Source organism: Thermoanaerobaculia bacterium, assembly GCA_035717485.1.
Taxonomy (GTDB): domain Bacteria; phylum Acidobacteriota; class Thermoanaerobaculia; order UBA5066; family DATFVB01; genus DATFVB01.
Window position 1 is genome coordinate 1 of sequence record DASTIQ010000120.1, and the last position, 57,671, is coordinate 57,671.

Here is a 57,671-nt window from a genome sequence, read left to right on the forward strand (position 1 = left end):
AGGAGCACGCGAAAGAGGAACAGCGCGACCCGCGAAGGGGGCTCCGCGCCTGGCGACGCTCCGCGGAGGCGGCGCGGATCGACGAGGAAGATCGTCAGGAAGAGGGTCTCGATGAGGAGCGCGTCCCACTGGAACGAGAGAAATTCGTTTCCGACCGCCGAAAGCGAGAGATAAAGCGCCCAGCACCCGCCGGCGCAGACCGCCGGTAGAACGTCGGCGGCCAGCAGGATCGAGAGAAGGGCGCCGGCGGCGCATGCGGCCTGGAGAGCGCCGTTTCCGGCGCCCAGCCAGAAGATCGACGGAAGTAGGGCGTACGCGCGGCTGCCGAGCTCGCCGCGGGCCGCCGACAGGAGCTCGCCGGCGGGAGCGATTCCGCGAGAGCCGATGAGGCCGTCCACCTGAGACCAGAGGGAGATGAAGGCCGTGAGCGAGATCGCCCCGAGGACACCGATGAAAAGCCGCCGCGAGCGGATGGACGTCGGCGGGCGCGGGTCGGGTCCCCAGACGGCCCGAGTCACCGCGTCCGCGGCTCCCCGGTGCGAGGCGATCCCGCGGTACAACAGATCGGCAGCGGCCGCGAAAGGCGGAAATCGGCGGTAGAGCGCGAGAGGAGTCCCTCGGCCCGGCCGGAGGGCGAGCGCGCGGAACACCGCTTCCGCGCCGAAGAACACGGTTCCGTCCGGGAGGACGAGCCCGACCGCGCGCCGGAAGGCGTCGGCCGGGATCTCCGGGAACCTCGCGTTCGCGGTCTGGAACGGCTCGAACTGCGCCCGGCCGCGGAGGACGCCGCGCCAGCGCGCCACCCAGAAGCGGCAGAAGCCGCAGTCGCCGTCGAACACGACGAGCGGCGTCGGGGGAGGCGTCGCCGTTCGAAGTTCGGCCATGATCAGCCGCGCCGGCGCGCCGGAGCGCTCACCCGGAGAAGATCCTCAGATCCCGTCCGGTCATTTCCCGGGGCGCTTCGATCTCCTGGAGTGCGAGAAGGGTCGGCGCGACGTCGCGGAGCGACCCTCCCGGCGCGAGCCAGAAGCGGCGTCCTCCGGGTGAGGCGACGATCAAGGGAACCGGATTCGTCGTGTGCGCGGTGTGGGGCTCGCCCGTGGCCGGGTCGATCATCTGTTCGGCGTTTCCGTGATCGCCGGTCATCAGGAGCGCGCCGCCGCGCGCGAGGACCGCGTCGGCGAGACGGCCGAGGCACGCGTCGAGGCATTCGATCGCGACGATCGTCTCGGCGAGCTTCCCGGTGTGGCCGACCATGTCGGCATTGGCGTAGTTCATGACGATCGCGTCGTGAGCGCCCGATGCGACCGCTTCGAGCGCTTTTTCCGTGATCTCGGGGGCCGCCATCTCGGGCCGCAGATCGTACGTCGCGACTTTCGCGGAGGGAACGAGGACCCGGCTCTCGCCGCCGTACTCCTTCTCGACTCCGCCGTTGAAGAAATACGTCACGTGCGCGTACTTCTCGGTCTCGGCGAGGCGGAGGTTCGTCCGGCCCGCCTTCTCCCAGGCCTCGGCGAGGATTCCCGAGAGGGTCTCGGGAGGGAAGGCGGCGGGAAGGCGGAATTCTTCCTTGTATTCGGTCATGCCGACGTACGCCGGGAACGCCGCCTCTCCCCGCTCGAACGCGTCGAACGTGCGGGACGTCAGCGCTTCGGTCATCTCTCGAGCGCGATCGGCGCGGTAGTTGAAGAAGACGACCCCGTCGTCGCTCCGGATCGTGGCGGCCGGCGTTCCGTCCCGCTCGATGACGGTCGGCCGGACGAACTCGTCGGTTTCGCCCGCCTCGGCCGCCATCCGGAGCGCCTCGTCGGGACCGCTCGCCCGCCGCCCCCGGCCGTGGACGAGCGCGTCGTAAGCGAGTCGCACCCGGTCCCAGCGCTTGTCGCGATCCATCGCGTAGTAGCGTCCGGAAAGCGTCGCGATCGCGCCGAGGCCCCCCTGCGCGATCTCCTCTTTCAGACGACCCACGTAGGTTCCGGCGGATTCCGGCGGAGTGTCCCGGCCGTCCAGGAACGCATGCACGAAGACGCGCGGAAGGCGCTCGCGCCGGGCGAACTCGAGAAGCGCGAAGAGGTGCCGCTCGTGGGAATGGACGCCGCCGTCGGAGAGGAGGCCGAGCAGGTGCAGCGCGCCGCCCCGCGCGCGAATCCCGGCGGAGAGCGCCCGCAGCGCGGAATTCCGGAAGAAGCTTCCATCGCGGATCGACAGGTCGATGCGCAGGATGTCCTGCGGCACCATCCGGCCCGCGCCGAGGTTCAGGTGCCCGACCTCGGAATTCCCCATCTGCCCCGCCGGGAGGCCGACGTCCTCTCCGGAAGCGGAAAGAAGCGCGTACGGAAACTCGCGGACGAGGCGGTCGTAGGCGGGAGTGCGGGCGAGCGCGATCGCGTTCCCCTCGCGCTCGTCGCGAACGCCCCAGCCGTCGCAGATCACGAGAACGGCGGGGCGAGGCGGCGAAACGCGAGGCACGACCGAGATTATTCAGAATTCGCTCCATTTTGGAATTGTTTTCGCATGTGATTACATGAGCCCGATCAGAGGAGGTCCGGTGAGCTCTGTGTCCAGGAAGAATCCCCCCGCGCCGGCCGAGGACCTCGATCGGCTCTGCATCGACACCGTTCGCACACTCTCGATGGATGCGGTCCAGAAGGCGGACTCCGGCCATCCGGGGACGCCGATGGCTCTCGCGCCCGCGGCGTACGTGCTCTGGAGCCGCATCCTCCGATACGACCCGAAGGATCCGCTGTGGCCCGACCGCGACCGGTTCGTCCTTTCGTGCGGGCACGCCTCGATGCTGCTGTATTCGGTGCTCTTCCTCACCGGATACGCCGTCACCCTGGAGGACATCGAGAACTTCCGGCAGCTGGGCTCGAAGACGCCGGGCCACCCGGAACGCGGCATGACGCCCGGCGTGGAGGTCACGACGGGACCGCTCGGGCAGGGCTTCGGGAATGCCGTCGGGATGGCGATCGCCGAACGGCTCCTCGCGAAGAGGTTCAACCGTCCCGGGCACGCGGTCGTCGACCACCGGACGTGGGGATTCTGCAGCGACGGCGACATCATGGAGGGAGTCTCTTCCGAAGCCGCGTCCATCGCGGGCCATCTGCGGCTCGGGAAACTGAACCTCCTGTACGACGACAACCACATCACGATCGAGGGGAATACGTCCCTCGCCTTCGACGAGGACGTGCAGGGGCGCTTCGAGGCGTACGGCTGGCACGTGCTCCGGGTCGAGGACGCGAACGACCGCGCCGCGCTCGAGGCCGCCTACCGGCAAGCCGCCGCCGAGATGGGGCGCCCCTCGCTCATCATCTGCCGTTCCCACATCGGATATCCGTCGCCGCACAAGACCGACAGCGCGGAGGCCCACGGCTCTCCGCTCGGTGAGGACGAGGTCCGGGAGACGAAGGAGATCCTCGGGTGGGACCCGAACGCTCATTTCGCGGTGCCCCCCGAGGCGCTTTCCCGGTGGCGGGAAGCGGGAAGGAAGAGCGCCGAACACCACGCGGGGTGGAAGCGCCGCTTCGACGCGTACGCGAAGGCGTTTCCCGGTCTCGCGCGGGAATTCCAGGACGCGATGGCCGGCAAGCTCCCGGCCGGCTGGGACGCGGACGTCCCGGCCTTCCGGCCCGAGGATGCGAAGAAAGGGCAGCTCGCGACGCGGAAGGCCTCCGGCAAGGTCCTGAACGCCATCGCGAAGCGCTATCCCGCTCTCGCCGGCGGCTCCGCGGACCTGGCGCCCTCCACCGACACGCTGATCGAGGGCGAGCCGGACTTCGAGAAGGAGTCCACCGGCCGCAACTTCCACTGGGGGATCCGCGAGCACGCGATGGGGGCGGCGCTCAACGGCATGGCGGCCCACGGCGGTATCCGCCCGTTCGGCGCGACGTTCTTCATCTTCTCCGACTACATGCGGCCTTCGGTGCGGCTCGCCTCGCTTTCCGAGCTCCCCGTCATCTACGTCTGGACGCACGATTCGATCGGACTCGGCGAGGACGGCCCGACGCACCAGCCGATCGAGCACCTGGCCTCCTTTCGCGCGATGCCCGGAATCGTCCTGATTCGCCCGGCGGACGCGAACGAGACGGCGCAGGCGTGGAAGGCGGCGATCGCCCACACGGAGGGGCCCGTCGGGCTCGTGCTCACCCGGCAGGGCGTTCCCGTGCTCGATCCGGCGAAGTACGGCGCCGCGATGCGCGTCGATCGCGGAGGCTACGTGCTTTCCGAGGCGTCCGGCGGCCGTCCCGCGGTGATCCTGATCGCATCCGGCTCGGAGGTCTCGGTCGCGCTCGAGGCCCGGGAGCTCCTTTCGAAGAAGAAGATTCCGGCTCGCGTCGTCTCGATGCCGTCGACGTGGCTTTTCGACCGGCAGCCGCGGGCGTACCGCGAGCAGGTCCTCCCGCCGTCGATCGCCGCCCGCGTCTCGGTCGAGGCGGGGACGACGTTCGGATGGGCGAAGTACGTCGGTCCGCGCGGGATCGCGATCGGGATCGATCGCTTCGGATCGTCGGCCCCCGGCCCGACGAACATGAAGGAGGCGGGATTCACTCCGGAGCATGTCGCTCGCGAGGCCGCCCGGCTCGTCGCCCGCCTCGACGCCGCCCGGCCCGCCGGGAAGAAGAAACCCGCTCGGGCGTCCCGGTCGCGGAAGGCCGCCGGCGCCCGCCGTGGACCATCGACCCGCAGACGGCCGGCGCGGCCGGCGAGGAAGAAGAGATGAAAGTGGCGTTCGGATGCGATCACGCCGGGTTCGAGCTGAAGCGCGAGCTCCTCGCCTGGGCCGAATCCGCGGGGCATCGCGTCGTCGATCTCGGGAACACGAGCCTCGACCCCGCCGACGACTATCCCGATTTCGCGCGCGCCGTCGCGGTCGCCGTCTCGCGGGGAGAGGCGGAGCGCGGGATCGTCGTGTGCGGCTCGGGCGTGGGGGCGTCGATCGCGGTCAACAAGGTTCCGGGCGCGCGGGGAGCCGTCTGCCACGACACCTTCTCGGCCCACCAGGGAGTCGAGGACGACGACGCGAACATCCTGACGCTCGGCGCGAGGGTGATCGGCGGATCGCTCGCCCGGGAAGTGGCGGCGGCGTTCCTGAATGCCCGCTATTCGGGAGCCGAGCGGCACGCGCGTCGGCTGGAGAAGGTCAAGCAGATCGAGCTCGACGCCCGGACCGGCGTCTTCGAATTTCCGGAGGTGAAGAGATGAGCGACGCCCGGAACTCCCTTTTCCGGCTGAAGGACTACGGCGTCTCGGTGTGGTGCGACGAGCTCTCGCGGGACATGATCCGCGGAGGCGAGCTGAAGAGGCTGATCGACGAGAAGGCGGTCGTCGGGGTGACGTCGAACCCGTCGATCTTCCAGAAGGCGCTTTCGGAGGGAAACGCCTACGACGCGGACATCGAGAAGCTCGTCGCGGCGGGCAAATCGACCCCGGAGGTGTTCGACGCGCTCGCGGTCCAGGACATCCGGGAAGCCTGCGGCGTGCTCCGTCCCGTCTACGACGCGACCGAGGGCGAGGACGGGTACGTGTCGATCGAGGTGCTCCCGTCGCTCGCCGGAGACACCGAAGGAACGATCGCGGAGGCGACCCGGTATCACCGGGAGATCGCCCAGCCGAACCTGATGGTCAAGATCCCGGCGACTCCGGCCGGCATTCCCGCGATTCGCCGGATGATCGCGGGCGGGAAGTCGATCAACATCACCCTGATCTTCTCCGTCGACCGCTACGCCGAAGTCGCGGAGGCCTACCTCGCCGGCCTCGAGGAGTTCGTCCGCCAGGGCGGCGATCCGCGGCCGGTCGCGTCCGTCGCGTCGTTCTTCGTCTCGCGGATCGACACCGAGACCGACAAGCGGATCGACGCCGAGCTCGCCTCGGAAAAGGATCCGGAGCGGCGGCGGCGCCTCGAATCGCTGAAGGGCCGGATCGCGGTCGCCAACGCGAAGCTCGCCTTCGCGAAATTCCGGAAGATCTTCTCGGGGCCGCGGTGGGAAGCCCTCGCGTCGAAGGGCGCGCGGACGCAGCGCTGCCTCTGGGCATCGACGTCGACGAAGAACAAGGCCTACTCCGACATCCTCTACGTCCAGGAGCTGGTCGGCGGTCCCACGGTGAACACGATGCCGATCAAGACCATGGACGCTTATCTCGACCACGGCCGGCCCGAGGAGACGCTGACGCGGGGCGTCGAGGAAGCGCGGCGCGACGTCGCGGCGCTCGCGGAGTTCGGCATCGATTACCACGACATCACCGACAACTTCTCGGAGAGCGACGGAGTCCGGAAGTTCGAGGACTCGTACCGGGAGCTCCTGGCGGGGCTCGAATCCAAGCGACGGCAGGACGCGGGCGTCGCGGCGCGCCGGTGAAGCGCGCGCCCGGCCGCGACTGGGCCCGGCTGGGACCGGCCGCGAGCGCCGTCCGGGAGTCCGCCGAGCGCCTCGCGCGCGAAGAGTTCGTGGACCGCGTCTGGCGGCGCGATCCGTTCCTCTGGAAGTCCGACGAGAAGCACCGGGAGATCATCGAGAACGCCCTCGGCTGGCTCGATGCGCCGTCCGAAATGCTCCGCCGGGCGACGGAGCTCGAAGAGTGGGCCATCCACGCCCGCCGCGGGAGGCGTTTCGTCGTCCTCTGCGGAATGGGCGGTTCTTCGCTCGCGCCGGAGGTCTTCGGGCGCGTGCTCGGCCGGCCCGACGCTCCCGAGCTCATCGTCCTCGACTCGACGTCCCCGGAACAGGTCCGGGACGCGTCGGAGCGCATCGATCTCGACGCGACGCTCTTCCTGATCTCGTCGAAGTCGGGCGGGACGCTCGAGACGATCTCGCAGTTCCGGTATTTCCACGACCAGGCGCTCCGCCGCTCCGGGCCTCCGGAGCGCGCCGGCGAGCAGTTCGTCGCGATCACGGATTCCGGCTCGCCGCTCGAAAAGCTCGCGATCGAGCACCGGTTCGCCGAAGTCTTCGAGAACCTGCCCGGGATCGGAGGACGCTACTCGGCGCTCTCGTACTTCGGCCTGGTCCCCGCGGCGCTCTGCGGCGTCGACCTGCCGCGCCTCCTCGAGCGGGCGGACGAGGCGGCGCAGGCGTGCCGCACGCCGGGCCTCCGCAATCCGGGGCTCTCTCTCGGCGCGGCGCTCGGCCGCCTCGCGCGAGACGGGCGGGACAAGGCGACGATCGTGTGCTCCGCGGCGATCGCGCCGTTCGGCGCATGGCTCGAGCAGCTCGTCGCCGAATCGACCGGGAAGGAAGGCACCGGCGTCGTGCCGATCGACGGCGAGCCGACCGGCTGGCCCGAGGACTACTCGTCCGACCGGTTCTTTCTCTACGAGAGGCTCGACGGAGCGGAGGGCGCGGGGGAAGCGGACGAGAAGCTCGACCGCCTGGCGCAGGAGGGGCATCCGGTCCGCGTCCGCGCGTGGCGCGACCGGTACGATCTCGGGGCGCGGATGTTCGTCTGGGAATTCGCGGTCGCGGCCGCGGGCGCGGTGCTCGGGATCGATCCGTTCGACCAGCCGAACGTGCAGGAATCGAAGGACAACACGAACGCCGTGCTCGCCGGGTTCGGGAAGACGAAGTCCCTCCCGAGGGAGCGCGGCCGGCGCGCTGCCGGTGGCGTGTCGCTCCACGGCGAGACCCTCGAGCGGCTCCTCGGGGAAGCGCGTCCGGGCCGCGACTACCTGGCTCTGCAGGCGTACGTGGACCGGAGCCCGCGCAACGAGGAGACGCTCCTCCGGCTCCGGCGCGATCTCCGGAACCGGATTCGATGCGCGACGACGGTCGGGTTCGGACCGCGGTTCCTCCATTCGACGGGCCAGCTCCACAAGGGAGGACCGAAGGAGGGGGTGTTCCTGCAGTTCGTCGATCCCGGCGAGGGGGACGTCCCGATCCCCGGCTCCGACTTCGGCTTCGCGACGTTTCTCGAGGCGCAGGCGATCGGCGACGAGAAGGCTCTCCGGAGCCGCGGCCTGCCTTTTTCGGGCGCCTCCGCTTCGGGGCCGTCGGCGGACGCGCTCTCCGCCTGGGCCGATCGCGTCCGGTCGGCGCTGGAGGGGCGGAAATGAAGATCGGCATGATCGGGCTCGGCCGCATGGGCGCCAACATGACGAAGCGGCTGACCCGGGGCGGTCACGAGGTCGTCGCGTATTCGAGGGGAGACGCCGAGGGAGCCGCGCGGGACGCCGGGGCGCAATGGGCGGCCTCTCCGCAGGCGCTCGCGCGGTCGCTGCCGAAGCCGGCCGTCGTCTGGCTCATGATCCCGGCCGGTCCGCCGGTCGACGAGACGATCGCCGCCCTCCGCCCGGGGCTCGCCGCAGGCGACGTCGTGGTCGACGGCGGGAATTCCTACTACCGCGACTCGATGCGCCGCGCCACGGAGCTCGCGAGCGCGGGCGTGTTCTTTCTCGACGCCGGGACGTCCGGCGGCGTCTGGGGACTGGAGAACGGCTATTGCCTGATGGTCGGGGGAGACGCGGGAGCAGTCGAGCGGGTCCGGCCGATCTTCGAGACGCTCGCGCCCGAGAACGGTTTCGCGCGGGTCGGCGCCTCCGGAGCGGGGCACTACGTCAAGATGGTCCACAACGGAATCGAATACGCGATGCTCCAGTCGCTCGGGGAGGGATTCGAAATCCTGAACGCGTCCGATTTCTCGCTCGATCTTCCGCAGATCGCCGGCATCTGGAGATATGGCTCCGTCGTCCGATCGTGGCTCCTCGACCTGCTCACGGACGCCCTCGGGAAGGATCCGAAGCTCGAGCACATCCGGGGCTGGGTGGATGACTCCGGCGAGGGCCGCTGGACCCTCAAGGAAGCGATCGATCATGCCGTTCCCGCTCCCGCGCTGGCGGATGCTCTCTTCGCCCGGTTCCGCTCGCGGCAGGCGGATTCGTTCTCGGCGCGCGCAATCGCGGCTCTTCGGAACGAATTCGGCGGCCACGCGGTGAAGAAGTCGTGACGTGCCGGCGAGGCGCGCAGCATTGGACCTGCCGGCGAGGCGCGCAGCACAGGACGTGCCGGCGAGGCGCGCAGCATTGGACGTGCCGGCGAGGCGCGGGAACGCAAACGTGCCGGTGAGGCCGAAGAAGAAGGCGCGAGGGAGGCGCGGGAAAACGGCGGTCTCCCGCCACCGGAAACACCCGGCGGGCGGACGAAAGAAACCCGCCGCGGCGGCCGCGCGGCCCGATACGACGCGGCAGCCTCCGAAGCCCCTCGTCTCCGCCCCGCTCGACGGGACGCCGGCCGCTCCCGAGCCGTGCGCGATGGTGATCTTCGGGGCTTCGGGCGACCTCACCGCGCGCATGTTGATGCCGGCGCTCGCCAAGCTCGCGAAGGAGCGGGCTCTCCCGGACGGGTTCTTCGCCGTCGGCGTCTCCCGCAGCCCGATGACCGATGCCGGGTTCCGGACCGCGATGCAGGCCGCCGTCGCGAAATTCTCGACGGACCCGCTCCAGGTCACCGAGCTTCCTCCGGAGTTCCTGGGCCGACTCCATTACGTCACCGGAGAGTTCCACGAGCCCGCGACCTACCGGCGGCTGAAGACGATGCTGGCGAAGGCGCGCCGCAAGGGCGGCGCGGGGTGCCCGGAGAACCACGTCTTCTATCTCGCGACACCGCCCGACGTCGATCCGGTCATCGTCGACCATCTCGGGCGCGCGGGGCTGGCCCGGGAGGAGACCGGCTGCTTTTCTCGCGTCGTCGTCGAAAAACCGTTCGGTCACGACCTCGAGTCGGCGCGGGCGCTGAACGCGGAGATCCATCGCGTTTTCCGCGAGGACCAGATCTTCCGCATCGACCACTACCTGGGAAAGGAGACGGTCCAGAACATCCTGGTCCTCCGGTTCGCCAACGGCATCTTCGAGCCGCTCTGGAACCGGCGATACATCGATAACGTGCAGATCGCGGTGGCGGAATCGCTGGGCGTCGGCCATCGGGCGGGGTACTACGAGTCGGCTGGCGTCGTGCGCGACATGTCCCAGAACCACCTGCTGCAGCTCCTCTGCCTGACCGCGATGGAGGCGCCGGTGCGCCTCGACGCCGAATCGGTGCGCGGCGAAAAGGTGAAGGTTCTCCGCTCGATCCGCCCCATCCCTCCCGACCGGCTCGATGAATCGGCGGTGCGCGGCCAGTACGGTCCCGGCGTCGTCGGGGGCGAGGAGGTCGCGGGCTACCGCCAGGAGCCGGGGGTCTCGCGTCAGTCGGCGACCCCCACGTACGCGGCGGTGCGCTTCTTCATCGACAACTGGCGGTGGGCCGGGGTCCCCTTCTACCTCCGCTCGGGGAAGCGGCTCGAAAAACGGATGACGGAGATCGCGATCGAATTCCGGGACGTGCCGCACACGACGATCTTCCTCAAGGAGCCGGGCGGATCGGGACGCCTCGAGAAGAACGTGCTGAGATTGAAGATCCAGCCGGACGAGGGAATCTCGCTGAAGTTCCTGGCGAAGATCCCGGGCGCGGGGATGCGGGTCACCCCGGAATCGATGGACTTTCCGTACGACCAGCTCGGGGCCGCACAGCACGGCGGATACGAGCGGCTCCTCCTCGACATCATGCACGGAGACGCGACGCTCTTCACGCGCGGCGACGAAGTCGAGGAGGCCTGGCGCGTCGTGATGCCGATCCTCGAGGGGTGGGAGAAGACGAAGCCGCGAGGCTTCCCGAACTATCCCGCGGGGACGATGGGTCCCGAGGTGGCCGCGAACACCTTCATCGAAGGAGACGGACGCCACTGGCGCAAGCTCTAGTCCGGAGCGCGCATGGCCGTGCGCGCGGAGGACTCCATCCCGACTTTCGCCCGCCGTCGCGAACGGGAAACCTTTCGGGAAGGGAAGCCGGGATGATCGGAGCTCCACGGTGATGCGTTCCGTTTTCGAAACACCGCCCGCGCTCGCCTCGGCCGCGGCCGACGAGTTCCTCCGAGCGGGACGGGAGGCGATTTCCGCGCGCGGGGCGTTCCTCGCGGCGCTTTCGGGAGGGGAGACGCCGCGCGCCACCCACGCCGCGATCGCCGAACGGGCCGGAGAGATCGACTGGATGCGCGTTCATCTCTTCTGGGGAGACGAGCGCTGCGTGGCGCCCGACGATCCGCAGAGCAACTACCGGATGGCGCGGGAGACGCTCCTTTCCCGGGTGCCGATCCCGGCCGCGAACGCGCACCGGTGGCGGAGCGAGCTTCCCCCCGCCGAGGCCTCCGCGCTCTGCGAGCAGGAACTTCGCTCGGTCGCGGGGACGCCGCCGATCCTCGATTTCGTCTTCCTCGGGCTCGGCGGCGACGGCCACACGGCTTCGCTCTTTCCCGGAACGGATGCGCTGTCGATCACCCACCGCTCCTGCGCCGCGAACTTCGTGTCCTCTCTCGGCGCCTGGCGTCTGACGCTGACCTATCCGGCGCTGAACGCCGCGCGCGAGGTTCTTTTCCTCGTCGAGGGAGAGGCGAAGCGGGAGATCGTGGGGAAGATCGAGGCGGGTGCCGATTACCCGGCCGCCAGGGTAAAGGCCGCGCGGACCCTCTGGTTCATGGACAAGGCGGCGGCGGGGGAGTAGCCGGCGCCCCCTCGTCGGGGCATCGATTCCGGTGCCCGGGCGCGGGGAGATGCGAGCCAGACGCGCACCCACACGCCGCCGAACCCCGCAGGCGTCCTGTCAACGTACGTCGGAGGGGTACGGCGGTCGAGGACGCGCGTATTCGCTCGATGTATCGCCGCGCCCGCCTAGCGGCGGCGGCCCATGAAGCGGAGCAGGAACAGAAACAGGTTCACGAAGTCGAGGTAGAGGCGCAGGGCGCCGATGATCGCCAGGTTCTGAACATGGCCTTCCGGGGTCGCGACGGCCATCGCCTTGAGGCGCTGCGCGTCCCATGCGGTGAGACCGGTGAACACGATCACCCCGATGATCGAAATCGCGAATTGCAGCCCGTCCGAGTGGACGAACATGCCGACGACCATCGCGAGGATCAGTCCGATCAGACCCATCGAGACGAACGAGCCGATGCCCGCGAGGCTCTTCTTGGTGACCGTTCCGAACAGCGCGAGACCGCCGAACATCCCGGCGGTGACGAAGAAGGTCGTGGCAACCGACGTCGCCGTGTAGGCGAGGAAGATCGTCGAGAAGAGCACACCGTTCAACGCGGCGTACGCGACGAATGCGCCGATGGCGGCCGCGGGCGACATCTTCAGGACCCGCGCCGAAAGGTAGACGACGAGGCCGAGCTCTCCGATCATCAGACCGAAGAACAGAACCGGATTGCGCGCGAAACCGATGACGAGCGAGGGATTCGAGGCCATCGCGACGGCGACGAGACCGGTCAGGGCGAGGCCCGCGAACATCCAGCCGTAGACGCGCCGCAGGAAGAGCGAAACGCGGCTCGCCGCTCCGACGGCGGACGACTGGAATCGGGCGTCCGGGGTCACTTCAAAAGGGTTCATGCTGTTTTTCCATCCTCCAGACTCATTCTAACGCGAACGAAGGCTCGTTCCTTCCCGCTTCGCGGCGGGCGAAACCGCGCCATAATCGGCGAATGCGATCGAAAACGGCCTCGGCGCTCGGGCTCGCGGCTCTGGTGGCGGCCTCGTCCGCTCTCGCGCAGACGCCCGCGCCGGGGGCGAAGGCGACGGGGATGGGGGGGACCTTCGTCGCGTCGGGAAACGACGCCACGGCCCTCTGGGGAAACCCTTCGGAGCTCGTCGAGTGTCCTCTGGGGTGCGCGACCGTCTTCGGCGGCGCGGCGGGCGTCGACGAGAACGGGTTCGCGCGGACCCTCCGGGACGACTTCCAGGGAGTGGACGTCGGCAACCTCACCGATCCGGCCGAGATCGCGAAGCTCCTCGACGATCTGCGCGACTTCGCGACACCGGGAACGGGCACGATCGGCTCCGGCAGCGCGGGACTGGGGTATGCGCTGCGGGGATTCGGCATCGGGATCGGGGAGACCGTCTACGCGGGAGCATCTCCCGCCATCCAGTACGCGGCTCCCGGTTCGCCGATCCCGTCTCTCGCCTCGCGCGTGGTCCTGAAGGGGATCGAAGCGCGGGAGATCCGGGCGGGCTACGCGGGCACTTTCCTCGGCTTCACGATCGGCGGCGACGTCCGATACATCCAGGGGCGAACCTATTTCGCGACGGAATCGCTCGCCGAGGCCGCGGACGATCCGTTGTCGCTCCTTCGGGACGCCTTGAAGAAGAGCGAGACGCGGACGGACAAGGTGGCTTTCGACCTCGGCGCGGTGTATCGGGCGATGCTCGGGAAACTCCGGGTCGGCATCGTCGCCCAGAACCTGAACGAGCCCGAGTTCGATTTCGCGGACGGGTCGCGGGCGCCTCTTCCCCGCGCGATCCGCGCCGGAGCGGCGTTCGCGCCGGTGTCGTTCGACGGGATCGTCTTTTCCGCCGACGCCGACCTGAACAAGCAGAAAACGCTCGTCCCGGGGCTCTCGAGCCGCCGGATCGCCGCGGGGGCCCAGATCTTCTTCGTGCGGGTCGGCGCGTTCCGGGATCTCGAGGCGGTCGATCCTCACTGGGCGTTCACGGCCGGTCTGCAGCTCCCCCTGAAAGTCGTTTCGATCGGCATCTCGGGCGTCTACTCGTCGGACAAGCGCGACGTCGGCGCGGCAGGAGAGCTCCGAATCCGGCTGTAGCCGCGCCCTCGAAGGATCGTTCCACGCGGCCGGCGTCCCGTCCAGCGCGCCGGGCGCGGCAGAAAGCCGGATCTCCGTTTTGGCAGTTCTCGAGGCCGGGGCCTTTCGCATCGCGGAAGGCTTCGACGAGCGGAGCCCGCCGTCGCGCGCTCCCGGTCCCCGAATCCGATCTTGCGGCTACGCTTCGGCTTCCGCGGTCTGCTTCTTCCCCGACTCCGCGATGATCTTCTCGCGCACGATGTGCGGAACCTCCGCGTAGTGGGAGAAGTCCATGTGGAAATCGCCGCGTCCCTGCGTGATCGAGCGCAGAGTCGAGCCGTACGTGAGCATCTCGGCCATCGGAACGAGCGCGCGGATCGTCTGGCGGTCGCCGTCGGCTTCCATTCCCTGGACCTGGCCGCGTCGCGACGAAAGGTCGCCCATCAGGTCGCCCATGTACTCGGCGGGAGCGTAGACCTCGACCTGCATGACCGGCTCGAGGATCGTGGCCCCTGCCTTCGCCATCGCCTCGCGGTAGGCGAGCGATCCCGCGATCTTGAACGCCATTTCCGAGGAGTCGACGTCGTGGTACTGCCCGTCGTAGAGCCGGACCTTGAAATCGACCATCGGATGTCCGGCGAGATATCCCTTCCGGCGCGCCTCCTGGATCCCCTTTTCCACGGCCGGGATGAAGTTGCGCGGGATCGCTCCGCCGAAGATGTCGTTTTCGAACTCGAAATCCGCTCCCCGGGGGAGGGGCGAAACCTCGATGCGGCAGTCGGCGAACTGGCCGTGTCCGCCCGACTGTTTCTTGTGGCGCCCGTGCGCCTCGGCCTTCCGGGTGATCGTCTCCCGGTACGGGACCTTCGGCGGATGGAGGATCACCTCGACGTTGTAGCGCTTCTTGAGGCGGGCGACGGCGATCTCGACGTGGAGCTGACCGGCGCCGGAGAGGTGGAACTCCTTCGTCTCCTCGTCGCGCTCGAAATGGAGCGACGGGTCTTCCTCGATCAGTTTGTGGAGCGCGTTCGAGATCTTGTCCTCGTCGGCCTTCGCCTTGGCCTCGATCGCGAACGCGATCGCCGGCTCGGGGAAGGGGATCGCGGGAAGCTGGAGCGGGTTCTCCTTCGAGGAGAGGCTGTCGCCGGTGAACGTCTCCTTGAGCTTCGCGACCGCGCCGATGTCGCCGGCGCGAACCTCCGCGACGCTGACGTGCTCCTTCCCCTGCGGGAGGAAGAGCCCGGAGAAGCGCTCGGGCATTCCCTTCCCGGAGTTCCAGTACGTGCCGTCGGACTTGAACGTCCCGGAAAAGACGCGGAAGTACGTGATCCGCCCGGAAAACGGGTCGGAAATGGTCTTGAAGACCTGGGCGAGCGGCGGCCCGTTCTCGTCGCCCTTGACGAGCGTGTCCTTCCCGTCCCGGTCCTTCGCCGCGACCGAGGTCCCCGCCGGCGCGGGCAGGAGCGCGACGCACGCGTCGAGCAGCCGGAGCACGCCGATCTCGAGCTGCGCGGAGACGCACATGACGGGGAAGACCTTGCGCTCGGCGATCTCCTCCTGGAGTCCGGGGAGGAGGTCCGACGCATCGAGCGTGCCGTTGGCGAAGAATTTCTCCATGAGGTGGTCTTCCCCTTCGGCGACCATCTCGACGAGGTTCTTGTGCTCGGCGTCGGCGCGTTCCCGGTATTCCTCGGGGATCGCTCCGTCGAGGCGCTTCCCGTCCCGGAGCATGTGCGATTCCATCCGGACGAGATCGATCGTCCCGCGGAACTCCTTCTCCGCCCCGACGGGGATCTGGAGCGCCAGCACGCCGCGGCCGAACTTCTTCTGGAGGTCCGCGACGCACCGTTCGAGGGAAGCGCGATCCCGGTCCATGCGGTTGACGACGAAGATCACCGGCTTCTTGAACTGCTCGGCGAATTTCCACGCCTTCTCGGTCTGGACCTCGATGCCGGCCACGGCGTCGACGACGATCATCACGGCATCGGCGGCGGCCACCGCGCAGCGGGCCTCGGAGACGAAGATTCCGTAGCCGGGCGCATCGATGAAGTTGATGCGGGTCTCGCGATGGATCGCGTGCGCGACCCCGAGGTTGATCGAGATCTTGCGGTCGATCTCTTCGGCGTCGAAATCGGTCACGCAGGTTCCGGCGTTGATGTCGCCGGCCCGCGTCACGGCGCCCGCGCGGTGCAGCATCGCCGATACCAGGGTCGTCTTTCCGACGGTGTTGTGGCCGAGGACGGCCACGTTGCGGATCTCGTTCGCGGAGAAGAGCTTCATCCGGACCTCCCGTTCGGTCCGGCGATTCTATCAAACGGGAGTTCCACCGGCGGCGCGGTCGGAGTGGTCGAGGGCGGCCTAGAAGCCGATCCGCGCGGCGAGGCCGTTCCGGATCGGCACGATGTCGAGCGACGTCTGGACGGGCTCTCCGACCGCCTCGCGCTCGTGCTTGTGGACGATGTACTTCCCGACGACGGTGCCGAACACCGCGCCGGCGAACACGTCGCTCGCGAAATGGACGTGGTCGTTCACGCGGTCGAAGGCGATGACCGACGCGAGGGTATAGGCCACGGTCGGCACGACCCATCCCCGGGACCGAGCGGCCACCACGGAAGCGAGGGCGAACGCCTGGGTCGTGTGGCCCGAGGGGAACGAGGAGTTGCTCGACGCGAAGTCGAAGTCCGTCTTGCCGTTGGACTGGTAGGGGCGCTCGCGCCCGAAGGCGGGCTTGATGACGAGATTCTCGACGAGCGCGGTGAGGATGCTCGCCTCGAGCGCTTCCCGGCCGGTGTCGCGGAGGTTGGGGCTGCGGAAGACGAGTCCGGCGCCGATCGCGACGATCGCGGCTTCGGTCCCGTTGCCGCCGCCGAAGCTGGTGGTCGCCGACGAGACGTGGTTCGTGAAGTCGGAACGGTTGTTCTGCGCCGCCCGGTCGATGCCGTGGTCCGCCGCGATCAGGCCGCCCAGAACGACGGTGAACGCGCCCGCTTTCTCCCAGTCCGTCTTCGTCCAGTGCGCCGGCGCGGTCACCATCCCGACGCTGTCGCTGAAATACCGCCCGGCCTCGTGGGCGACCGCGTGGATCGCGCGCTGCAGGGGGTTGTTCCCGGGCGCCTGGACCTTCGGAGCGACTTCGCCCCCGACGGTGTCCCCGGCCTCGCCGCCCACCTGTGCCCGGGCGGGGGTCACCGCGGCTCCGAGAACGACGAGCGCGCACGAAACCGTGCGAAGCACCTTCCCCATAGCACAAGGAATGCCACGCGGACTGGTACCATCCGGGCACCCGTCAGGCGCAGGCGCGGGAAAACAGCACGGCGAGGAAGAGGATGACCGCACCCAGGACCACGGCGAGCAGGATTCCCGCGGCGGCCACGGCCCGCGGCGAGGTGCGCGCCCTCTCCTCCTCCTTCGGGTCCGCCACGGCCGCGATCTTACGACGCGGAAGCCCATGCTGACGCATCTGGCCCACGTCGCGGCGCTCTTCGAACGGATTCCGTTCTGGGCGCTCTTCGCGTACGACGTGATCGTCCTCGCGGTGATCACGCTCGCGATCGTCCGCCGCCGCGGGTTCGCGAGCACGCTCGCGTGGATCTTCGCGATCATCGCCGTTCCGGGCGCCGGGGTGCTCGCCTACCTGCTGCTCGCCAATCCGCACGTCGCCCGGACCCGCCGGGCGAAGCGTCGAGCGACCCTCCGGTTCCGCCAGCGCCGGGGGCATGCCCGCGGACCGGGCGGCGACCGTCCGCGCCTGACCCCCCCCGAGCGCGGCGTCCTGCGTCTGGCGGAGCGCCTCTCCGACGCCGCGCCCGTGGCGGGCAACCGCGCGGAGCTCGTCTCGAGCAACGAGGAGGCCGCGCGCCGGATCACCGACGCGATCGCATCGGCCCGGCGGTCGATCTGGGCCGAGTACTACATGATCAAGAACGACCCGACGGGGAACGAGTTCCTGGCTCTCCTCGCGCGGCGGGCCGGCGAGGGGCTCGACGTCCGGCTCCTCTACGACGCGGTCGGGTCGTGGGGAATCGACGGCGCGGCCCTCGGGGCGATCCGGCGAGCCGGGGGACACGTGGAGGTCTTCCTTCCGATCAACCCGCTCCGCCGCCGGTGGGCGGTCCACCTGAGGAATCATCGAAAGATCCTCGTCGTCGACGGCGAGATCGCGATGACCGGCGGGATGAACGTCGGCGACGAATACTCCGGACGGCTGGGCCGCGGCCCGGTCCCGGCGTGGCGCGACACGCTCCTCGTGCTGGAAGGGTCGGCGGCCGGCGCGCTCGCCGAGGTCTTCGCCGAAGACTGGTCCTTCGCGACCGGATCGGAGGAGATCCTCGACGTTCCCCGCGAAGCGCAGCCGGACGGCGGCAGCCTCGTCGCCGTGCTCCCGAGCGGACCGGACCAGGAAGCCAACGCCGTGCGTCTGGCGTACTTTGCGGGCATCACGTCGGCCGTTTCCCGCTGCTGGATCGCGAGCCCCTATTTCATCCCGGACGGGCCGACGAACCGGGCGCTCGTGACGGCCGCGCTCCGCGGCGTCGACGTGCGGATCCTCCTTCCCGAGAGGAACGACGTGACCCTCATGGGTCCGGCCGGTCGCTCGTACTACTCGGCCCTCGTCCGGGCCGGCGCCCGGATCTTCGAATACCGGCCGGCGATGCTCCATTCGAAGCTCATGTCGATCGACGGCCGTTGGTGCCTGATCGGGTCGGCCAACGTGGACGTCCGGAGCTTCTGGCTGAATTTCGAGATCAGCGCGCTCGTGTTCGATCCCGCTTTCGCGGCCGTCGTCGACGCCCAGTTCGAGAAGGACGTCGCCGACAGCCGCGAGATCACGCCCGAGATCCTGTCGGGGAGGGGGTTCTTCGCGGCGCTCGGCGAAGGGGTAGCGAGGTTGATGTCGCCGCTCCTGTAGAGGGGGCGCGGCGATGCATCGAGCCGGACGGGCGCGTGCCGTCCGCGAGACCCTGCGACCTACGCCCGGTAGGCCTCGGGATCTCGCGGCCGGCCCGCATCCCGTCGGGCTCGTGCCTCGCCGCGCCCATGCAACTGAAACCGCCATCCCTCCTGGGATTTCCAGTCACTATGGTGTCCTTTCCATCCACCGGATGCACTCCTCCAGCGAAGCCCTCATCTCGGCTTCGGGAGCGTGGTGAAGGCGGCCGTGGCCCGGCAGGACCCACGAGAACCGGTAGTCCCGCAGACGCTTCATCGACCCGATCTGCTCGCGCCAGGAATACCAGCACGCGTCGCGGAACGCCGTGAGACGCTTCCGGTTCGGCGACCCGGCGAGGTGGTCCCCCGTGAAGAGATGGGTGTCGCGGTAGAGGAGGACCGCGTGCCCGCGGGTGTGGCCGGGAGTCGGGATCGCCGTGAGGTCGGGATCGATCGCGAGGGGCGCATCGCCGCTCCAGGCCTCCTCGACGCCGAGCCGAGCGCCGCCGTCCTCCGACCGGAGGAACCGCCGGCATCCGAACCGTTCCGCGAACCGGGCATGGTCGGCGACGTCGTCGCGGTGGGTCAGGAAGAGAACCGAGACGCCGCCGATTCGCTCGAGCGCGCGGACGAGGGGCGGCGCGAAACGCGGGGAGTCGACGAGGACGTTGCCCCCTTGCGCCGCCGGCCGACGGATCAGCCAGCTCTCCGCCCCGAAGCTCGACGCGGCGCGGAATCCGCAGGAATACACGTTTTCCGAGACCGGGTCGGGGAAGGCTTCGGTCCCGATCCTCCGGGAAAACGAACGGGGAGCGCCGATCGACCCGGTCGGGCACGCGACGAGGGCCATCATGGCGCGCCGGACGTCGGCGTCGCCGATGGGCTGACTCCCGACGCTCGACGCGCCGCCGTGGTCGCGGAACGTCCCGGGGGCGATCTGGCGGCACGCGTCGCAGTCGATGCACGTGCGGTCGACGTAGAAGTCGCCGGGGACATTTTCGGGAAGCCGGAGCGCTTCGCGGGCCATCGAGATCTTCAACGGCGCCATGGGCGCTCGAATTCCGCGAAGGGCGGTCTCCGAACGCCGGGGCGCGGCCGGCCGGGGCGGGAAGAAGGGCGCTAGGGGCGGCGCTCGGCGGCCGTTTCCTTCTCCCAGGCGCTCGTCTGCCAGTTCGCGGGGCGGTTCGGATGCGACCAGCCCGGGATCGTCATCATCAGGCGGTCGGCGAGCGCGGCCACGTACGGCTCGTACATCCGTCGGACGTCCTGGAGCGTCTCGTCGGCGGCTTTCGGGGCGCAGAGGGGCACGCCGGCCGACCGCAGCTCCGCGCGGATCTCGGCGAGCGCCGACGGGGAGAGCCGCTCACCGCTCCCGTGACGAGGGGCGATGTGGAGCACCTGCGAGAGATCGACGACGGCGTGGCGCGCGATCGCGTAGGTGAGTCGGGCCTGCCACGCGATCTCTCCCTCCGCGTGCGCGATCAGGAGCGCGCACGTGTCGAGGATCGCCGTGAGCGCGGCGAGCCACGACTGATTGTCGTGCTGGGAGCGGTAGTAGCAGAGGACCGGATACGACAGGTGGCTTTCCATGAGGTCCGCCGTCCAGACCTCCCAGTCCCTCAGAAACCGGGCGAGAGATCCGACGTGCTCGGGACGGCCGTACCTCGAGAGGAGCTCCCGCGCGCTGGGAGGGGAGCCGGCGCGCGCGTCGAGAAGCGAGATGTTCGTTTCGCGGCGCGAGAAGGCGCCGTAGATCACCGGGAGGTAGCCGATCGTGAGCGCGAGGAATCCGAAGCCGACTCCCGCTTCGAGCACCGTCACGATGCGGCCGGCGGTCGCCTTTGGCGTCACGTCCCCCAGTCCCAGCGTGAAGAACGTCGATCCGCTCATGTAGAGGTCCATCGGGAAGCCGCCGGCGGTTCCCACGGCGGCGTGCAGGAGCGAGAAACCGAACACGAGACCGACCGCCCAGAACGCGACGAGCATCAGGAGCGAGAGCGGGCCGAAGGCGGAGAGAAGCGCCTGCCGGGGTTTCCCCGCGGGAACGCGCCGCGCGACCGCCGCGACCGCGTTCCACGCGACCGCGTAGAAGAGGCGGGTCAGCCGGAAACGGTGAGTGACCCGCCGCGGCAGGACGATCGACTCGAACGCGTCCCAGAGGATCACGAGGACGATCACGCTGCCCGCGAGGGCGCGGAGCCCCGTCATGGGTCTCCCGCTCCGCGGGGCCGCCGGCACCGGCGCGGAGCATCCGCCGGGTTTCCCAGGGCGGAGCGCCGCCGGTCGCCCTTCATGAGCCCGATCTTACGACGGGGTGTGCGGATCTCCGAGGCGGCCGGCGAGGTCGGCGAGCGCGTCGGCGAGCCGGCGCCGGAGGTCGTCGGCCGAGCTCTGCCGGCGCGCGAAGTCGTCGCGCGCCTGACGCACCGTTTCGTCGATCTCGGCCGCCGCCCGCCGCCGACTCTCGGTTTCCTCGTCCCGGAACGCCCGGAACCGCTCTTCGAGCTCCAGGACGGCCTGCCGGGCGGATTCCCGCTCCGCCGTCGAGCGCGCGCTCAGCTCGTCGAGGAGACGTTCGAGCCGGGCGAGACGCGACTCCTGGTCGACGACGAGCTGGCTGAACTTCTCTTCGGTCTCCTGGATCCGGAAGCCGAGCTTCTCGAGCGCCGCGGCGGTGGCGAGCGACTCCCGGCTCACCTGCGCGACGAGCTCCATCTCGCGCCCCGATCCCTCCGCGAGCGACTGCTGGAGGTCCGAGATCCCCCGGCGGAGATCGCTCACCTGGCCCTCCGACGCGAGGCGCGCGTTGGTCCAGTCGGTTCGCAGGAGATCGAAATCCTTCGCCCAGCCGCGGGCGGCTTCGACCTGGCCGAGCCGCCCTTCGAGCGCGCCGATGCGGGCCGGGATCCCGGCGCCTTGCGCCAGGCCGTTTTCGATCCCCGACAATCTCTGCTCGAGCTCGTCCCATCGGGCGAGCTTCTCTTCCGCGGCGGAGATCCGGTCGCCCCACGCGGAGACGACGGCGAGCTGGATCATTCGCTCCTCGAAAGCAGAGGCGACCGGCGCCGGCTCGGCGGCGGGCGGCGGGGTTTCGGGAGCAACCGACGTCGTCTCGGCGGCGGGCCGGGCGGCTTCCGCCATGACGGGAGGCGGGGCTTCTGCGCTCTCCGGACGGGCGGCTTCCGCCGCAGCCGCCTCGGCAGCCGTCGCCGGCTCCTCGGGGGCGAAAGGCGCCGCGGGGGCTTCGGGCGGCTCCGGCTCGTCGGGGACGTCGGGGACGGCGGGGACGGCGAATGCCGCCGTGCTGGCACGATCGTCCTGCCCCGGAAATTCGACGGGAGCCGGCGCGGAGGCGGGCCGTCTGGGGAAGAACGCCGGATTGGTGTCTTCCGTGACGCCGGACGGCTCGGCGAGGGGCGGGAACGTCTCGAAGACGATCGCGTCGCGGCGCGCCGTCTCCGCCGGCGCCTCGGCCGTCCCGGACCCCTCTTCGTCCATCGGAAACGGAGCGACGGCGATCGGCGGGGAGTCGGCGTCCGAAGCCGCGACGGCGGCGGGGTGCGGCGAGGCGAGCGTCGGGATCGCGCGCGTCGTCCCGAGGTCTTCGGTCTCGGGAAAGGCGATCGGTTCGGGCACACGGCGCGCGGCGGGGGGCGGAACCTCCGGCGCGTGAGCGCTCATCCCGTGCACCATGGAGCTCTTCCAGGCCGAGAGGTTTTCCGTCTCGCTCGCCGCCGGACGCGCGGGCTTCGGCGCTCCGCGCTTCTGGAGCCGCCGCAGGATGTCGACGAACGTCAGCTTCGAGATCAGCTTGAACGTCTCGACGACGCCCTTTCCCTCGGACGCGACGGCTTCGATGAACGGGTGCCCGGCGAGACCGAGACCTTCCTGGAGCGCGTCGACGGCGAGGACGTCCGGAAGATCCCGTTTGTTGAACTGGACCGCGAAGGGGATCGTCGCCGCGTCGATCCCTTCCTCCTTCAGATTCTGGCGAAGGTTCTGGAGGCTCTCGAGGTTTTTCGGCAGCTGTGACCAGCGGGAATCGACGACGAAGACGATCCCGTCGGCGCCGCGGAGTACGACCCGGCGCGTCTCGTTGTACGGGCTCTGTCCGGGCACGGTCGCGACCTGGAAACGGATCCGGTATCCCTTCAGGTCCCCCAGCTCCACGGGAAGGAGATCGAAGAAGATCGTCCGGTCGGCGGTCGCCGCCAGCGTGAGGAGATTTCCGACCGAGGAGGGCTCGAGCCGCCGGTGGAGGAACTGGAGATTCGTGGTTTTGCCGCCGAATCCGGGACCGTAGTACACGATCTTCGCGGTCAGTTCCTTGGAGGCGGCGTTGTAGACGACCATGAAACTGGGGCGAATGATAACACCTCGATTTGGCCGGCGAGGCAACGCATCGAGCCCGAAGGGCGCATGCCCGCGTGACCCTCCGACGCACGCTCCGGAACGCCGGCGGGTCCCGCGGGACGACGCGCATCCCCGCGGGCTCGCCCTCGCCGCGCCTCGTCGGGACGGCGAAGAGCAGTCCCCGGAGCCGGGGACCCGGGTTTTCCCCGGTTCTTGGTAGTCTCCCCGCCATGGCCGAAACGACGACCCTCCGCGTCTGCGACGTGCCGATCGTCGGACGCTCGGTCGCCGGACAGGAATCGTTCTACCGCCTGCCGACTCTCCGCTCGGCGCTCGAGATCGGACGATGCCCGAACGCGCTCGTCGCGGTCCCGAACGTCTTCGTGACGCACGCCCATCTCGACCATGCGGCGGGAGTCGCCTCGTATGCCTCGCAGCGGACGCTCCAGGGGCTGGAGGCGGGGAGGGTGTTCCTGCCGGCGGAGGCGATGGAGGGGTTCGAGAAGATCCTCGCGCTGCACGTCGAGCTCGAGGGATTCCATCGGTACGCGGCCCACCTGAAGGGCGTCCGTCCCGGCGACCGGATTCCGCTCCGCCACGATCTCGAAGTCGACGTGACCGCGGGGAGCCATCGGGTTCCGTGCGCCGGCTACGTCTTCTGCGAGACGCGCCGGAAGCTGCGCCGCGATCTCGCCGGAACCTCCGGGGAAGAGATCGCGCGGCTCCGGGAGCGGGGGATCGGAGTGACCGAGGAGATTCGAACGCCTCTCCTCGCCTACCCGGGGGACTGCGATGCCGGGATCTTCGACGTCGCGCCGGAGATCTTTCGCGCGCGCATCCTCCTCCTCGAATGCACGTTCATCCGGCCGGGCGAGGAGGAGCGGGCCGCCCGCTACCGGCATCTCCATCTTTCCCAGATCGCCGCCCGCGCTTCCGATTTCGCCAACGAGGCGATCGTCCTGACGCATTTCTCGGCGAAGTACTCGAGGGAGGAGATCGAGGAGCGGGTGAAGGCGGGGCTGCCCGATTCGCTGCGGGACCGGGTCGTCGCGTTCGTCTAGCGTCCGGGCTTCACGACCTCCGCCGCGGCTTTCTGCCCGGCCGCCCACGCCCCCAGGTGCTGCCGCCACTGGTAGACGGACGCCCTCGGCATCACGAACTCCCGCGTCTCGGCGTCGGTTCCGACGAGCGTCAACACCTCGGCGCGCAGCAGCCGCCGTCCCGTCGTCGTCATCCGGTTCCCGGAGCTGATGCGGCGGATCGTGCGGAGCGGGAGATCCGTGCGGCGCTCGTGCCGGCTCTCGAAGAAGATCGTTTCCCCCGTGAGACCGAGGACTCCGGGCACCCGCCGGAAACGTCCGACGCACCGGTCCGCCGGCGTGAGGAGCGCGGGTGGAGCGCCGGCGCGCGCGAGGATCTCCGCGGCGAGCCGGTCGCGGCTCCGCCTCAGGAGGAGCGGGGGAAGGACGGCGCCGACGGCCACGAGAATCGCGATCGCGGCGACCAGGATCGTCATTCAAAAAATGTATCATCGCCGCCGGACGCGAGCCGTCGCGCGGGAGCCGCCGGGCGCGTCCGAGGAGGACCCTTGAGCTTCGATCTGACCGAGGAAGAGCGGGCGATCCGGGACACCGTCCGGGACTTCGCGGAAGCGGAGATCCGGCCGCACGTCATGGAGTGGGACGAGGCGCAGGCGTTTCCGCGCGGCGTCTTCGACAAGCTCGGCGAGCTCGGTTTCCTCGGATGTTTCGTTCCGGAGGCGTACGGCGGGGCGAGCCTGACCGTCTCCCAGTACATCGGCGTCATCGAGGAGCTCGCCCGCGTCGACGGTTCGGTGTCGCTTTCCGTCGCGGCGCACAACTCCCTCTGCACGAACCACCTCGTGATGTTCGGTTCGGAGGCGCAGAAGAAGGAGTACCTGCCGAAGCTCGCGAGCGGGGAGTGGATCGGCGCCTGGGGGCTGACGGAGTCCGGCTCCGGGTCGGATGCGGGGGGGATGCAGACGACCGCGCGGCGCGACGGCGCCGGGTGGGTCCTGAACGGCCAGAAGACCTTCATCACCCACGGCTCGGTCGGACAGATCGCGGTCGTGACGGCCCTGACCGACCGGTCGAAGGGGAAGGGGGGGATCTCGGCGTTCGCGGTGCCGATGGACACGCCCGGGATCCGTCCGGGAAAGAAGGAGAACAAGCTCGGGATGCGGGCGTCCGACACCTCGACGCTCCTCCTCGAAGACTGCCGTCTCCCCGCGGACGCCTTGATCGGCGGGGAGGAGGAAGGGTTCAAGCAGGCGCTCCAGATCCTCGACGGCGGCCGGATCGGGATCGCGGCGCTCGCGATCGGAATGGCCCGCGGCGCGTTCGAAGCGGCGCTCTCCTACTCGCAGCAGAGGCGGCAGTTCGGTCGCGCCCTCTCGGAGTTCGAGGCGATCCAGTTCTACCTGGCCGAAATGGCGACGGACATCGACGCGGCGACCCTGCTCACGCGTCGGGCCGCGGCGGCGCGGGACGCCGGAGCGAAAGTGACGAAACTCGCCTCCATGGCGAAGTACTTCGCGGGGGAGATGTGCGTGCGCGTCGCGGACCGCGCCCTCCAGATCCACGGGGGATACGGGTTCGTGAAGGACTACCCGGTCGAAAAGTTCTTTCGCGACGTCAAGCTCTGCACGATCGGCGAGGGCACGACGGAAATCCAGAAGCTCGTCATCGCCCGGCAGATCCTGAGCGGCCTTTGACCGATCCGCTCACCCGCGGGGTCCTCGCCGGGGATCCCCGCGCGATCGGCCGCGCGATCTCGCGCGTCGAACGCGGCTCCGATCTCGCGGGGCTCGTTCGCGAGATCTTCCCGTCGACCGGCCGCGCGCGGGTGATCGGCGTGACGGGTCCTCCCGGCGCCGGGAAATCGACTCTCGTCACCCGGATGGCCCGGGCGTACCGGGAACAGGGGCGGCGGGTCGGGATCGTCGCGATCGACCCGTCCTCCCCCTTCTCCGGGGGGGCCATCCTCGGAGACCGGATCCGCATGAGCGAGCTCGACGCCGACCCCGGAGTTTTCATCCGGTCCATGGCGACGCGCGGCGCGCTCGGCGGACTGTCCCGGGCGACCAACGACGCGGTCGACGTTCTCGATGCGGCGGGGTTCGAGGTCGTGATCGTGGAGACGGTCGGCGTCGGTCAGGACGAGGTCGACGTCGTCCGCGCGGCGGATTCCGTCGTCGTCGTCGTCCCTCCCGGGCTCGGGGACGACATCCAGGCGCTCAAGGCGGGGATTCTCGAGATCGCGGACCTCTTCGTCGTCAACAAGGCGGACCGGGAAGGCGCCGACCGCGCCGCGGCGGAGCTCAAGATGAACCTGGATTTTTCGGCACCGCAGGGATGGCGTGCTCCGATCCTCCTGACGGTCGCCACGAAGAACGAAGGGACCGCGGCGGTGATCGAACGGCTGGAAGCGCACCGCGCGCATCTGGCGGAAACCGGCGAGAATCGCGAGCGGCGGCTCCGGCGCTCCCGCGCACGGCTCCGGGCGCTCCTCGAAGCGCGCTTCTTTCGGGCCGTCGAAAACGACGCGCACAATCCGAGCGGCCTCGAGGAGTACGTCGTGCGCTTGACGGACCGCGCGGTCGACCCCTATTCTGCCGCGGACGAGCTCTTCCGGAGGATCGCGGCGCCGTGATCAAGCATCTCGACCACATCGGAATCGCGGTTCGGTCGCTCGAGGAGGCGCTCCCGGTCTGGCGCGCCCTCGGGCTGAAAGAGGAGCGGCGCGAGGAAGTTCCCGGCCAGAAAGTCCGGACCGCTTTCCTGGCGGCGGGCGAGCCGTCGATCGAGCTCCTCGAGCCGACGTCGGAAGATTCGCCGATCGCCGGCTTTCTCGCCCGGCGCGGACCGGGGATCCACCACATCTGCTTCGCCGTCGAGGACCTCGAGTCGATGCTCGACGAGCTCGCGCGCGCCGGCTACCGCCTCATCCATCGAACCCCCGTCCCCGGAGCCGGAGGGAAGAAGGTCGCGTTCCTGCACCCGGAGGCCGGGCGGGGCGTCCTGATCGAGCTCTCGGAAGCTTCGCCCGAGGGCGCGTTTCCGGCGCGGACGTGAAGGCCGACACCTACGTCGTGGTCTATCTGCACTCGCCGCGCGAGCGATGGTGGGGCCTGCTCCGCGCCGTCACGCCCGCGGGCGCGACGCTGCGCGGGCTCTCGCTCGAATCGTTCGAGCCATGGGCGCGTTCGGTCGCCCGCGGCGAGGACACCGGGATCGCCCCGACGACGGTGTTCTTCCCGATCCACCGGATCGAGCGGATCGACGAGGACGAATCGACCCTGTCGGTCGCGTCGCACGCCGACCGGTTCCACGAGTGGACCGGCGAGGACGTGAAAATTCACCTCGTACCCGACTTGGGCGAGACGCAATAGTCGCGAGTGACGAGTCTACGAGTCGCGAGTCAGGGAACCAGAGTCGGCAAGCCGCGTCCGGTTCTGAATCGAAGAACGTCGATACGGACTTTCGACTCGCGACTCGCCGACGCGCGGACCGCCCACGCGGGACCCGCGGGGCGCGCATGGGTCAGAAGATGACGTTCTGGACGAAGTACTCCGAGGCCGTCATCTGGCCTTCGGTCAGCGCCTTGATGCTTTCCGGGGTCATCCGGAATCGTCCTCCGTCGCTCCCGGTCGACGAGACGATCTCGACCTCGAGCGCGGGGGTCTTCCCCATCGAGATGAGGTCCTGCGCGAGCCTGGCCGCGGCCGAGATCCCGCGGAAGACCGCGTCCTCCTGATCGGCGATCAGCACGACTTTCGGTCCCACCTCGAGCTTGTACTGCGTCACGCCCGCCCCTTCGAGGATCCGGATCGCCTCGCGGATGATGAGCGGATCGGCGATCTCCGGGGCCGCCGGCTTCGGCGCCGAGGCCTTGCTCTCCTTCCGGGGCGCGCGCGGCTGCGACTCGTGCTGCTGGATGTAGCGGGAGAGGTTCTGGCGGTCCGTCGAGGTCGCCTTCGGCGTCTCGAGCACCTTCGCGCTCGGCGTGTTGAGGACGAGGACGTTCCCGACGTTCTCCTGGTTGTACTTGTCGGTCGCGGCGACGTCGACGTTCGCCATCGGGACCTCGGCGACGTTTCCGTTCTCCATCGTGAAGACCGCGAAGTCCTTCCGAATCGTGTATTTTTGCTTCCCGAACAGCTTGCTTCCGTCCTTCAGGACGACGACGTAGGCCGCGACCGGACGCGCGGCGAGGGCCGCCAGGAAGGCCGCGACGAGGATTCCGGTCCCGCGTTTCATGCTCACCTCTCCGTGAAGTGCGATCGGGTATATTAGCACCGATGCTCATCGTCATGGATTCGCGCGCGGACGCGGCCGCCGTCCGCCGCGTCATCGAGACGGTCGAGCAGATGGGCCTGAAGGCGACGCCGATCCCGGGCGCGCAGCGGGTCGCGATCGGGATCACCGGCAACCGCGGCACCGTCGACCCGACCGGCCTCGAGAACCTGCCGGGCGTCCTCGAGATCATTCCCGTCTCCGCGCCGTACAAGCTCGTCTCCCGGGAGACGAAGAGCGAGCGGAGCGTCGTGTCGATCGGCGGCGTCGAGATCGGGGGCGACCGGATCGTCGTCGGGGCCGGCCCGTGCGCGGTCGAATCGGAGGAGCAGACGATCGAGATCGCCCGGCGGGTCAAGGCGGCGGGGGCGACGCTCTTCCGCGGCGGCGCCTACAAGCCCCGAACGTCGCCGTATTCCTTCCAGGGACTCGGACTCGCCGGATTGAAGATTCTCGCGAAGGCGCGCGCCGAGACCGGGCTCCCGATCGTCACGGAGGTCCTCGACACCGAGACCGCCGAGGAAGTCGCCGAGTACGCGGACTGCCTGCAGGTCGGCGCGCGGAACATGCAGAACTTCTCGCTCCTGAAGAAGGTCGGGCGGTTGAAGCGTCCGGTCCTCCTGAAGAGGGGCATGTCGGCGACGATCGAGGAGTTCCTCCTGTCGGCCGAGTACATCCTCGCGGAGGGGAACTACGACGTCGTCCTCTGCGAACGCGGCGTCCGGACGTTCGCCGACCACACGCGCAACACGCTCGATCTCTCCGCGATCCCCGCGGTGCAGCGGATCTCGCATCTTCCGATCATGGCCGACCCGTCGCATGGGACGGGCAAGCGCCACAAGGTGCTGCCGCTCTCTCGCGCCGCCGTGGCGGTCGGGGCCGACGGCCTCCTGATCGAGGTCCACCACAAGCCGGAAACGGCGCTGTCGGACGGGCCCCAGGCCCTTCTTCCCGAGCAGTTCGCGGACCTCATGAACCAGGTCCGCGCGCTTTCGATCGTCATGGGAAGGAGCGCGTGACCGCCGGTCTCCTCGTTCTCGAAGACGGCACCGCCTACCACGGCAAGGCCGTCGGTGCCCGGGGAACGTTCTTCGGGGAGATCGTCTTCAACACCTCGATGACCGGGTTCCAGGAGGTCCTCACAGACCCGTCGTATCGCGGGCAGCTCGTCGTCATGACGGCATCGCACGTCGGCAACTACGGCGCGCGCCGGGGAGAAGAGGAATCGGACCGGGTGCAGGCCGCCGGCTATCTCGCCCGGGATTTCCCGACGCACTGGAGCGGAACCGGAGGCGAGACCGGGCTCGCCGACATGCTGGCGGAGGCCGGCGTCCCCGGACTCTTCGGATTCGACACGCGTTCCCTCGTCCGCAAGCTCCGCTCCGAGGGGGTGATGCGCGCCGGCATCTCGACCGGGATCCTCGATCCGACCGACCTCCGCCGCCGCGTTCTCGAATCCCCGCCGATGGAGGGGAGCGCGCTCGCGCTGACGGCGGGGACTTCGGAAACCTACCGCTCGCCCGCCCCCGACGGCGCGCGGTTCCGGGTCGCCGCGATCGACTACGGGATGAAACGGAACCTCTGCCGGCTGCTGAACGGCGCCGGTTGCGACGTGACCGTCTTCCCGGCCTCGGCGACCCGCGACGAGATCCTCGCGGAGAAGCCGGACGGCATCTTCCTTTCGAACGGCCCGGGAGATCCCGCCGCGCTGGAAGCGTGTGTTTCGACCGCCCGCTCGCTCATCGGCGAGAAGCCGATTTTCGGCGTCTGCCTCGGGCATCAGATTCTCGGGCGGGCCCTCGGGGCGTCGACGTTCAAGCTCAAGTTCGGGCACCGCGGCGGCAACCATCCGGTGCAGGATCTCGACCGCCACGCGATCGCGATCACGTCCCAGAACCACGGCTTCGCCGTCGATCCCGCGGGTCTCCCGGGCGGGACCCACGTCTCGCACGTGAACCTGAACGACGGGACCGTCGAGGGCTTTCGCGATCCGGGCCGGCGGGTGCTCGCGGTCCAGTACCACCCGGAGGGCGCCCCCGGACCCCACGATGCCCGGGGGCTGTTCGCCGAGTTCCTCTCCATGATGGAAGGGTGATCGAGGCGGCGATCCATCGAGCCGTCCGCTTCCGCTCTGGCGAACGACGACCCGATCGGCGGGGAGTTCGCGCGACGCATGATCGATCGTCGATGCCCGTAGGATCGCGCCGACGCTTTCCCCGGCTCGCGCGAGGGAAGGTCCGGCCTTGACGCTCGCGTCCGAGCTCGCCCTCCGATATTTCCGCCGGCGCTCCTCGCGTCTCGTCTCGCGCGTTTCCCTCCTCGCCATCGCGGGGGTGGCCCTCGGGGTGATGGCGCTGGTGATCGCGATGGCCCTCCTCTCCGGCTATCGCGACGAGATCCAGGGAAAGCTGATCGGCGCGAACGCGGACGTCGTCGTCTTTCCGCTGACGTCCTCCGGGATCGCGGACCCCGACGCCCTCGCGGCGAAGCTTCGGGTCTATCGGCGGGTGCGGGCGGCCGCGCCGGTCATCTACTGGCAGGGGACGGCGGCTTCCGAGGCGGAGCCGGACGGCCTGAACGCCGTGGTCAAGGGGATCGATCCCGAGCGCGAGCGACTCGTCGCGCCCGTGGGCCGGGTTCTGGAAGCGGGGAACCGCCTCTTCGCGGCCGACGCCGCCGGCCGCGAAGGATGCGCGATCGGGGCGGACCTCGCGGGCCGGCTTCGCGTGGGAGAGGGCGCGACCGTGCTGTTGACCGTTCCGGACACCTCCCGCCGCGGCGCGGGTTTCACGCTCCGCCGGCGCGCGTTCCGCGTGTCCGAAGTCTTCCGGACGAACTTCTTCGAGTACGACTCGGAGTGGGTGTTCGTCTCGCGCGCGGCCGCGCGGGCGCTCGCCCGCTTTCCGGCGCCGGCGAACGTCCTCGAAGTGAAGCTCGACACGATCGACCGCACGCCGGAGGCGACCGCCCGCGTCCGCGAGATTCTCGGGGAGGGATACAGCGTGACGGACTGGCGGTCGTTGAACGGCAGCCTCTTCTCCGCCCTGACCGTCCAGAAAATCACCCTCTTCCTCGTCATCGGCCTCATCGTCGCGGTCTCGACCTTCACGATCGTCGCCACCCTGGTGATGAACGTCCAGGAGAAGAAGCGCGACATCGGGGTCCTGTCGGCGCTCGGAGCCCCTCCCCGGCTCGCTTCCGGTGCGTTCCTGAGGCTCGGAATGCTCCTGGGCGGAAGCGGCGTGACGCTGGGCCTCGCCGCGGGGACCGTCGTGTGCGCGGCGCTGACGCGCTTCCGCCTCGTCCGGTTTCCGCCGGACGTGGCGGAGATCTATTTCGTCTCTTTCGTTCCGTTCGAGGTTCGTCTGCGCGACGTCGCGACGATCGCGGTCTTCGCGCTCGCGGTCATCGCCCTCGCGGCGTGGCTGCCCGCGCGGAGAGCGGGGCGGATCGAGGTCGCGGAAGCGCTGCGGTACGAATAGAGCGGGCGCCGCGATCTCTCGCGGGGATCCGCGCGTCCTCGGTCGCCGCGCCCTCCGACGGAAGTCGAGCATGCCTCCGGGCCCGGCGGGTCCCACGCGGCTCTCGCGGTGCCTCGTCGCTTCCGGAACGGAGACCGGAGCGTCCACCCCGGCCGCGGTCTCGCAGAGCCCGCACCGATCGCGGTGATCGCTGCCCTCCGTCTCGATCTCGAAGACGTCGATTCCGGAGCCCACCCGGACGAACGCGTCGATCGGACTTCGCGAAAAGGCGCGCCTCATCCAGGACCGGCGGCTCTTTCCGAAGACCGCGAGCGTGACGCCGTTCTGCGAGGCGAATCCGAAGAGCTCGCGCGCGACGTTCTTCCCGACGAGCCAGACGACCTTGGCGCCGAGCTCCATCGCGAGCGTGACGTTCTCCGAGAGGAGCCGGTGGTCGCGCGCCGACATCCGGTTCGGGTGCTCGCCGGGAGTCCGCACGTAAGCCGCGAACCAGTTCGTGTTCATCCGGCCGGCGATCGACGAGCCCCGCCGGAGGAGCTGCCGGGTCGTCCCGGCGTTGGCCGAGATCGCGACGAGAACCTTCGCGCCGATCGTCGCCGCTTCCTTGTCGACTCCCGCCCGGCGATCCGCTTCGAGCCGGTCGGCGATCGAACGCATCGCGAGTTCGCGGAGAGAGGCGAGATTCTCGGGGCGGAAGAAATTCTCGAGGGCCGGAGTGATCCGTTCGGAGGGGTAGATCTTTCCCTCGCGGAGCCGCTGGATGAGCTCCTCGGACGGGAGATCGACGTTGACGATCGCGTCGGCCTGCCGGAGGAGACGGTCGGGGACGCGCTCGCGCACGTCGACTCCGGTGGCCCGGGTGACGACGTCGAAGAGGGACTCGACGTGCTGGATGTTCACGGTGGTCATCACGGAGATCCCCGCCGCGAGGATCTCCTCGACGTCCTGGAACCGTTTCTCGTGTTCGACGCCGGGAACGTTCGTGTGCGCCAGCTCGTCGACGAGGACGATCTCCGGCCTTCGCGCGAGGATTCCGGGAAGATCCATCTCCTCGATTTCCTTGCCCCTGTACGCGACGCGGCGGCGCGGAAGCATCGGCAGTCCTTCCAGCTTCTCCCGGGTTTCGACGCGCCCGTGCGTCTCGACGAATCCGACGACGACGTCGACGCCGCGCTTCTTCAGGAGGGAGGCGTCCTCGAGCATCTGGTAGGTCTTTCCGACGCCGGCGGCATGGCCGACGTAGATCTTCAGCCTTCCGCGCTTCGCCTTCTCGATGAGCCGGAGGAAATCCTCGGGGGAGGTGCGCCGCTCCGATGCCATTCGATTCGCTATTTTCGCGGAAACGAGCGATCGAGATCGATGTTGGCGAGCAGAACGTTCACCCGCGGGTCGCCGATGAAGCCGAGCGTGCGCCCTTCGACGTGCCGGTCGATGACCGCAAGGACGGCGGCCTCGGAGACGCCCCGCGCCTTCGCGATGCGCAGCGCCTGCCACCCCGCGGCCTCGGGGGAGAGGTGCGGGTCGAGGCCCGACGCGGAGCTGGTGACGAGGTCGGCGGGCACCGGGCGAGTGTCGCCGGGACGGTCCGCCCGGGCCGCCGAGACGGCGTCCTTGACCGCCTTCGCGAGCGCCGCGCTCGTCGGTCCGAGGTTCGTACCGGAGGACGACGTTGCGTCGTAGCCGTCCTTCCCGGCGGCGGACGGGCGGCCGTGGAGGTACCGCGGATCGGCGAACGGCTGGCCGATCAGCCCCGATCCCACCGTCCGTCCCGACGCGGTGACGAACGAGCCGTCCGCCTTGTCGCGCCAGAGCAGTCGTGCGGCGAGAGTGACCGCTCCGGGGTAGATGCCGCCGAAGATCACCGTGGTGACGACGACGAAAAGGATCGAGCGAACGAGCGGTTTCATCACTTTCATCGGGGACCTCACGCGAGCCGCAGAGCGACCACGAGCACGTCGATCAGCTTGATGCCGGCGAACGGGACGAGGATCCCGCCGATCCCGTAGATCACGAGGTTCCGCGCCAGGATCCTCCCGGCGCCGATCGGCCGGTATCGCACGCCGCGGAGCGCGAGCGGGATCAGCGCGACGATGATCAGGGCGTTGAAAATGACCGCGGAGAGTATCGCGGACCGCGGGTTCGCCAGGTGCATCACGTTGAGACCGTTGAGCAACGGATACGTCGAGGCGAACATCGCGGGAAGGATCGCGAAGTATTTCGCGATGTCGTTGGAGATCGAGAAGGTCGTGAGCGCCCCGCGCGTCATGAGGAGCTGCTTGCCGATCTCGACGATCTCGATGAGCTTCGTCGGGTTCGAATCGAGATCGACCATGTTCCCGGCCTCGCGCGCCGCCTGGGTTCCCGTGTTCATCGCGACGCCGACGTCGGCCTGCGCCAGGGCGGGCGCGTCGTTGGTGCCGTCTCCGGTCATCGCGACGAGGTTTCCCCCCTCCTGCTCTCGGCGGATGAGCGCCAGCTTGTCCTCCGGCTTCGCCTGGGCGAGGAAGTCGTCGACGCCGGCTTCCTGGGCGATCGCCGCGGCGGTCAAGGGGTTGTCGCCGGTGATCATGATCGTCTTGATCCCCATCGCGCGCAGCCGGTCGAAGCGGTCCCGCATGCCGGCCTTGACGATGTCGCGGAGCGCCACGACGCCGAGGATCTTCGCGCCGTCGGCGACGAGCAGTGGCGTCGCACCCTGCGCGGCGATCCTGTTGATCTCCTCGCCGATTTCCGGCGAATTCCGGCCCCCCAGCTCCTTTACCCACTCCATGACCGAGTCGCCCGCGCCCTTCCGGATCTTCCGTCCGTTGAAGTCGACGCCGGACATCCGGGTCGCGGCCGAGAACGGGATGAAGGTCATTCCGGCGACGTGCCGGCCGCGGAGACCGTGCCGTTCCTTGGCGAGGACGACGATCGACCGCCCCTCGGGCGTTTCGTCGGCGAGCGAGGAGAGCTGGGCGGCCTCGGCGAGCGCCTCCACGGCGATGCCTTCGGCGGGGACGAAATCCGTCGCCTGGCGGTTGCCGAGCGTGATCGTCCCGGTCTTGTCGAGGAGAAGGACGTTGACGTCGCCCGCCGCCTCGACGGCCCGGCCGGACATCGCGAGGACGTTGTGCTGGAGGACGCGATCCATTCCGGCGATCCCGATCGCAGAAAGCAGTCCGCCGATCGTCGTCGGGATGAGGCAGACGAGCAGGGCGATGAGCACGGCCGTCGCGGCCTGCCCGCCGGCGTACAGCGCGAACGGCCGGAGCGTGACCGTCGCGATCAGGAAGACGATCGTGAGCCCGGAGAGGAGGATCGACAGCGCGACCTCGTTCGGGGTCTTCTGCCGCTGCGCCCCCTCGACGAGTGCGATCATCCGATCGATGAACGTCTCGCCGGGATTCGACGTGATCTCGACGACGATCCGGTCGGAGAGAACCCGGGTGCCTCCCGTGACCGCGGAGCGGTCTCCTCCCGATTCGCGGATCACGGGAGCGGATTCCCCGGTAATCGCCGATTCGTCGACCGAGGCGATTCCCTCGACGACCGTTCCGTCGCCGGGGATGAGCTGCCCGGCCTCGACGACGACGCGGTCGCCCTTTCGAAGCGCGGTCGCCGAGACCGTTTCCTCGTCGCCGCGCTTGCCGAGACGTCGGGCGGTCATCTCGCTCTTCCCGCGCCGCAGGGTCTCCGCCTGCGCCTTTCCGCGCCCTTCCGCCATCGCCTCCGCGAAATTCGCGAAGAGGAGCGTGAACCAGAGCCAGAGGGCGATCTGGACGTTGAAAAGGACCTGTCCGCCGCGCGCGACGTCCCGGACGAGGAGTCCCGTCACGAGGAGAGCACCGACGAGGACGACGAACATGACGGGGTTCTTCGCCTGCATCCGCGGCGAGAGCTTCACGAACGAGTCGCGGATCGCCGGCCGGACGATCGCCGGGTCGAACAGGCCGCGTTTTTCCGGTTTTGCCACGTCGATCTCCTAGAAGAGCGTTCCGGCCTTCATCGCGAGCTGCTCGACGATCGGGCCGAGGGAAAACGCCGGGAAGAACGTCAGCGCGCCGACGATCACGATCACGCCGACGAGGAGGAACGCGAAGAGCGGACCGGTGACCGGGAACGTCCCGGCGGATTCCGGAATCTTCTTCTTCGCCGCGAGCGATCCGGCGATTCCGAGAATCGGGATGATCATCCAGAACCGGCCGAAGAACATCTCGACGCCGAGCGTGGTGTTGTACCAGAGCGTGTTCGCGTTCAGGCCCGCGAAGGCGGAGCCATTGTTGCCGGCGCCGGAGGTGTACGCGTACAGGATCTCGGAGAAGCCGTGGGGCCCGGCGTTGGCGAGCGACGAAAGCCCGGGCTTGACGCGCGCCGCCGCGGCGGAGAATCCGAGGATGATGAGCGTCAGGATGAGCACCGAGAGCATGGCGAGTTTCACCTCGTGGGCCTCGATCTTCTTGCCCAGGTATTCGGGGGTGCGACCGACCATGAGTCCCGCGATGAACACGGAGAGCACGACGAAGACGAACATTCCGTAGAGCCCCGCGCCGACCCCGCCGAAGATCACCTCGCCCGTCGCGATGTTCGCGAGCGGAACGAGGCCGCCGAGCGGCGTGAACGAGTCGTGCCACGAGTTGATCGCGCCGCAGGAGGCGTCGGTCGTGACCGTCGCGAAAAGGGTCGAGTCGCCGATCCCGAACCGGGCCTCCTTCCCTTCCATGTTCCCGGCCGACGCTTCGACGCCGGCTTTCTGGTGGATCGGATTTCCCCGCCGTTCCGAGATGTCGGCGACGAAGACTCCCGCGAAGAAAAGGATCGCCATCGCGGCGAACACCGCCCAGCCGTGCCGGACCGACCCCGTCATCCGGCCGAGAGTGTTCGTGAGCCCGGCCCCGATCGCGAAGATCAGCAGCATCTCGACGAAGTTGGTGCCGGGGGTCGGGTTTTCGTAGGGATGGGCGGAATTGGCGTTGAAGAATCCGCCGCCGTTGGTGCCGAGCTCCTTGATCGCCTCCTGCGAGGCGACCGGGCCCTGCGAGATCTTCTGCGTCTTCCCCTCGAGCGTCGTGACCGGGACGTCCGCCTTGAAGTTCTGGACGGCGCCGCGGGACACGAGGAAGATCGCGGCGAAGAAGGAGATCGGCAGGAGCACCCAGAGGAGCGCGCGGGTGCAGTCGAACCAGAAGTTCCCGATCCCCTTCGCCTTCTCCCGGGCGATGCCGCGGATGACCGCGACCGCGATCGCGATCCCGGTCGCGGCCGAGAGGAAGTTGTGGTAGGCGAGCCCGGCCATCTGGGTGAAGAACGACATCGTCGACTCGCCGGCGTACCCCTGCCAGTTCGTGTTCGTCGTGAACGAGACCGCCGTGTTCCAGGAGGAGTCGGGCGAGACATTGCCGAAATGATTGGGGTTGAGCGGCAGCCATTTCTGCAGCCGCTGCATGAGGTAGAGGACGACGAGCGAGACCGCGTTGACCAGGAGCATGGCGATCGTCCATTCGACCCACGTCTGGTCGCGCTCCGGGTCGACGCCGCAGACGCGGTAAACGGCTCTCTCGACCGGCCGGAAGAGGCCGTCGAGGAGGGTTTTCCTTCCCGAGAACACGCGCGTCATGTAGCCGCCGATCAGTGGCGTGATCGCGACGATGATCGCGAAATAGACCAGGATCTCGAGGAAGTTGATCGTCGTCATGGCGCAAGTGCCCTACACTTTCTCCGCGCGGACCATCGCCCACAGCAGATAGCCGAGCAGGAACAGCGTCACGACGAGCCCGAGAACGTCTTCCCATCCCATGGCTTTCCTTTCAGATCCGGTCGCAGCGCCGGACGTACCAGACGGACGCCCCGAAAAGGAGCACGGTCGCGGCGAGGAAGATCAGGTCCCCCATCTTTCGGTCCTCCCTCAGAATCCGGTCGTGGCGCCGAGTGTCACGGTCGTCTGCGCCTTCGCGTTGGGAATCCAGGGATTCGCGGCGCTTCCGTCGCCCGAGACCCGGTCACGGAAATACATGTCGCCCGTCGCACCGTCGTGCCTTCCTTCGAGACGGAACGAGATGTGGTCCTGGGGGTGATAGTCGAGCGTGAGGGTCTGCGACGCGACGCGGTCCGCCGGCCAGAAGATGGCGCTGGCGCTACCTTCGGAATTCGACGGAACGTGCTCCCGGAAGACGTCCGCGCGCGCGGCCACGGAGAATCTCCCGGAGAGCTTGATCCGGATGTACCCGGCGACCGCCTCCCAGGAGCTCGTGCCGAAGCGGTTGTCCTCCCACCCGGCGTCGCCGGAGAGAATGAACGAGAGACTCGGCGTCGCGTCCCACGTGGCGTAGAGGTCGAAGAGATTCCGCCACGGGCTTCCTTCGGGCGCGCCGGTCGAGCGCTCGACGCCGCCGAAGTAGAGGCCGTGGACGGACAGGGTGCCGGTCGGTTTGAACGTCGCCTCGAGATCGACCGATTTGTCCCTGTTGTTGTCGACGACGTTGTTCCAGCCGTTGCAGATCATCAGTGTCACGGTCCACTGCTTCGAGAGGTCGGAGGTTGCCGAGACTCCCGTGTGGTAGAAGGGGAGACCGAAGAAGAGGTTCGACCGGGACCAGTTCCAATTGTCCTTGACGGCGATGTTTTCGACGCCGATCGGGGAAAGGAACAGCCCGCCTTTGAAGAGCACACCGGTTCCGATCGGGGCCTTGTAGCCGACCCAGGCCTCCTGGACGTACTTCCATGTCGAAGCGTCCGTCGAGCCGGTCGCGGACGTCCTGGGAAAGGCCGGCTCCGACAGGTAATAGGTGTTCGGCGTGTGGCCGACCTGGAGCGAAACCTTTCCCGACGCCGCGCCCTTCTGCCACGCGGCGCTCAAGTCCAGGTTGGAGAGCGTGAACGTGCTCTCCCGATTGTCGAACCCGCGATAGTTGGTGATCCGGTTCGAGGGCGTGTTGAAGTTGTAGCTGTAGAAGGCTTCGACGTAGCCGCCGAGCGTGACCTTGCCGAGGTCGGGCGCGGCAGCGCCGGACGGCGCCGGCGCCGCGGGCTGCTCCTGGGCATGCATCCGGGCCGCCGGGAGCAACCCCAGGAAGGCGAACACCGCGATCCGCATCCGGCTGCAGTCTCTCCGCCACCGCCGGTCGAGCTCCGGCGCCAGGGCGATCAGCGCGCGCCGCCCGAGAATCACGTAGCCGGCAAATGCGAGCCCCCGCCCCGGCGTCGCGCCCGCGGGCGACCCGGTCACCCCACGACGAGTGTCGAACGAATCTCTCTTCATAACCTGACGATCGCTCCGGATCGCGGAAGAAGTCCGGAGGAAGTGCGGAAGAATTTCGTCAGCCGCGCGGCGGCGGAATCGATCGCTATTCATCGGGACTCGCTCCCGGTCTGCGCGCTGGACCGAGTGCCCGAAGGGACAGATCAGCCGGTGGGCGATCGCGATGGTCGATCGTGGGTCCGAGCGCGACATCGAGGAGCGCGGCATAGAAGACGATCCCGGCGGCCCAGAAGGCGTCGCGCCGAAAGCCGGTCCAGCGGAGCCGGATGTCCGCGGCGACCCAGAGGACGACGACCGCGAGAACGGCGAATCCGAGGAGAAGACATTGCCCGCGCGAGCGGCGGCACGCGATTCTTCGCATTCGCCCCGTACTCTGCGCACGCGGAGCGAAAGGTGTCCGGAAGAACCCCGAAAGGAATTCGAAAGATCGGGACTATTCGCCCGGGTTGAAGCGGTAGCCGACCCAGGGCTCCGTCACGATGCGGCGGGGACGATTCGGGTCGGGCTCGATCTTCCGCCGCAGGCTCCCGACGTGAACGCGCACCGTGTCGTTCGTCACGCCTTCGCCCCCTTCCCAGACCGCGGCGATGAGCTGCCGGTGCGTCCAGAGCGCGCCGGGCTTCGAGAGGAACGTCTCGAGGAGCGCGAACTCGGTCGGCGTGAGGTGGATCTCGCGGCCGCCGCGCAGGACGCGCTTCCCGGCCAGGTCGACTTCGACATCGCCGAACCGCAGCGGGCCCGCCACGGCGGGAGCCTGCCGGCGAAGCAGCGCGCGGACCCGCGCGAGGAGCTCGGCGACGCCGAAGGGCTTCACGACGTAGTCGTCCGCGCCGGCGTCGAGAAGGGCGACTTTCGCCTTCTCCTCGGCGCGGACCGTGAGCACGAGGATCGGAACGTCGGAGTTCTTCCGCATCTCGCGCACCAGCCCGTGCCCGTCCACGTTCGGCATCGAGAGATCGGTGATCACGAGGTCGAACGGCGCCGCCTCGGCCTTCTCGATCGCTTCCCGGCCGTCGGCGGCCGTCTCGACCTCGAATCCTTCACGGGAGAGCGCCTCCCGGACGACCTTGCGGATCGCCGGGTCGTCGTCGACGACGAGGACGCGTTTCACCGCTCCACCGCCGCGAGCCGGATCTCGAACGCGGTCCCCCCGGTGGTCGAGGCCGCGAGCGAGAGGCGGCCTCCGTTCTGCTCCGTCAACGTCTTCGCGATGTAGAGGCCGAGGCCGCTGCCGGCCGCTCCGGTTCGGTCGCCGAGGCGGACGAACTTCTCCATCGCGCGATCGCGCTCGGCCGGGGGGATCCCCGGGCCGGCGTCGCTCACCCGAAAGACGGCGTCCGGCCCCTCCCGGAAGACCGAGAAGCGAACTTCGCTTCCGTCGGGGGAATAGCGGCCGGCGTTCTCGAGTCCCATCCCGACCGCTTCGGTGATCTGGGCCGGGTCGACCGAGACCATCGTATCCGCGGCGGAGACGTCGACCACGAGGGACTGCCGGTCGAGCGCCCCGCCGAAGCGGGCGACCGCCGCTTCGGCGATCGCGCCGCACGTGACCCTCTCCCGGCTCGGCCGCGCGGTCCCCGCCTCCAGACGGACGACGTTCAGGAGGTCCTCCACGAGCCGCGTGAGGCGCTCGAGGGCGCCGACGACCTCGCGGGACTCGCCGGTTTCGCCGGCGCGACGCTCCCAGTTCTCGACCGACCCGCGCGCGGCGGCGAGCGGCGTCTTGAGGTCGTGCCCGAGGGTCGCGAAGAGGGTCGATTTCATCTCGTCCCGGGCCCGGGCGCCTTCGGCTTCTCGCGCGATCCTCAGGAACTTTTCCCGCTCGAGCGCGAGGCCGATCAGGGCGGCGCACCCCTCCGCCATCCGTTCGCTCCTCCGGGCGCCGCGGACCGCGAGCGCGCCGACCCGGTGGACCCCGAGGGGAACCGGGAGATAGACGTCGGTGCCGCCGGCGGCGGACGGGAAGGCCGCCGAGTTTCCCTGGCGGTAGGCGATTTCGGCGAGATCCGCCCTCAGCTCGCCGCCTCCGGAAGAGGCGGCGTTGACGAGCTGCCCCCGCCCGTCGTCGAGGTAGATCGCCGCCTGGTCGCACTCGAGGGCCCGCCGGACCCGCTCCGCGAGCGTTCCGAGGAGCGCCTCGCGGTTCGTGTCGGCCAGGAAGGCCTGCGAGAGGTCCGTCAACGTCAGGAGGTCGCCGCGCTCGCGTTCGAGGAGCCGGAGCCGCAGGCGGGCGAGCGCGGAAAGCCGCCCGATCGCGAGTCCGGCGGCGAGGAAGACGAGGAGGGCCACGACGTTCCGCGGGTCGGCGATCGTCAGCGTGTACAGGGGAGGGAGGAAGAAGAAGTTGAGCGCGAGGGTCGCCAGCAGCGCCGCCGCGATTCCGGGGCCGCTCTCCCAGATCCACGCGACGAGAAAGACCGCGAGAATGAGGCCGAGCGCGTCGGCGGCGTCGGTCAGCCCGGGGATCGCCTTCAGGACGGCGACCGTGGCCGTCACCACGACGAGGGCCGCGGGGAACCCGTACTTCGGATTCGTCCACCTGTCGCGCCCCCGCATCAGACCTCCGGAGAGAAGTCGATGATGACTTCGATCCCCGACTGCCGCAGGAGAGACTCGATCGTGCGGCCGATGATGCCCCCGGCGGCGACCCGGTGAGGATCGAGCCCGACCACGGCGAGGTCCGCGTCGGCGTCCCGCGCGATCCGGACCATGCCGCGCCCAGCCTGCCGGTCGCGTTCGAGCACCGCGATCGGCACCAGGTCGTGCAGGCGGACGAGATCGGCGGCGTCGGCGAGATGCGCGTTCGCGCGTTCTTCCTCGGCCGGGAGCGGCGTTCCGAGCGGGAGCGCCATCGGGACCTCGATCACGGAGCCGAGCACGATCTCCGCCTTCTGCTCCTGCCCGAGCCGGCAGGCGAGCTCGACGGCGCGGTTGTTGTGCGGCCGTCCCTCGACCGGCACGAGGATCCGGCGCACGGCGCTCACGGAATAGAGCGCGTGGGCGACCGCCTGCCGGACCGGTTGCGGGGGATGCATCATCCACCAGAGGAGCGCTCCCATCGAGACCGCGAAGACCGTCGCGATCACGAGGCCGAGGGGATGGACGGCGAGACCGGACGTCATGAGCGCGCCTTTCTCCAGGCGGCGAACCGGAAGACGCCGTACCCGACGAAGGCGCCCGCCATGAGGAGGAGCGGGACGGACCCGAGCGTCGTGCCGCGCCAGGCGAGCACCCCCCCGAGCGCCGCGATCACGGCGGCGTTGCCGAGATGGAGCCGTTCGCGCCACGCGGCGCCCGCCCTCAAGGCTCCTCCCGTTCCGCCGCCCGCGCCCGCGCCCGATCGCGGGCGCCGAGCGCCGCTTCGTACTTCTCGAGCATCTCGAATTCCTCGGCGGATTTCAGGATCGCTTTCTGGTCCGTTTCCCAGTTTCGCGGGATGGAGCCGAAGACGGGATACCCGTTCTTCTTCCGGAACCACGCGTAATACACGAAACAGAGCGCCACCCACGAAGGGCCGGCGATGCGGCCGATCCTGTGGGTGAGCACGACCTCCACGAAAACGAAGAGGACCGAGGCCGCGCCGAAGAAACCGAGGATCGGGACGTCGATCGTCTGTCCGGATTTCGATTTGACCTTGAGGTTCAGCGGGATCTTGTACGGCCGGGGACTGTACGGGTCCGAAAACCGCAGCCGGATGGCCGCGATGAAGACGACGAAGTACCCGAGGGTCGCGCCGAAGGCGTACATGTTGGCGAGGACGTCGAGCGCCTCGTCCCTGCCGAAGAGGAAGGCGAGGAGCGTCTGGAGGGCGCCGATCGCCGAAAACACGAGGATCGCCCGGACGGGCGTGCGGAACCGGGCGTGCACCTTGTCGAACCACGGGGAGAGGATCTTCAGCTCCGACATCGAGTAGGAGAGGCGCGAGGCCGACATGATGCCGGAATTGGCGGAGATCGAAAGGATCGTCGCGCCCAGGAGCGCCGCGAAGGGCCCCGCCGCCACGCCGATGAAGGGGATCCGGTGAGCGAGAGTCGCGACGGGATCGGACTTGGCGTCGCGGAAGACCTCCCACGGAAGCAGTCCGTTGGCGAGCGTCGAGAACGCGAGCGCGAAGATGAAGACGGTGAAGATGAGCGTGATCGACGTCCGCGGGACGATCGTCGCCGGTCGCCGCGTTTCCTGCGCGGCCTGGGAGATGGACTCGAGCCCGACGAACGAGATGATGGCGAGCGAGGAGCCGTACATGAACTGCTTCATCGACGGGAACGCGTGGGTCCACTGGTGCGCGAGGAGCTCCGGCTTCCACGCGAGGACGAACCCGAGGATGATGATGGACGATTCCGTGAGGATGTCGATTCCTCCGATGATTTCGTTGAAGAGCGACGATTCCTTCATCCCCTTGATGTTCAGGAGGGTCAGCATCACGATGATGAAGAGCGACTCGCCGAGCCAGACCGGGTTGAAGTCGCGGAGCGGTCCCCAGGTCACCGAGACCTTCCCGAGCGACGGCACGAAGAAGTTCACGTACCCGGCCGCCATGACCGAGAAGAGCGCGATGTCGATCGTGTAGTCCAGGAGGAGCGCCGACCCGGAGAGGAAACCGGTGAAATCGCCGAGTCCGCGCAAGGCGTAGTAGTGTCCCCCGCCCGCGACCGGGTACGTCGCGGCCATCTCCGTGTACGCGAAGCCGATCATGATGTAGACGATCCCGGCGACGAGGAACGCGAGGGGCGCGGCGCCCATCGTGTACGCGATGACGAGCCCGAGCGCCGCGTAGATGTCGGCGCCGACGTCCGCGTAGCCCCACATGAAGGAGCCCCACACCGAGACGTCGCGGCGCAGCTCCGCGCGCTCGGCGGGCGCGGGATCGGGATTCATGCTCCCGAAGTGTATGCCCGGCGCGGAACGGAGAGGGCAACGGCGCAAACGGCGCATCCGCTATACTGCCCCCCCACGTGCCCCGCCGTAACGACATCGAATCGATCCTGGTGATTGGAAGCGGACCGATCGTCATCGGTCAGGCGTGCGAATTCGACTATTCGGGGACCCAGGCCGTGAAGGCGTTGAAGCGGGAAGGGTACCGCGTCGCGCTCGTCAACTCGAACCCCGCGACGATCATGACCGACCCGGAACTCGCCGACGCGACCTACATCGAGCCGCTGACGCCGTCGACCGTCGCGCGCATCGTGGAGCGGGAAAAGCCGGACGCGATCCTCCCGACCGTCGGCGGCCAGACGGCGATCAATCTCGCCCTGGCGCTCTCCGATTCGGGACTGCTCGAGAAGCTCGGCGTCGAGCTGATCGGAGCGAACGAGAGCGCGATGCGGCTCGCCGAGGACCGCGACCTGTTCAAGAAGGCCATGCTCGAGATCGGCGCGGACGTGGCGCGCTCCGACACGGCCCGGAGCCTCGGGGACGCGGAGCGCATCGCGGGAATGCTCGGTTTTCCGCTCGTCATCCGGCCCTCCTTCACGCTCGGCGGGTCGGGGGGAGGGATCGCGGCCGATCCCGACACCTTCCGGAAGCTGGTCCGTCACGGCCTCTCGGAATCGCCGTCCCACGAGGTCCTGATCGAGGAGTCGCTCCTCGGCTGGAAGGAATTCGAGCTGGAGGTCATGCGCGACCTCGAGGACAACGTGATCATCGTCTGCTCGATCGAGAACTTCGACCCGATGGGAGTCCACACGGGCGACTCGATCACCGTGGCGCCCCAGATGACGCTCTCCGACCGCGAATACCAGGCGATGCGCGACGAGGCGAAGGCGGTGATCCGCCGGGTCGGCGTCGAGACCGGCGGATCGAACATCCAGTTCGCGGTCCACCCGCAGACGGGGCGGCGCGTGATCATCGAAATGAATCCGCGCGTCTCCCGCTCGTCGGCGCTCGCCTCCAAGGCGACGGGTTTCCCGATCGCGAAGATGGCCGCCCTCCTCTCGGTCGGTTACACGCTCGCGGAGATCCCGAACGACATCACGAAGAAGACGCCGGCCTGCTTCGAGCCGTCGCTCGACTACGTCGTCGTGAAGATCCCGCGCTGGACGTTCGAGAAGTTCCCGAAGGCCGACTCGCGCCTGACGATCCAGATGAAGTCGGTCGGCGAGGCCATGGCGATCGGCCGGACGTTCCCGGAGGCGCTCGGCAAGGCGATCCGTTCGCTCGAGATCGACCGGTACGGCCTCGACGACGGCGGCCCGGACCTTCCGCGGGACGAGGTCGCGGCGCGCCTCGCGACGCCGACGCCGGAGCGGCTCTTCCACGTGCGGCGGGGCTTCCGCGCGGGAATGGAGATCCCCGAGCTGCACGCGATCACCGGCATCGACCCGTGGTTCCTGGCGCAGATCCGCGAGACGCTCGATCTCGAGGGGCCGCTCGCCGATCCCGCCCGCGCGGACGATCCCGACATCCTGCGGATGGCCAAGGGGAGCGGCTACTCCGACCGCGCGATCGCCCGGCTCCGCGGCGTTTCGGAGGAGGAGGTGCGCCGGTTCCGTCTCGCCTCGGGGATCCGGCCCGTCTACAAGCGGATCGACACCTGCGCGGCGGAATTCGACGCGGAAACGCCCTACTTCTACTCGACGTACGAGGCGGAGAACGAATCGATCCGGACGGACAAGCGGAAGATCGCGATCCTCGGCGGCGGCCCGAACCGGATCGGACAGGGGATCGAGTTCGACTACTGCTGCGTTCACGCGTCCTACGCGCTCCGCGAGGCCGGGTACGAGACCGTGATGATCAACTGCAATCCGGAGACCGTCTCGACCGACTACGACACCTCCGATCGCCTCTACTTCGAGCCGCTCACGTTCGAGGACGTGGCCGAGATCCTCGACAACGAGAAGCCGGAAGGCGTGCTCGTGCAGTTCGGGGGGCAGACGCCCCTGAAGCTCGCCCGCCGGCTGGAGGCCGCGGGCTTTCCGATCGCGGGGACGAGTCCCGACTCGATCGACCTCGCGGAAGACCGCGTCCGGTTCGGCGCCCTGCTCGGCGAGCTCGGGCTCGCCGCTCCCGCACACGCCGAGGCGCTGTCGAAGGAGGAGGCGATCGCCGCCGCGCGCCGCCTCGGCTACCCGCTGATCGTGCGCCCCTCCTACGTCCTCGGCGGCCGCGCGATGGCGGTGGTCTTCGACGACGACTCGCTCGCCGTCTTCATGGAACGCGCGCGCGAGGTCTCGCCCGAGCACCCGGTCTTCCTCGACCGGTTCCTGGAGGATGCCGTCGAGCTCGACGTCGACTGTCTCTCCGACGGCCGGGACGTGTGGATCGGCGGCGTGCAGCAGCACATCGAGGAGGCGGGAATCCATTCGGGCGATTCGTATTCCGTCCTCCCGCCGTGGAAGATCTCGCCCTCCGAGCTCGCCGAGATCAAGGACGCGACCCGGCGGCTCGCGCGGGCCCTCGGCGTCAAGGGGCTCATGAACACGCAGTTCGCGATCCAGAATCGCGTGCTGCACGTCCTGGAGGTGAACCCCCGCGCCTCAAGGACGGTGCCGTTCGTGTCGAAGGCGATCGGCGTGCCGATGGCCAAGCACGCGGCGCGGCTGGCGGTCGGGATGCCGCTCGCGTCGCTCGGCCTCCCCGACGAGCGCGAGCCTCTCGATTTCTTCATCAAGGGGCCGGTCTTCCCCTTCAAGAAGTTCCCCGGAGAGGACACGCTCCTCGGCCCGGAGATGAAATCGACGGGAGAGGTGATGGGAGTCTCTCCGCGCTTCGGCCACGCGTTCGCCAAGGCCTGTGAGGGAGCGGGACTCCTGTTCCCGACGGCCGGCACGGTCTTCCTGACGGTCAACCCGTACGACAAGGAAGCGATCGTCCCGGTCGCCCGCGAGCTCGCCGCGATGGGCTTCGGCCTGTACGCGACGGAAGGGACGGCGGCGCGGCTCGCCGCGGCGGGACTCTCCGCGACGACGATCTTCAAGGTCAACGAGGGAACGCCCAACGCGGTCGACCGGATGGAGGCGGGCGAGATCCAGATGGTGATCAACACGCCGCTCGGGAAGCTCTCGCACTACGACGAGGCCGCGATCCGGTCGGCCGCGCTCCGGCTGAACATTCCGTGCCTCACCACGATGTCCGCCGCCGCCGCCGCCGTGGAGGCGATCCGTGCGCTCCTCGAGCGCGCCGTCGAAGTCTCCGCGCTCCAGGACTTCCACGCGGAGTGAGCGTGCGGACGCTCGGCCGGGCGCTCGGCGCTCTCCTCGCGGCCGCTGTTCTCTTTTCCGGATTTCCGGCCGGCACCCGCCTCCCCGCGTTCGCCCTCGGCGCGGCGGCGGCCGCTTTCGCCGCGGGATTCGCCGCGCCGGGGATCGGCCTCGCCGCCGTCGCGTTCGGGTGCGTCGTGTCGGGATCGGCGGCGTCCGGCGACGGAAGATACGGTCCGCTGCCGTGGCCCGCGCTCGCCGCGCTCTCGTTCGCCGCCGGTTCGGCGTTCCGAAGCGCGATCCGGGGCGCGGACGAGGGCGCGCCGCCGCCGCTCGACCGCTCGCTCGCGCGGCTCGGCGTCTTCTGGGCGGCGTGCGCGGCGGTCGCGGCGCTTTCCGCGCGGACCTTGTGGGCCGTCCTCCGGGGCCTCGCGGAGCGCGCCGTCAATTCGCGGGGGATCTCCGATTCCACGGCGATCCGCGGCACCGTGCTCTCGCTCGCGGCCGTGTTCGCCGGGATCGCCCTCTACGACGCGGCGCGCCGCGTTTCTGCGTCGGATCGTCGCCGCGCCGTCCGGGCGGCGGCCGCCGGAGCGGCCGTCTCCGCGGCGGTCGCCTGGCTCCAGTCCCGCGGCTTCGTCGGGGCGTCGCGCTCGGCTTACTGGAAGATGATCGGCCGGTTTCCGGGACTCCAGAGCGACCCGAACGCGGCGGGGGTGCTGGCGGCGCTCGCGATCGGTCCCTCGGTCGCCGCGGCCCTGCACGCTCGCCGCAAGGCGCCGTGGATCGCGGCGGCCCTGGCTCTCGCCGCCGGGATCGCCGCTTCCGGGTCGCGGAGCGGGGTCCTGGCGGCGGTGATCTCGGTGGCGGCGGTCCTCGTCGTCGATCGCCGCGCGCCTTCCCGCTGGAGGCGTCCCGCGGTCGCGCTCTTCGCGGCCGCGGTGACGGCCGCGCTGCTGCTCGCCTCGCGCGGACACGGCGGAGCCCTCGAGCGGGTCCTTTCGGTGTTCGATCGCGGCACTCCGTTCGAATACCGGACCTCGTCTCGGAGCCTGTTCTGGCGCTGCGCCTGGGACGCTTTCCGCAGTGCGCCGCTCGGAGGGATCGGATGGAACGCGTTCTCGTGGAAGCTGCCGGATCTCGCCGCGGCCCGGGGAACGGCTCTCCCCGTCATGGACAACCCGGGCAATTTCTATCTCCAGTTGCTCTGCGAGACGGGCCTGGCCGGCGCGCTCCTCTTCGCGCTCTTCGTCGGCCGCGCGGCGCGATCGGCATCCGAGGCCTTCGGCGGCGATTTTCCGGAAAGGGGAGCCGCGGCCGCCCTCGCGGGGCTCGTCCCGGCTCTCGCGGTCGGCTCGCATCTGTTCGCCGCCGAGGTATCGATCGCCGCCTTCCTGATGCTGGCTCTCGTGGCGGACGGCCGGGGAGAGCGCGCGCCCGCGCGACGAACGCCCGCCGCGCCGCCCCGTCTCGCGGCCGCCGCGGCGATCGCCGTCGCCGTCGTCGGATGGATCGCTCTCCTGGCTCCCACGGCGAGGGAGGACGAAGCCTTCCGCCGCTCTCCTTACATCGGACTGTACCCGCCGGAGGGAGCCGGCGGCGCCGTCTTCCGCTGGATGCGGCCCCGGGCCGCGCTCCGCCTCGCGCCGGGACAGAAGAAGACCCTCGCCTTCTCCTTCCCGGATCCCGCCGCTCGCCCGCGGAATCTGACGATCGCGCTCGCGGATCGGCCGCTCCTGTCGAGAGCCGTGTCGTCGCCGCCCGTCTTCCTCTCGTTTCTCTCCGCGCGGGATCGGCCCACCGTCTTTCGCCTCGCCGCGGCTCCGTCGACCCGCCCTTCCGATTCCGGCGGGGCCGACTCGCGGCTCCTGTCCCTCCAGGTCGCGGGGGCGTGGCCGTGAAGGTTCAGTGGCATCCCGCGACCGGGAAGCGCACCGTGTACTCGGTCGATCTCGAAGCGTGGGGCGGCATCGTGCTCTTCTTCGCGGCGTCCGCGTGCGCTCTTCTCTGGCTCGCGCTCCCTCCGGTGCTCGGAGCCGTGCTGGCGCGCTGGCGACGGGCTTTCGCGGAAGCCGACGCGAGCGCGTTGAATGCCCGCCGCCGGGAGGCGCTCGATCTCGCGACGTCGGCGCTCCGCCAGGCGAGCGAGCGCCTCGACACGGATCGCGCGCTCGTCGGCCGGATCGCCTACCTGTATGGCCTGCGGTCGGTCGCGCGCCGCGTGGCCGGCGCGGCCGGAACGGCCGCGGCGGAACCGGCGAGCGCCCTGGAGACTTCGGAGCGGCGCGTCGCCGTCCTGGCCCAGGCGGTTTCCGCGATCGAAACGGAGGAGGGAAAGGATGCGGCGCTCGCCCCGTTCACTCCTTCGACCGCGCCCTTTCCCGAAACGGCATGGGTCGCGACCGGCGACTTCGGCTGGCGCGTCTCGCGGATCACGAATCGGACCGAATTCGCCGCCGGCCTCGATCTCGCCGCTCCACGGGGACGGCCCGTTTTCGCCTCGGCGGACGGCACCGTCCGGTGGACCGGTCCGGTGACCTTCCGCGGCGCGCCGGAATATTTCCGGTTCGGAAAGATCGTCGCGATCCGGCATGGCGGGCGAGCGGTGACGGTCTACGGCAATCTCGAGTCCGTATCGGTACGCCGGGGACAGGCGCTGCGCCGAGGGGACCGGATCGGCACCGTGGGCGTGAGCCCGTGGTTCGGCGCGCCCCGGCTTCGATACGAGGTCTGGCGGACGTTCGAGGGGGAGCCCTATCCGATCGACCCGCGGCTCGCGATCCTGACCGACCGCTCGCCGGAGGTGCTCGACGCTCTCCGGAAAGCCCTCGCTTCGCCGGTGCGGCCGCCGTTTCCCCTTCCCGCGGACTTCCGCTGACGGGGGCCGTCTCAGGCGGCCGAGCGCAGGATCTCGAGAACCCGGGCGATTTCGTCCACGTCGTTTCCGACGTGCGGCGCGAACCGGACCGCGCCTTCGCGAGGGGACGTGATGACCCCCCGCTCCTCCAGCTTCTCGACCGCCCTGCGCGCGTCCCCGTCCGGGGGCACCGCGGAGAGAATGGCGGAACGCGAGCCGTCCGGCGTGCGGATCGTCCACCCGAGGTCTCCGAGGCCTTTCCGAAGCGCGCCGACGATCCCCCCGATCCGGCGCTCCGCCTCCTCCATGCCGACGGCAGCGAGGAGATCGATCGCTTCGGAAAGCGCGTACACGGAACCGGTCGGGAGCGAACCCGCCTCGAACCGCCGGCCCGAGGAGAAGGGGCGGAGGTCGTAGGCGAGCTGCGATTCGCGCCACGGGACGTTCCACCACCCGACCCACGGCGGCCGGATCGCCGACTTCGCCTTTTCGGAGAACGCGAAGACCGCGAGACCTTCCGGACCGTAGAGGAATTTGTGTCCGTCCGCCGCGAGCACGTCGACGCCGAGACGTTCCGTGTCGATCGGCATCGTCCCCAGCCCCTGGATCGCATCGACCACGAAGAGCGCGTCGCGATCGCGGCAGAGGGACGAGAGCTCCCCGAGGGGGAAGTCGAAGCCGGAATGGAACGCGACCCAGGAGACCGCCACGACGCGCGTCCGCGCGTCGACGAGCGGCTCGAAGTCGGCGGAGGTCAGCCGGCCGTCGCGACTGCGGGCGGCGCGGTACTCGACGCCGCGCGGCGCGAGATTCATCCAGGGGTAGACGTTGGCGGGGAACTCGAGATCGTCCCCCACGACGTTGTCGCCGGGACGCCAGTCGAGGCCCTGCGCGACGAGATTCAGCGCGTGCGACGTCGACGGGAGAAGCGAGATTCGCCCGGCGTCGCCGCCGACGAAAGCGGCGGCTTTCTCGCGGAGCTCGTCGTAGCGTCGGTACCACTTCTTCCAGTGGAGCGCGCCGAAGTTCGACTGGTCGTCCGCGTGGGCGCGCAGCGCGGCCGCGACGCGGGCGGGGAGCGGCGCGACCGCGGCGTGATTGAGATAGACGAGGTTCTTGCGGACCGGGAACTGGCGGTCGAGGTTCTCGTTGGAGAAGTCGAACATGCGGGGAGTATGGCACGCGGCGTCTGCGCGGCTTGATCCGGTTGCCGGGGAAGGCCGGCTCATCTAAGATCCCCCCAATTTCCACCCGGGGAAAATGAAGGAGGGCATCTTGGAGAAACATCGCGTTCTCGCTCTGGTCGCACTCGTGATCGGATTCGTCGCAATCGACACGGCCGCGCTTGCCGCCGAGCCACCCGGGTGGCTGCAGTGGGGGAGCGACGCGCAGCACACCGGGTTCTTCCCGGTCGCGGCCCAGCCTCCGGAGGCGATCCTTTCCGACACCGTCGTCGACCCGAACGCCCAGGCGAGCTACGAAGAGGTCGGAGGCGACCTCCTCGTGCACTACCAGGTTCCGCTCACCCAGGGAAACAGCGTTTACATGACCTTCAAGGGACCCGACTGGACGAGCTTCTGGACGTGGCAGACGCAGAGCTGGGGCATGAAGCGAATGGACTGGAAGAAAGGACAGCTGACGACCAAGTGGTCGAGGTCGTCGGACTGGAAGCCCGTTCCGAACGGTCAATGGAAATGGGTCGGCTACTGGCTCTTCGAGGGGCCGCAGTGGGAGCCGGTCTTCCACGGCGCCGTCGCGGGAACGTGGGTGTACATGCCGGGCGCGGGAGGCTCGATCTACAAGCTCCGCAAGGACACGGGGGCCGTCGTCTCCCGGATCAAGCCGTTCGGAGCCACGATCAATCCGAACGTCTACGCGAACAGCCCGGTAACGGTCTGGAACGGGAACGTCTATTACAATGTCATCCAGCTCGACCCCGACAACCCATGGACCTCGGACGTCGTCGGCTCCTGGCTCGTCCGCATCGCCCCGAACGGGACGGTCACGAAGGTCTCCTATGCCTCGCTGACCCCGGGGGCACCGGGGGCGACGGATCCGTGCACGGTCCAGTTCGGCAACGCCTCGGACGCGAGCTCTCTGCCGTGGCCGCCGTCGCCGACAGCCATCGCCGGGACGACTCCCTGCGGAACGCAGCGCGTCGGGACGAACATCGCGCCGGCGGTGGCCCCGGACGGGACCGTCTACACGGCGAGCCGCGCGCATTTCGTCGACCGGTATTCCTATCTGATCGCGGTCCACGCGGACCTCACGCCGAAATGGGCGGCGTCGCTCCGCGGACGGCTGAACGACGGATGCAACGTGACCCTGCCGCCGAACGGATCGCCCGGCGGATGCACCGACGGCGCGACGACGGGGGTGGACCCCGCGACGAACGAGCTCCCCGCGGGCCGGATCTACGACGATTCGACCGCGTCGCCGACGGTGGCGCCCGACGGTAGCGTGCTCTTCGGCGTCTTGACGCGGTACAACTTTGACCAGGGACACCTGATGCGGTTCAGCAGCGCGGGAGACTTCCTCGGCGCGTACGGGTTCGGATGGGACATGACCGCCGGGATCTTCCCTCACGACCTGACCTACTCGATCATCTTCAAGGAGAACCATTACGGCGACGTCGGCTCCTATTGCAACGTGGAATCGATCTGTCCGTCGGACCGGACCGCGACCTACCCGTCCAATCCGGAGGCCTACTTCGTGACGCAGCTTTCTCCCTCCCTCGTGCCGGAGTGGCAGTGGCAGAACACGAACACGGAGAGCTGCGTGCGGAACCCGGACGCGTCGATCACCTGCACCTCGGATCACCCGAACGGTTTCGAGTTCTGTGTCAACGCCGTCGCCATCGACGCCAACGGCGTCGTCTATGCCGACAGCGAGGACGGGAACGTCTACGCGGTGGCGCAGGGCGGGACGCTCGCCCACAATCTGTTCCTCAATCTCTCGCTCGGCGCGGCCTACACACCGGTTTCGATCGGATCCGACGGCAAGGTGTATTCGCAGAACTTCGGCCACATGCTGGTCACCGGTCTCGCGCCCTGAACAGTGCCGCTTCCGCGGGCGGCGACCAGGCGTCGTCCGCGGGAGCCCGGGGACCGATCAGCGCAGGCCGGTCACGACGTAGAGATTGTTGAGACAGCGGCCGTCGGAATTAGCCTAAGCTCTTCCCGTCCGCCGACAGCAGCGGATAAGCGACGAAGAGGACTCCCGCCCGGTCGGCGGGGCGACCTCCACCAGGGGATCCCGTTTTCCCGACCGCACGTCTGGAAGGTCACCCGGGAATAGAAGGGTGGCTCTGTCGGCGGAGGCGGGAGCCGTGCTCATCGCGACGGCCGCTCCTCGGCGAGCCAGATGTCGGCCTCGCGGTCCTCCTCGAGGCTCAGGACGACGTGCAGATCGCGGGAGGCGGAAACGCGGCCGGTCAACGGAGGACCGCCGGACACGGGAGAAACCGTTCCCGACGCGGTGTCGAGCATCGCCAGCCTGTCGCCCCGCACGATCAGAAGCCGGCGGCCGTCGTCGGACCACCCGATCGGGTCGGAGGGCGGGTCGTACACGCGATAGCTCCCGCTCGCGAGATCGAGAACCGCAGCCCGGACGGGATGTTCGTGCCCGCGATAGACGTATCCCGCGAGACGGCGCCCGTCGGGGGACCAAAGATTGCCGGAGAAGTTCGTTCCCGGAGCCCCCGGCGGCGGAGGGAACCGACGGGGGTGCTCCCACGGGGGCGCGCCACGCGCGTCGAAGATCGCGACCCCCTCGGCGAGGCTCGTGACGAGACGGTCGCCCGCAGGGGAGAGGACCGGAACCCACCCGGACTCCTCCTGCGCCGTGCGCGTCAGCGGTTCGAGGCCGCTCCCGTCGGGGCGGATCGCCCACGTTTCGTAGCGCCCGCCGCGGAGCGATTCGAAGAGGAGCCGGCGGCCGTCCGGCGACCAGGAGACGTAGCGGTCGAATTCCCGGTCGTCGGTCAGCTGGACCGCCGCGCCTCCGTCGGAAGCGACGACATAGACGTCCTCCTGCGGCCAGAGCGTGGTGAACGCGACCGACTTCCCGTCGGGAGAGGGTTCCGCGGACATGATGCTGCCGGTCATCGAGAGGACCTCGTGCGCTTCCGAGATCGTCGACCGGACCGGGTCGAAGTCGAATCGACGGATGGTCGATCGCGACGAGTACGCTCCGTAGACCCAGCGCCTGCCGGAGCGCGCGAGGAAGATGACTTCGTCGGCGGGCAGCGGAACGCTTTCCGGCGAGTCGAGGACTCTTCCGCTCTTCTCGTCGATCCGGACGCGCCAGAGGTTCATCTGGCCGGCGCGGTCGCTCAGGAAATAGAGGAACCGCCCGTCCTCCGACCAGACCGGATTCCAGTCGACCGCGTCGTCGTTCGTCACGTCGACGGGCGCTCCTCCGTCGATGCCCACGGTCCACACGTCGCGATTCCCGCCGCGCCGCATCCCCCAGTAGGCGATGCGCCGCCCGGACGGCGACCACGAAGGCTGATGGGCGTCGCCCGTCTTCAGCTCGCGGCGGGCTCCCGTCGCGGCGTCGACGAGGCCGAGGCGTCCTCCGTCGAGACCCTGATAGGGGAGGAAGAAGTCCTCGGTCGAATAAGCGATCGTGCGGCCGTCGGGCGACCATGCGGGGTCGTTCCCGACCGGCGAGAGCTTCCGGACCGACTCGCCGTTGACCCCCATCAGGAAGAGGCCGCCTCCGTCGCGGCTCGAGGCGAAGACGAGTCGGCTCCCGTCGGGCGAGAGCCGCGGGGCGTCGTTGTACGACTCGGAGCCGGTGGTGAGCACGGTCGGCTTCCGGCCGCCGACGGGAACCGAATCGATGTCGCTCCGATTCGTGTTTCCTGCCGCGAAGAAATTCGTGTCTCCGGCGGCGAAGAAGAGCGTCCGTCCGTCAGCGGAGAGCTCCGGTGCCCACTCGAGGCCCGGCAGGAACGTGAGCTTCTGGAAACGGAAGGAGGGTGTCGCAGGGGACCGGTGGAAGAGAACGATGCCCGCGGCGAGGCCGAGAGCCACCCCGAGGACGGCAACTCCCGCGAGAAGGCCGCGTCCGCGCCGGACGGGCGTCGGGATGACGGCTTCGGCCGGGGCCGCCTCCTGCGGGTGCTCGAGGGCGATGCGCGCCTCGCCGATGTCGCGAAGGCGCTCCCGCGGGTTCCGCTCGAGGCATCGGCGGAGCAGCTCGCGGACACGGGGAGGAACCGACGGCGGAACGCGGCGGAGATCGATCTCCTCCCGCATTACCGCGCCGAGCACGTCGGCGACGCTGTCGCCGTCGAACAGCCGACGGCCGGTGAGCATCTCCCAGAGAAGGACCCCGAACGCCCAGACGTCGGTGCGCTTGTCGACGGGCCGCCCGCGCGCCTGCTCCGGGCTCATGTAGGGCGCCGTGCCGAGGATCATCCCGGACTGCGTCCCGACGGAGAGAGTAGGGGAGTCCGAGAGGTCGGGCGAGGACGAAAGGGCCGGGTCGAGCGCCTTGGCGAGACCGAAGTCGAGGACCTTGACGTTCCCCTCCGCATCCAACTTGACGTTGGCGGGCTTCAGGTCCCGGTGGACGATCCCCTTCTCGTGGGCGGCCTCGAGTGCTTCGGCGATCTGCCGCGCGATCGGAAGAGCCTCGTCGACCGGCACCGCACCGGCCTCGATCCGGTCCTGGAGCGTCGGCCCCTCGACGAGCTCCAGGACGAGCGCCTTGACCGCCGTCGAGTCCTCGACGCCGTAGATCGCCGCGACGTGGGGATGGTTGAGCGAGGCGAGCACGCGAGCTTCTCTCTCGAAACGCGAGAGCCGGTCGGGATCCGCCGAGAGCGACTGGGGCAGGACCTTGATCGCGACGTCGCGTCCGAGCTTCGTATCGCGCGCCCGGTAGACCTCGCCCATGCCGCCGGCTCCGAGGGGAGAAAGGATCGCGTACGGGCCGAGGCGGGTTCCGGCAGTGAGGGTCACGAGCGGATCCTCGTCCGCCGAAGCCTGGTCGAAAGCGGAGCGTCGGGCGCGAGGCGGATTCGGGCAGGCCGGGACATGGCTAACGCGGCTTGCGAACGGGTAGTTCCGCGCCGGGCACATGGTCAGCGGCGAGAATCGACGCGAATTCCTCGCCGGTCGAAATCGTGAGGCGCGTGCCGTCGGGCGACAGCCCGAGGGATTCGGTGACGTATTCCGGGGAAAACCCGGCGACCGGGCGCCCTCCGGCAACGGCGCCGCGCGCCGGATCGAAATCCTGCGCGAAGACGCCGGTGAGACCGGTCCGGTCCTGTCCGACGTAATACACGGTTTTTCCGTTCCGCGCCCATCGGGCGCGTCCGTAGATGATCCCCGGCGCGTCGACCGTGTACGGAACCTCGATCCGGAACGGGGTCTCGCGTCCGGTCGCGATGTCGACGATGTGGACCGTGTTCCGCAGACCCGTCCGGTCCTGCTCGACGTAGAGCACGTACCGGCCGTCCGGCGAGAGATCCGTCCCGACGGCATCCGCCTCGAGGAGCCGGACCGCTCCGGTGCCGTCGGGATGGATCTTCCAGACACCGCGTTTTTCGGCGTTGCCGCTCCAGTAAACGATCCACCGGCCGTCGGACGTCATCGTCGGATTCTCGGCGTCGGCGCCGTCCTGCGTGACCTGGCGGGCTCCTCCTCCGTCGCGATCGGCGACCCAGACCTCGAGATGGCCCGTGCGGTCCGAATCCCAGAGGATGCGCTTGCCGTCCGGCGTGAACGCCGGGTCCCAGTCCTGCGCGATGTCGTCCGTCACCTGGCGGAGGGCGCCGGTCGCGAGATCCATCGCCCACAGATCCAGGTTCCCGCTTCGGTTCGAGGAGAAGAGAACGGCCCGGCCGTCGGGCGAATAAGTCGGCTGGCGGTCGATCGAGCTCCCTTCCGTCAGGAGGCGCTGAGCCGCGGCGGGCGCGCGGCCATCCGCGACCGAGACCTCCCTCAGGTTCTGACGACGCAGCCGCTGCGAAAGGACCAGACGTCCGGACGAAAGAACGTCGCAGCGGGAAATCTCGCCCGCGGATGCGTTGATGGCCGCGAGTCCCGGCGCCCAGAGGACCGGCCTCGAGCGCCCGGAATCGCGGTCGAGGTCGAGAACCCGGCTCTCCGAGCCCGCGATGTCACCCATGATGCTCGCCGACTGGATGTAGAACAGGTGCCGGCCGTTCCCCGACCAGGCGAGGCCGCCGAGCGCGTAGCTCGCTCCCTGATTGCCGAGGGGCGAGCTTCGACCGGTTTCCGGGTCGATCTGCATCAGTTGCCAGGTCTTGGCGTTCCGGTTCAGGTTGCCCCGAGAGAACGCGATCACCCGGCCGTCCGGAGACCACCGCGGCGTGTAGATCTCCATGTCCTCGAGGGTCGCGAGCATCTTCTCTTTTCCGCTCGCGACGTCGTAGATCCCGAACCGGGAGACCGCGCGGATGTCGCGGTGGAGGCGGAAGAACGCGATCTTCGCTCCGTCCGGAGACCACTCGGCCTCGGCCACGTCGTCGAGGAGCTTTCGCGGTTCGCCCCCCACGAGACCCACGCGGTAGAGCGCCTGCCGGGCGCCGACGTCGCGCAGGAAGAGGATCGAGGACCCGTCGGGGGAGAAGCGCGGTCGCCGGTCCGGACCCGCAGTGAGCGGCGCTTCTCCGCCGCCGGCGAGCTGCTTGATCCAGATCCGCGATTTCCCGTCGCGCCAGGACGAGAAGGCCACGAGCTTCCCGTCCGGAGACGCGGCGGGATCGGCGTCGCGGCCGGAGAACGTGAG

General features: G+C 69.2%; 48 protein-coding genes (1 of these 48 running past the window's edge). 23 read left to right on the forward strand and 25 right to left on the reverse strand.

What is annotated here, in order from left to right; all coding sequences use genetic code 11:
- The coding region (locus VFS34_06345; GenBank protein ID HET9794064.1) for a DCC1-like thiol-disulfide oxidoreductase family protein at positions 1–884 on the reverse strand (884 nt) is incomplete at its 3' end.
- Between the two features lie 28 nt (positions 885–912).
- On the reverse strand, positions 913–2,469 hold the full coding sequence (gpmI, locus tag VFS34_06350; GenBank protein HET9794065.1) for a 2,3-bisphosphoglycerate-independent phosphoglycerate mutase: 1,557 nt from the start codon (positions 2,467–2,469) through the stop codon (positions 913–915).
- Between the two features lie 79 nt (positions 2,470–2,548).
- On the opposite strand from gpmI, the gene tkt reads away from it, so the two are divergent.
- The 7 genes from tkt to pgl all read left to right on the forward strand — a co-directional run bounded on the left by tkt (position 2,549) and on the right by pgl (position 11,525).
- Positions 2,549–4,720: a transketolase gene (gene tkt, locus VFS34_06355; GenBank protein HET9794066.1), complete on the forward strand. Its 2,172-nt coding sequence runs from the start codon at positions 2,549–2,551 to the stop codon at positions 4,718–4,720.
- Positions 4,717–5,202 carry an RpiB/LacA/LacB family sugar-phosphate isomerase gene (locus VFS34_06360; protein HET9794067.1) on the forward strand — a complete coding sequence of 162 codons (486 nt, stop codon included), beginning with the start codon at positions 4,717–4,719 and terminating at the stop codon, positions 5,200–5,202. Before tkt ends, VFS34_06360 begins: the two co-directional genes overlap by 4 nt.
- Positions 5,199–6,356 carry a transaldolase gene (gene tal / locus VFS34_06365; protein ID HET9794068.1) on the forward strand — a complete coding sequence of 386 codons (1,158 nt, stop codon included), beginning with the start codon at positions 5,199–5,201 and terminating at the stop codon, positions 6,354–6,356. Before VFS34_06360 ends, tal begins: the two co-directional genes overlap by 4 nt.
- Entirely contained in the window at positions 6,353–8,047 is a 1,695-nt protein-coding gene (locus VFS34_06370; GenBank protein ID HET9794069.1) for a glucose-6-phosphate isomerase, read from the forward strand. Before tal ends, VFS34_06370 begins: the two co-directional genes overlap by 4 nt.
- Positions 8,044–8,937 (forward strand): decarboxylating 6-phosphogluconate dehydrogenase, encoded by an 894-nt coding sequence (gnd, locus tag VFS34_06375; GenBank protein ID HET9794070.1) that lies wholly within the window; start codon positions 8,044–8,046, stop codon positions 8,935–8,937. The genes VFS34_06370 and gnd overlap by 4 nt, the downstream gene beginning before the upstream one ends.
- A 115-nt stretch (positions 8,938–9,052) precedes the next feature.
- The gene (zwf, locus tag VFS34_06380; GenBank protein ID HET9794071.1) at positions 9,053–10,726 is read left to right on the forward strand and encodes a glucose-6-phosphate dehydrogenase; all 1,674 of its coding nucleotides are present in this window, start codon (positions 9,053–9,055) and stop codon (positions 10,724–10,726) included.
- A 112-nt stretch (positions 10,727–10,838) separates the two neighbouring features.
- On the forward strand, positions 10,839–11,525 hold the full coding sequence (gene pgl, locus VFS34_06385) for a 6-phosphogluconolactonase (protein HET9794072.1): 687 nt from the start codon (positions 10,839–10,841) through the stop codon (positions 11,523–11,525).
- Positions 11,526–11,692: 167 nt separating this feature from the next.
- Here the strand turns inward: pgl and VFS34_06390 are convergent, their stop codons facing one another.
- Positions 11,693–12,406 (reverse strand): Bax inhibitor-1/YccA family protein, encoded by a 714-nt coding sequence (locus tag VFS34_06390; protein HET9794073.1) that lies wholly within the window; start codon positions 12,404–12,406, stop codon positions 11,693–11,695.
- Between the two features lie 92 nt (positions 12,407–12,498).
- Here VFS34_06390 and traF point away from each other — a divergent pair, with 92 nt between their 5' ends.
- Entirely contained in the window at positions 12,499–13,614 is a 1,116-nt protein-coding gene (gene traF / locus VFS34_06395; GenBank protein HET9794074.1) for a conjugal transfer protein TraF, read from the forward strand.
- Positions 13,615–13,791: 177 nt separating this feature from the next.
- Here the strand turns inward: traF and fusA are convergent, their stop codons facing one another.
- From fusA to VFS34_06410, 3 genes are all read right to left on the reverse strand, one after another.
- Entirely contained in the window at positions 13,792–15,873 is a 2,082-nt protein-coding gene (gene fusA, locus VFS34_06400) for an elongation factor G (protein HET9794075.1), read from the reverse strand.
- 78 nt (positions 15,874–15,951) lie between these two features.
- Complete coding sequence (locus tag VFS34_06405; GenBank protein HET9794076.1) at positions 15,952–16,827, reverse strand: phosphatase PAP2 family protein; 876 nt, start codon at positions 16,825–16,827, stop codon at positions 15,952–15,954.
- 52 nt (positions 16,828–16,879) lie between these two features.
- Positions 16,880–17,014, reverse strand: a complete 135-nt coding sequence (locus VFS34_06410) for a hypothetical protein (protein ID HET9794077.1) — start codon at positions 17,012–17,014, stop codon at positions 16,880–16,882.
- Between the two features lie 27 nt (positions 17,015–17,041).
- Between VFS34_06410 and cls the strand changes: the two genes are divergently transcribed.
- The gene (gene cls / locus VFS34_06415) at positions 17,042–18,502 is read left to right on the forward strand and encodes a cardiolipin synthase (GenBank protein ID HET9794078.1); all 1,461 of its coding nucleotides are present in this window, start codon (positions 17,042–17,044) and stop codon (positions 18,500–18,502) included.
- Positions 18,503–18,670: 168 nt separating this feature from the next.
- Here cls and VFS34_06420 read toward each other — a convergent pair whose 3' ends face one another.
- The 3 genes from VFS34_06420 to VFS34_06430 form a co-directional block, all read right to left on the reverse strand.
- Positions 18,671–19,570: an MBL fold metallo-hydrolase gene (locus tag VFS34_06420; protein ID HET9794079.1), complete on the reverse strand. Its 900-nt coding sequence runs from the start codon at positions 19,568–19,570 to the stop codon at positions 18,671–18,673.
- Between the two features lie 71 nt (positions 19,571–19,641).
- Positions 19,642–20,730, reverse strand: coding sequence for a potassium channel family protein (locus VFS34_06425; GenBank protein ID HET9794080.1), 1,089 nt, complete (start codon positions 20,728–20,730; stop codon positions 19,642–19,644).
- A gap of 96 nt (positions 20,731–20,826) precedes the next feature.
- Entirely contained in the window at positions 20,827–22,875 is a 2,049-nt protein-coding gene (locus VFS34_06430) for an ADP-ribosylation factor-like protein (protein HET9794081.1), read from the reverse strand.
- A gap of 230 nt (positions 22,876–23,105) precedes the next feature.
- Between VFS34_06430 and VFS34_06435 the strand changes: the two genes are divergently transcribed.
- Positions 23,106–23,936 carry an MBL fold metallo-hydrolase gene (locus VFS34_06435; GenBank protein HET9794082.1) on the forward strand — a complete coding sequence of 277 codons (831 nt, stop codon included), beginning with the start codon at positions 23,106–23,108 and terminating at the stop codon, positions 23,934–23,936.
- Here the strand turns inward: VFS34_06435 and VFS34_06440 are convergent.
- Positions 23,933–24,391: a hypothetical protein gene (locus VFS34_06440; protein ID HET9794083.1), complete on the reverse strand. Its 459-nt coding sequence runs from the start codon at positions 24,389–24,391 to the stop codon at positions 23,933–23,935. The two genes, VFS34_06435 and VFS34_06440, sit on opposite strands and share 4 nt — an antisense overlap.
- Positions 24,392–24,463: 72 nt before the next feature.
- Between VFS34_06440 and VFS34_06445 the strand changes: the two genes are divergently transcribed.
- The 4 genes from VFS34_06445 to VFS34_06460 are packed head-to-tail and all read left to right on the forward strand — an operon-like array spanning position 24,464 to position 27,286.
- Entirely contained in the window at positions 24,464–25,609 is a 1,146-nt protein-coding gene (locus tag VFS34_06445) for an acyl-CoA dehydrogenase family protein (GenBank protein ID HET9794084.1), read from the forward strand.
- Positions 25,606–26,547, forward strand: coding sequence for a methylmalonyl Co-A mutase-associated GTPase MeaB (meaB, locus tag VFS34_06450; GenBank protein HET9794085.1), 942 nt, complete (start codon positions 25,606–25,608; stop codon positions 26,545–26,547). The genes VFS34_06445 and meaB overlap by 4 nt, the downstream gene beginning before the upstream one ends.
- Entirely contained in the window at positions 26,544–26,969 is a 426-nt protein-coding gene (gene mce / locus VFS34_06455) for a methylmalonyl-CoA epimerase (GenBank protein ID HET9794086.1), read from the forward strand. Before meaB ends, mce begins: the two co-directional genes overlap by 4 nt.
- Positions 26,966–27,286, forward strand: a complete 321-nt coding sequence (locus VFS34_06460; protein HET9794087.1) for a hypothetical protein — start codon at positions 26,966–26,968, stop codon at positions 27,284–27,286. Before mce ends, VFS34_06460 begins: the two co-directional genes overlap by 4 nt.
- Positions 27,287–27,437: 151 nt before the next feature.
- On the opposite strand, the gene VFS34_06465 is transcribed toward VFS34_06460, so the two are convergent.
- Positions 27,438–28,154, reverse strand: a complete 717-nt coding sequence (locus VFS34_06465; GenBank protein ID HET9794088.1) for a hypothetical protein — start codon at positions 28,152–28,154, stop codon at positions 27,438–27,440.
- Between the two features lie 41 nt (positions 28,155–28,195).
- Between VFS34_06465 and aroF the strand changes: the two genes are divergently transcribed.
- The 5 genes from aroF (at position 28,196) to VFS34_06490 (ending at position 32,882) form a co-directional block, all read left to right on the forward strand.
- On the forward strand, positions 28,196–29,209 hold the full coding sequence (gene aroF, locus VFS34_06470) for a 3-deoxy-7-phosphoheptulonate synthase (protein HET9794089.1): 1,014 nt from the start codon (positions 28,196–28,198) through the stop codon (positions 29,207–29,209).
- Positions 29,206–30,285, forward strand: a complete 1,080-nt coding sequence (gene carA, locus VFS34_06475) for a glutamine-hydrolyzing carbamoyl-phosphate synthase small subunit (protein ID HET9794090.1) — start codon at positions 29,206–29,208, stop codon at positions 30,283–30,285. Before aroF ends, carA begins: the two co-directional genes overlap by 4 nt.
- Before the next feature lie 148 nt (positions 30,286–30,433).
- Positions 30,434–31,672 carry an ABC transporter permease gene (locus VFS34_06480; protein HET9794091.1) on the forward strand — a complete coding sequence of 413 codons (1,239 nt, stop codon included), beginning with the start codon at positions 30,434–30,436 and terminating at the stop codon, positions 31,670–31,672.
- 313 nt (positions 31,673–31,985) lie between these two features.
- On the forward strand, positions 31,986–32,153 hold the full coding sequence (locus tag VFS34_06485; protein HET9794092.1) for a hypothetical protein: 168 nt from the start codon (positions 31,986–31,988) through the stop codon (positions 32,151–32,153).
- A gap of 279 nt (positions 32,154–32,432) precedes the next feature.
- A complete protein-coding gene (locus VFS34_06490) occupies positions 32,433–32,882 on the forward strand; it encodes a hypothetical protein (GenBank protein HET9794093.1) in 450 nt (149 codons plus the stop codon).
- Positions 32,883–33,000: 118 nt separating this feature from the next.
- Here the strand turns inward: VFS34_06490 and kdpC are convergent, their stop codons facing one another.
- The 11 genes from kdpC to VFS34_06545 all read right to left on the reverse strand — a co-directional run bounded on the left by kdpC (position 33,001) and on the right by VFS34_06545 (position 43,787).
- Entirely contained in the window at positions 33,001–33,588 is a 588-nt protein-coding gene (gene kdpC / locus VFS34_06495) for a potassium-transporting ATPase subunit KdpC (GenBank protein HET9794094.1), read from the reverse strand.
- A gap of 8 nt (positions 33,589–33,596) precedes the next feature.
- Positions 33,597–35,627, reverse strand: a complete 2,031-nt coding sequence (kdpB, locus tag VFS34_06500) for a potassium-transporting ATPase subunit KdpB (protein ID HET9794095.1) — start codon at positions 35,625–35,627, stop codon at positions 33,597–33,599.
- A 9-nt stretch (positions 35,628–35,636) separates the two neighbouring features.
- A complete protein-coding gene (gene kdpA / locus VFS34_06505) occupies positions 35,637–37,346 on the reverse strand; it encodes a potassium-transporting ATPase subunit KdpA (GenBank protein ID HET9794096.1) in 1,710 nt (569 codons plus the stop codon).
- A 12-nt stretch (positions 37,347–37,358) separates the two neighbouring features.
- A complete protein-coding gene (locus VFS34_06510; protein ID HET9794097.1) occupies positions 37,359–37,448 on the reverse strand; it encodes a potassium-transporting ATPase subunit F in 90 nt (29 codons plus the stop codon).
- 108 nt (positions 37,449–37,556) lie between these two features.
- On the reverse strand, positions 37,557–38,876 hold the full coding sequence (locus tag VFS34_06515) for an outer membrane beta-barrel protein (protein ID HET9794098.1): 1,320 nt from the start codon (positions 38,874–38,876) through the stop codon (positions 37,557–37,559).
- 118 nt (positions 38,877–38,994) lie between these two features.
- Positions 38,995–39,270, reverse strand: coding sequence for a hypothetical protein (locus tag VFS34_06520; protein ID HET9794099.1), 276 nt, complete (start codon positions 39,268–39,270; stop codon positions 38,995–38,997).
- Positions 39,271–39,342: 72 nt separating this feature from the next.
- Positions 39,343–40,020, reverse strand: coding sequence for a response regulator transcription factor (locus VFS34_06525; protein ID HET9794100.1), 678 nt, complete (start codon positions 40,018–40,020; stop codon positions 39,343–39,345).
- Positions 40,017–41,465, reverse strand: coding sequence for a DUF4118 domain-containing protein (locus VFS34_06530; protein ID HET9794101.1), 1,449 nt, complete (start codon positions 41,463–41,465; stop codon positions 40,017–40,019). Before VFS34_06530 ends, VFS34_06525 begins: the two co-directional genes overlap by 4 nt.
- On the reverse strand, positions 41,465–42,031 hold the full coding sequence (locus VFS34_06535) for a universal stress protein (GenBank protein HET9794102.1): 567 nt from the start codon (positions 42,029–42,031) through the stop codon (positions 41,465–41,467). The genes VFS34_06530 and VFS34_06535 overlap by 1 nt, the downstream gene beginning before the upstream one ends.
- Positions 42,028–42,213, reverse strand: a complete 186-nt coding sequence (locus VFS34_06540) for a hypothetical protein (GenBank protein HET9794103.1) — start codon at positions 42,211–42,213, stop codon at positions 42,028–42,030. Before VFS34_06540 ends, VFS34_06535 begins: the two co-directional genes overlap by 4 nt.
- On the reverse strand, positions 42,210–43,787 hold the full coding sequence (locus VFS34_06545; protein HET9794104.1) for an APC family permease: 1,578 nt from the start codon (positions 43,785–43,787) through the stop codon (positions 42,210–42,212). The genes VFS34_06540 and VFS34_06545 overlap by 4 nt, the downstream gene beginning before the upstream one ends.
- Positions 43,788–43,864: 77 nt before the next feature.
- Here VFS34_06545 and carB point away from each other — a divergent pair, with 77 nt between their 5' ends.
- The 3 genes from carB to VFS34_06560 are packed head-to-tail and all read left to right on the forward strand — an operon-like array spanning position 43,865 to position 49,925.
- Positions 43,865–47,068, forward strand: a complete 3,204-nt coding sequence (carB, locus tag VFS34_06550) for a carbamoyl-phosphate synthase large subunit (GenBank protein HET9794105.1) — start codon at positions 43,865–43,867, stop codon at positions 47,066–47,068.
- Complete coding sequence (locus VFS34_06555) at positions 47,065–48,948, forward strand: O-antigen ligase family protein (GenBank protein HET9794106.1); 1,884 nt, start codon at positions 47,065–47,067, stop codon at positions 48,946–48,948. The genes carB and VFS34_06555 overlap by 4 nt, the downstream gene beginning before the upstream one ends.
- Positions 48,939–49,925 carry a M23 family metallopeptidase gene (locus VFS34_06560; protein HET9794107.1) on the forward strand — a complete coding sequence of 329 codons (987 nt, stop codon included), beginning with the start codon at positions 48,939–48,941 and terminating at the stop codon, positions 49,923–49,925. Before VFS34_06555 ends, VFS34_06560 begins: the two co-directional genes overlap by 10 nt.
- Before the next feature lie 11 nt (positions 49,926–49,936).
- Here the strand turns inward: VFS34_06560 and VFS34_06565 are convergent, their stop codons facing one another.
- Positions 49,937–51,070 carry an aminotransferase class V-fold PLP-dependent enzyme gene (locus VFS34_06565; GenBank protein ID HET9794108.1) on the reverse strand — a complete coding sequence of 378 codons (1,134 nt, stop codon included), beginning with the start codon at positions 51,068–51,070 and terminating at the stop codon, positions 49,937–49,939.
- A 109-nt stretch (positions 51,071–51,179) separates the two neighbouring features.
- Between VFS34_06565 and VFS34_06570 the strand changes: the two genes are divergently transcribed.
- Positions 51,180–52,958: a hypothetical protein gene (locus VFS34_06570; protein ID HET9794109.1), complete on the forward strand. Its 1,779-nt coding sequence runs from the start codon at positions 51,180–51,182 to the stop codon at positions 52,956–52,958.
- A 278-nt stretch (positions 52,959–53,236) separates the two neighbouring features.
- Here the strand turns inward: VFS34_06570 and VFS34_06575 are convergent, their stop codons facing one another.
- Both VFS34_06575 and VFS34_06580 read right to left on the reverse strand, forming a co-directional pair.
- Positions 53,237–55,876 (reverse strand): protein kinase, encoded by a 2,640-nt coding sequence (locus VFS34_06575; GenBank protein ID HET9794110.1) that lies wholly within the window; start codon positions 55,874–55,876, stop codon positions 53,237–53,239.
- Between the two features lie 79 nt (positions 55,877–55,955).
- On the reverse strand, positions 55,956–57,671 hold part of the coding region annotated (locus tag VFS34_06580; protein HET9794111.1) for a protein kinase (this coding region is incomplete at its 5' end). Its footprint extends 741 nt past the window's final position; 1,716 of 2,457 annotated nt are visible.

Coding starts and splice junctions, on each gene's coding strand:
- VFS34_06360 (HET9794067.1), top strand. CDS start 4,717: ATGAAAGTGGCGTTCGGATGCGATCACGCCGGGTTCGAGCTGAAGCGC.
- tal (HET9794068.1), top strand. CDS start 5,199: ATGAGCGACGCCCGGAACTCCCTTTTCCGGCTGAAGGACTACGGCGTC.
- gnd (HET9794070.1), top strand. CDS start 8,044: ATGAAGATCGGCATGATCGGGCTCGGCCGCATGGGCGCCAACATGACG.
- pgl (HET9794072.1), top strand. CDS start 10,839: ATGCGTTCCGTTTTCGAAACACCGCCCGCGCTCGCCTCGGCCGCGGCC.
- VFS34_06390 (HET9794073.1), bottom strand. CDS start 12,406: ATGAACCCTTTTGAAGTGACCCCGGACGCCCGATTCCAGTCGTCCGCC.
- traF (HET9794074.1), top strand. CDS start 12,499: ATGCGATCGAAAACGGCCTCGGCGCTCGGGCTCGCGGCTCTGGTGGCG.
- fusA (HET9794075.1), bottom strand. CDS start 15,873: ATGAAGCTCTTCTCCGCGAACGAGATCCGCAACGTGGCCGTCCTCGGC.
- cls (HET9794078.1), top strand. CDS start 17,042: ATGCTGACGCATCTGGCCCACGTCGCGGCGCTCTTCGAACGGATTCCG.
- VFS34_06420 (HET9794079.1), bottom strand. CDS start 19,570: ATGGCGCCGTTGAAGATCTCGATGGCCCGCGAAGCGCTCCGGCTTCCC.
- VFS34_06425 (HET9794080.1), bottom strand. CDS start 20,730: ATGACGGGGCTCCGCGCCCTCGCGGGCAGCGTGATCGTCCTCGTGATC.
- VFS34_06430 (HET9794081.1), bottom strand. CDS start 22,875: ATGGTCGTCTACAACGCCGCCTCCAAGGAACTGACCGCGAAGATCGTG.
- VFS34_06435 (HET9794082.1), top strand. CDS start 23,106: ATGGCCGAAACGACGACCCTCCGCGTCTGCGACGTGCCGATCGTCGGA.
- VFS34_06440 (HET9794083.1), bottom strand. CDS start 24,391: ATGACGATCCTGGTCGCCGCGATCGCGATTCTCGTGGCCGTCGGCGCC.
- VFS34_06465 (HET9794088.1), bottom strand. CDS start 28,154: ATGAAACGCGGGACCGGAATCCTCGTCGCGGCCTTCCTGGCGGCCCTC.
- aroF (HET9794089.1), top strand. CDS start 28,196: ATGCTCATCGTCATGGATTCGCGCGCGGACGCGGCCGCCGTCCGCCGC.
- VFS34_06490 (HET9794093.1), top strand. CDS start 32,433: ATGAGCTCCTCGGACGGGAGATCGACGTTGACGATCGCGTCGGCCTGC.
- kdpC (HET9794094.1), bottom strand. CDS start 33,588: ATGAAAGTGATGAAACCGCTCGTTCGCTCGATCCTTTTCGTCGTCGTC.
- kdpA (HET9794096.1), bottom strand. CDS start 37,346: ATGACGACGATCAACTTCCTCGAGATCCTGGTCTATTTCGCGATCATC.
- VFS34_06510 (HET9794097.1), bottom strand. CDS start 37,448: ATGGGATGGGAAGACGTTCTCGGGCTCGTCGTGACGCTGTTCCTGCTC.
- VFS34_06520 (HET9794099.1), bottom strand. CDS start 39,270: ATGCGAAGAATCGCGTGCCGCCGCTCGCGCGGGCAATGTCTTCTCCTC.
- VFS34_06530 (HET9794101.1), bottom strand. CDS start 41,465: ATGCGGGGGCGCGACAGGTGGACGAATCCGAAGTACGGGTTCCCCGCG.
- VFS34_06535 (HET9794102.1), bottom strand. CDS start 42,031: ATGACGTCCGGTCTCGCCGTCCATCCCCTCGGCCTCGTGATCGCGACG.
- VFS34_06545 (HET9794104.1), bottom strand. CDS start 43,787: ATGAATCCCGATCCCGCGCCCGCCGAGCGCGCGGAGCTGCGCCGCGAC.
- VFS34_06565 (HET9794108.1), bottom strand. CDS start 51,070: ATGTTCGACTTCTCCAACGAGAACCTCGACCGCCAGTTCCCGGTCCGC.